Genomic DNA, 55,959 nt, shown 5'->3' on the forward strand with positions numbered 1-55,959 from the left:
CTGCTCGCACAACGGCACTTCCGCCGGAATCCGGCCGCGCAGCCCGTGCTGCTGATCGTCACGGACGGTGAGCCCACGGCGCACCTCGAGTCGGACGGGGAGGTGGCCTTCGCCTACCCGCCGGACCCCCGCACGGTCGCCATCACGGTCCGCGAGCTCGACAACGTGCAGCGACTCGGCACGCAGACGACGTTCTTCCGGCTCGGCGAGGACCCCGGTCTCGCCCGGTTCATGGACGCCCTGGCTCAGCGCGCGCATGGCCAGGTCGTGGCGCCCGAGCTCGACGACCTCGGGCGGGCCGTCGTCGACAGCTACCTCGGCTCGCGGCAGGCGTGGCGAGGCTCGCCCGAGGACTTCGGTGACCTGCTGCGCGGTCGCTCCTGGTGGTGGTGACACGCCGGCGTGCGCAGGCCGCCGTTCCCGCGGCGCTACCGTGTTCAGCGGAGGACGCATGACGAAGCCACGGCAGCACTCGGGCCGCGTCGGGGTGCGGGACGTCGCGCAGGCCGCGGGAGTGTCGACGCAGACGGTGTCGCGGGTCATCAACGACTACCCGCACATCCGCGACGACACCCGCCGCAAGGTCGAGGTCGCGATGGAGGAGCTCGGCTACCGCGTGAACAACGCCGCGCGCACGCTCGGCACCAACAGCACGCGGACCCTCGGGGTGATCGCATCCGACTCGACGCTGTTCGGTCCGGCCTTCGCCATCGCCGCGCTCGCGCTCGCCGCGCGTGAGCGGGGGAGGTGGGTGGCGACCGCGTACGCGCAGGCGGATGATGCGGCCGCCGTCGACGACGCGCTCACCCACGTGCTCGGTCAGGGCGTCGACGGTGTGGTCGTCGTCGCGCCGCACGCACGCACGCTCGAGGCGCTCGCGGCGCGCAGTCCCGGTGTCCCGCTCGTCGCGATGCACGACGGACCGGGCGCGGCCCGCCAGTCCGAAGGCGCCGCGCTCGCGGTCGCGCACCTCGCCTCGCTCGGCCACACGCGCATCGCACGCCTCGGCGGCCCGGCGGATTGGATCGAGGAGCGCGCCCGCGCCGCCGGTCACGACGCCGGCCTCGCCGCCGCTGGTCTCCTCGCCGGTCCGCACTGGTCGGGCGACTGGTCGGCGAGGGATGCCGCCTCCCGCGCGAGCGAGATCGCCGCGGCCGTGCGCGCACCCGATGGTCCGACGGCCATCGCGGTGGCGAACGACCAGATGGCGCTCGGTCTGATCGCGGGGCTCGCGGAGCGCGGGCTCAGTGTTCCGGGCGACGTCAGCATCACCGGCTTCGACGACAACCCGGATGCCGCGTACTACCGGCCGGCGCTCACCACCGTGCGTCTCGACATCACCGGGGAGGCGCGGCGCTGCGTCGCCGCGGCGATGGGCGACGAGCCGGACGGCATGCCGAGCGCACCGGAGCTCGTCGTCCGCGCGTCCACCACGGCACCCGCGGCATAGCGATCAGCGCGCGGCGGCCGCGCCCGCGCGCGGCGGTGCGGTCGTCGCGCGGGGAACCAGTCGCGTCGGCAGCGTGATGTGCGTGGCCTCCGGCGTCTCGCCGCGCATGAGCGCGAGCAGCAGGCGGGCGGCCTCGGCGCCCAGCGTCTGCATCGGCTGGCGCACGGTCGACAGCGCCGGGATCGATTTCGATGCCTCGGGGATGTCGTCGAAGCCGATGATCGACAGGTCTCCGGGAACGTCGAGCCCGAGCTCGGCGGCCACGCGCATGATCTCCATCGCCGTGATGTCGTTGGCCGCGAAGATCGCCGACGGGCGGTCGACACGACCGAGCATCTCGAGGGCCGCTTCGCGCACCGTGTCCTCGCGATAGCTGCCCGATCCGACGAGCATCGGGTCGACGGCCAGTCCGGCCTCCGTCAGGGCGCGGCGGTACCCCGCATCCCGAGCGATCGACGAGCGCAGATCCGGCCGGCCCGCGATGAAGCCGATGCGGGTGTGTCCGAGCTCGATGAGGTGACGCGTCGCCTGCAGGGCGCCTCCGAAGCTGTCGCACTCGACCGTCGGCAGATCGGCGGGGCCCGTGTGCGGATCGATCGCCACCACCGGCACCTCGGTGCCCGCATCCACCACCGTCGGGGTCACCATGATCGCGCCGTCGATCAGCGTCCCGCTCAGCCGGGAGAGGGAGCGGCGCTCCCACCCGTCCGCGGAGCCGTGGGAGCCCGAGTAGGCGAGCAGATCATGGCGCGAGTGCCGCAGCGCCTGACCGACGCCTTTGAGGATCTCCGCGCTGAAGGGCTCGAAATCCGCCACGAGCACCCCGATCACACCGGTCGTGCGCGAGCGCATGCTGCTGGCGATGAGGCTGGACTCGTAGCCGAGTTCGTCGACGACGGCGAGCACCCGGTCGAGCGTCTCGCTCGACACGCCGTAGCGGCCGTTCACCGCCTTCGAGACGGTCGAGACCGAGACGCCGGCGGCGGCGGCGACGTCGTTGATGGTCGGGCGGTGCTTCATGATTTCGAAAGCATAACGGTTGGAAACCGTTTTCGAAAACGTTTGACACACATTTGTTGTCGGCGCATACTTTTACAGCTTGGACCGCCGTCCCAGCATGTGCGCGATCCCCCTCGCGCGGAACACCGCACCCCGGAGCAGAGGTGCTCCTCAAAGAAGAGAACGGGAATCACATGAAAGTCAACAGGATCCTCGCGGGTTCTGCCGCGCTCGTCGTCGGTGCCCTGGCGCTCGCCGGCTGCAGTGCGGCCGGCTCGAGTCAGAGCACCAACGGCAAGGTCGAGATGACGCTGTGGCAGAACTCCACGACCGGTCCCGGTCAGCAGTTCTGGAAGGACGCCATCTCGGCGTTCGAGAAGAAGAACCCGAACGTCACGATCAAGATGCAGTCGATCCAGAACGAGGACCTGGACGGCAAGCTCCAGACGTCTCTGAACGCAGGCGACCCGCCGGACATCTTCCTGCAGCGCGGCGGCGGCAAGATGGCGGCGATGGTGCAGGCGGGCCAGCTCATGGACCTGACCGGCAAGGTCGCGGGCGAGGCGAAGAGCAACATCTCCGCGGGCTCCTTCAAGGCGGAGACCTATCAGGGCAAGGTGTGGGCGATGCCGCTGTCGGTGCTGCCCGGTGGCATCTTCTACAGCAAGGACCTCTACGACAAGGCCGGGGTCACTGCGCTCCCGACCACGGTCGACGAGTTCGAGGCCGCCAACGCCAAGCTGAAGGCATCGGGCGTCGCTCCTCTCGCTCTCGGAGCGAAGGATGCGTGGCCTGCCGCGCACTGGTTCTACTGGTTCGCGCTACGCGAGTGCGCGCCGTCGGTCATGGAGAAGACCGGCGACTCGAAGAACTTCAGCGACCCGTGCTGGCTGAAGGCCGCCAAGGATGTCAACGACTTCGCCGCGACCAAGCCGTTCAACGACGGCTTCCTCACCACCTCCGCCCAGCAGGGCGCAGGCAGCTCCGCAGGTCTCGTCGCCAACCACAAGGCTGCCGGCGAGCTCATGGGCGCGTGGGATCCCGGCGTGATCGCGTCGCTGACGCCCGACCAGAAGCCGCTCCCCGACCTCGCCTGGTACCCCTTCCCGGAGGTCTCCGGCGGAAAGGGCCAGCCCGGTTCGATCATGGGCGGTGTCGACGGGTACTCGTGCTCGGCCAAGGCTCCGAAGGAGTGCGCCGACTTCCTCAACTTCGTCGCCTCGAACGATCAGCAGATCGCGTACTACAAGGCCTACAACTCGCCGCCCGTGAACACGGTCGCGCAGAAGGAGGTCACGGAGCCCTACCTCCAGCAGATCCTCGAGGCCTACAACAAGGCTCCGTACGTCTCGCAGTGGCTCGACACCGTCCTCGGGCAGAACGTCGGCAACGCGCTCAACGTCGCCGTCGTCGACATGCTGGCCGGCAAGAGCACTCCTGCGCAGCTCATCCAGTCCGCCAACCAGGCCGGCGCGAAGGGCTAGGCACTCCGCATGACCATACGCGAGACACCGAAGACGGACGATCGCCCGAGCACGGATCTCGCGCAGCGGACCGGGGGCGGCGACATGCCGCCGCCCCCGGCGTCGCCGCGCCCCGGCCGTCGCGGGCTCGGCTGGTCCGGCCGTCTGGAGGTCGCGGTGCTGGTGGGGCCGGCGCTGCTCTTCTTCGTCGGCTTCGTCATCTTCCCCGTCATCATGGCGGCCTACTACGGCTTCTACAACTGGCACGGCTACGGGCCGGCCACCGACTTCATCGGCCTCAAGAACTACGTCACGATCCTCACCGATCCCGATTTCCAGGAGGCGCTGGGTCACAACGCCTTCATCGTGGTGATGTCGCTGGTGATCCAGGGGCCGATCGCACTGCTGCTCGCTCTGCTTCTGAACCGCAAGATGCGCGGGCAGTCGCTCATCCGCGTGCTGATCTTCGTGCCCTACGTCATCGCGGAGGTCGTCGTCGGCACCGGCTTCAGCCTGATGCTCGCGACCAACGGCGCGCTCAACGGCCTGCTCGACAACCTCGGGCTCTCCGGACTCACCCGGGAGTGGCTGTCGGACCCCAGCATCGCAATCTGGACGCTCATCGCCATCCTCACCTGGAAGTACGTCGGGTTCGCCGTCATCCTGTTCCTCGCCGGTCTGCAGGGCATCCCGGACGAGCTGTACGAGGCGGCCGCGATCGACGGCGCGACGTATTGGCAGATCCAGTGGCGCATCACCGTGCCGCTGCTCGGCCCGACGCTCCGGATCTGGGCGTTCCTGTCGATCATCGGCGCGCTGCAGCTCTTCGACCTCGTGTACATCATCTGGGGACAGTACGTCGCTCCCGTGGCAGGCACCTCGACCATGGCGACCTACATGGTCGCCAACGGCCGCAACGCCGGCAACTTCGGGTACGGCAACGCCGTCGCCGTCGTGATCTTCCTCATCTCCCTCGTCGTCGCCCTCGTGTACCAGCGCTTCGTGCTGCGTCGCGACACGGCCGGCGCGCTCACCGAAAGGACCGCCCGATGACCGCGGCTCTTGAGACGATCGAGCTGCCGCTGCCCCGGCGCTCGCGATTCCGGGCGGCGACGCCCGCCGTGTACTTCGTCGCGCTCATCGTGATCGCGCTGATGCTCGGCCCGGTTCTCTACATCATCCTGGGCGGCTTCCGCTCGAACTCGCAGATCACCGTCGATCCGGCGGGCTGGCCGAAACCGTGGGTGTTCACGAATTACATCGACGTCCTCACGGGAGGCACGTTCTGGCCCCTCGTGCTGAATTCGACCATCGTCGCGGTCGCGACCACGGTCGGCGTGGTCGTGCTCGGACTCATGGCGAGCTACGTGCTCGCCCGGTACCGGTTCCGCGGCCGCGGCGCGCTGTACGCGGTGTTCGCCGCGGGCCTGATGTTCCCGATCACCGTCGCCATCACACCGCTGTACATCGTGGTCCGCGACCTCGGGCTCATCAACTCGCTCCCCGGGGTCTTCCTGCCCCAGATCGCCTTCGCGCTGCCGACGACGATCATCATCCTGGTGCCGTTCCTGCGCGCCATCCCCGATGAGATCCAGGAGGCGGCGTTCATCGACGGATGCGGACGCCTCGCGTTCTTCTGGCGCATGGTGATCCCGCTCGCGGTCCCCGGAGTGATCACGGTCGGCATCCTCGCCTTCATCGGCAGCTGGAACAGCTACCTGCTGCCCCTGTATCTCCTCAACGACAACGCGACGTTCACCCTGCCGCTCGGCGTGCAGGCGTTCTCATCGCAGTACTCGGTCGACACCGCGAAGGTGCTCGCCTTCACGTCGCTGTCGATGATCCCCGCGCTCGTGTTCTTCAGTCTGTTCGAGCGCCGCATCGTCGGCGGACTCACGGGAGCGGTCAAGGGATGAGCGATGTCGGACTCCCGCCGGTCTCGGAGCGGGTGCGGTCTCTGCACGCCCGGATGACCCTCGACGAGAAGGTCGCGCAGCTCGTCGGGTACTGGGTCGATCAAGGCGATGACCTCGTCGCGCCCATGGCGGGCGAGATGATCACATCCACCAGATACGAGGATGCGACGGTCCACGGCATCGGGCATCTGACCCGGGTCTACGGCACCCGGCCCGTCGACCCTGTCGAGCGCGCCGCGTGGCTGTGGCGCGAGCAGCGCCGCCTGCAGGAGGAGACGCGTCTCGGCATCCCGGCGATCGTCCACGAGGAGTGCCTCACGGGTCTCGCCGCCTGGAAGGCGGCGACCTTCCCGACGCCGCTCGCATGGGGCGCATCGTTCGATCCGGCGCTGGTCGAAGAGATGGGCCGACTCATCGGGGATTCGATGCGTCAGCTCGGCATCCATCAGGGCCTCGCCCCGGTGCTGGACGTCATCCGTGATCCTCGGTGGGGCCGGGTCGACGAATGCATCGCGGAAGACCCGTATGTCGTCGGCACCATCGGCACCGCGTACGTGCGAGGACTGCAGGATGCCGGCATCCATGCGACCCTCAAGCACTTCGTCGGGTACTCGGCATCGCAGGCCGGACGCAACCATGCTCCGGTCCATGCGGGATCGCGCGAGCTCGCCGACGTGCTGCTCCCGCCGTTCGAGATGGCGGTTCGCGACGGCGGCGCCCGCTCGGTCATGAACTCGTACGCCGAGGTCGACGGAGTGCCGGTGGCCAGCTCGGAGGAACTCCTCACGGGAGTGCTGCGCGAACGCTGGGGGTTCGACGGGGTCGTCGTCGCGGACTACTTCGCCGTCGCCTTCCTGCACACCATGCACGGCGTGGCCGAGGACCTCGGGGCGGCGGCCGCGATGGCGCTCGCGGCGGGCATCGACATCGAGCTGCCCACGGGCGATGCGTTCACGGCGCCACTCGCCCAGTCGGTGCGCGATGGCCGCGTCGACGAGTCTCTGGTCGATCGCGCGGTCCTGCGCGTGCTCGCAGAGAAGGAGGAGCTCGGGCTGCTCGACGCGACCTTCGACGAGCCTCCGGCCGAGATCGACCTCGACACGCCGGCGCATCGCGACCTCGCACGACGCCTGGCGGCCGAGTCGATCGTCCTGCTGTCGAACGACGGGGTCCTGCCGCTGGAGCTGCCCGCGAACGCCCGCATTGCGATGATCGGTCCGAACGCCGACTCGCCCGAGGCGCTCATGGGGTGCTACTCGTTCGTCAACCACGTTCTCGCCCATCACCCCGAGGTCCCGCTCGGTCTCGAGCTGCCGAGCCTGTCCGACGCCCTCCGGGCGGAGCTGCCGGATGCCGAGATCGATGTCGTCGCCGGGTGCGCTGTCGAGGGCGATGATGCGAGCGGCATCCCCGAGGCCGTCGCTGCGGCACGGGCGGCGGATGTCGCGATCGTGGTCGTGGGAGATCGCGCGGGGCTGTTCGGCCGCGGCACGGTGGGCGAGGGCAACGACGTCGAAGACCTGGAGCTTCCCGGCCTGCAGCGGCGGCTCGCGGAGGAGGTCGTGCAGACCGGGGTGCCGACGATCATGGTCGTGCTCTCCGGGCGTCCGTACGCGATCGGGTGGGCGCTCTCCGGGGCGGCCGCCCCGGCGGCCGTCGTCCAGGCGTTCTTCCCGGGAGAGGCCGGCGGTGCCGCCATCGCCGAGATCCTCTCGGGCCGCACCGCGCCGTCCGGTCGGCTGCCGGTGTCGCTGCCGCGCTCGGCCGGAGCGCAGCCGTTCAGCTATCTGCATCCGATCCTGGGCGGCCCGTCCGAGATCACGAGCGCCGACAGCCGCCCCGTGCTTCCGTTCGGCCATGGACTGACCTACACGACCTTCGAGCGCGCGGACCTGACGGCGCCGATGGAGTCCGCGACGGACGCCGACTTCACCGTCGTCGTCGAGGTCGAGAACACCGGCGCTCGAGCGGGCGTGGACGTCGTCCAGCTCTATGCGCGCGACGTCTATGCGAGCGTGACCCGACCTGTCGCGCAGCTCGTCGGCTACGCACGCGTGCCGCTCGAGGCAGGAGAGCGGGCCGTCGTCCGGTTCCGGGTGCCCACGGCGCGACTCGCCTTCACCGATCGCCGCGGCATCCGCGTCGTCGAGCCGGGGGACGTCGAACTGTGGGTCGGCCCCTCATGCGAGGAGCGGGACACGTCGGCGACGATGCGGCTGACGGGCCCGATTCACGAGTTGAGCGCGTCCGATGGACGCACGGTCGCAGTCGCGGTCGAGACCGGAGTACGGGCCTGAAGGCACGTGCTGCTGCAGGATCCGGCCGAGGCCCGGTGATCCGGCGAATATCGGGCGATTCGGACGAATCCGCCCGATATTCGCCGGATCACCGCGCCCACCACGTGGTGTTCACGGAGTGTTACCGGTAACATAGCTATCGACGCACCGAAGGAGGCAGCGTGACCACGTTCGACCCGAGCACCGAGGCCGCGATCGCGCGGATCCGCGCGGAAGTGGCCGCGCTCCACGGCGAGCTCGTCCGGTACGGCCTGGTGGTGTGGACCGGCGGAAACGTCTCGGGCCGCGTGCCCGGCGCCGACCTGTTCGTCATCAAGCCGTCAGGTGTCTCGTACGACGACCTCGCTCCGGAGAACATGATCCTCTGCGACCTCGACGGCGTCGTCGTGCCGGGCAGCCCGGGCAGCGACCGCAGCCCGTCGAGCGACACCGCCGCGCACGCCTACGTCTACCGGCACATGCCCGAGGTCGGCGGGGTCGTGCACACCCACTCCACCTACGCGGTGGCGTGGGCCGCGCGCGGCGAGGAGATCCCGTGCGTCATCACGGCCATGGCGGACGAGTTCGGCGGCCCGATCCCCGTCGGGCCCTTCGCGATCATCGGCGACGACTCGATCGGTCGCGGCATCGTCGAGACGCTCGCAGGCCATCGCTCCCGCGCCGTGCTGATGCAGAACCACGGCCCGTTCACGATCGGGGTGTCGGCGAAGGATGCGGTGAAGGCCGCGGTGATGGTCGAGGACGTCGCCCGCACCGTGCACATCGCACGCGAGGCAGGGCCCCTCATCCCCATCCCGCAGGAGGCGATCGACAGCCTGTACGGCCGCTATCAGAACGTGTACGGTCAGGCCGCCGACGCCAGGTGGACCGCGTCATGACCGCGTCCGACGTCATCGCCTCGGGCCGCACGGCCCTCGGCATCGAGCTGGGTTCGACGCGCATCAAGGCGTGCCTGGTGGATGCCGACGACCCTGCGACCGTGCTCGCCACCGGCTCCCACGACTGGGAGAACCGGCTCGCGGACGGCCTCTGGACCTACGACCTCGCAGACGTCTGGGCCGGGCTGCAGGCCTCCTTCGCCGACATGGTCCGCGACGCCGAGTCCCGCCACGGCGTGCGGCCGACGGCGTTCGGCTCGATCGGCGTCTCCGCGATGATGCACGGCTATCTCGCCTTCGACGAGGCCGGAGAGCTGCTCGTCCCGTTCCGCACATGGCGCAACACGAACACCGGCGCGGCGGCCGCCGAGCTCACCGAGCTGTTCGGTCTCAACATCCCGCTCCGCTGGTCGATCGCGCACCTGCACCAGGCCGTCGTCGACGAAGAGGCGCACGTGCCCGACGTGCGCTTCGTCACGACCCTGGCCGGCTACGTGCACTGGAATCTGACGGGCGAGAAGGTGCTGGGGATCGGGGACGCGTCGGGCATGTTCCCGATCGACTCGACGACGCGCGACTACGACGGGTACCTGCTCGCCACGTACGACGGCCTCGCCGCCGGCCGGATCCCCGGCCTGTCGACCCTGCTGCCGCACGTGCTGACCGCCGGGTCGGCCGCCGGGATGCTCACGGCGGAGGGCGCGGCGCTCCTCGATCCGACCGGTGCGCTGGCAGCCGGCATCCCGTTCTGCCCTCCCGAGGGCGATGCCGGCACGGGCATGGTCGCGACGAACGCCGTCGCGCCGCGCACCGGCAATGTCAGCGCGGGCACCAGCATCTTCGCGATGGTCGTGCTCGAGCGGCCGCTGGAGAGCGTTCACCACGAGCTGGACCTGGTGACGACCCCGTCAGGGGATGCCGTGGCGATGGTCCACTGCAACAACGGCGCGAGCGAGCTCGGGGCCTGGGCGGCGCTGTTCGGACGGTTCTCCGAGGTATCTTCAGGGCGCTTGCGCTCCGCGCGTTCCGACGCCTCCGCAGCACCAGCCGGCGCCGCTGTCGACCGGGACGCGGTGTTCGAGGTGCTCCTGAACGAGGCCCTCGACGGCGACGCGGATGCCGGGGGGCTGCTCGCGTACAACCAGCTCGCAGGCGAGCCGATCGTCGGGCTCGACGAGGGCCGTCCGCTGTTCGTCCGCACGCCCGACAGCGCCTTCACACTCGGCAACTTCGCGCGCGCCCAGGTCTACGGCGTCTTCGCGACGCTCGCGCTCGGCATGCGCGTGCTGCATGCCGAGGGCGTCGAGCTCGACCGCATGTTCGCGCACGGCGGCCTGTTCCGCACGGCCGGGGTCGCGCAGCGGTTCCTCGCCGCGGCGCTCGACGCCCCGGTCGCCGTCGGCGACAGCGCGAGCGAAGGCGGGGCATGGGGCATCGCGGTGCTCGCCGCCTACACGGCCGCCGTCTCCCGCATGCCGCTGGCGGAATACCTCGAGCACGAGGTCTTCAGGAACGCCGCGATCGATCTCGCCGAACCGGACCCGGTGGATGTCGCCGGCTTCTCCGCCTACCTCGACCGTTACCGTGCCGGGCTCGCCGTCGAGTCCGCCGCCGCCCGACACCTCGCCACCGGCCGCTGAGCCGGAACCGAAAGGACCGTCCGCATGACCCGCACCGCACTCTCGACCTCCCTCGACGCCTACGAGGTGTGGTTCGTCACCGGCAGCCAGAGCCTGTACGGCGAGGAGACGCTGCGCCAGGTGGCTGAGCAGGCGCGGGGCGTGGCATCCGGTCTGTCCGAGCTGCCCGTGCGGGTGGTCTTCAAGCCGGTGCTGATCGAGGCGGACGGCATCCGTCGTCTCGCGCTCGACGCGAACTCGCGCGACGACGTGATCGGCGTCATCGCATGGATGCACACGTTCAGCCCCGCGAAGATGTGGATCGGCGGACTCGACGCGCTGCGCAAGCCGCTGCTGCACCTGCACACGCAGGCGAACGTCGAGCTGCCGTGGGCCGACATCGACTTCGACTTCATGAACCTCAACCAGGCCGCGCACGGAGACCGCGAGTTCGGCTACATCCAGACGCGCCTGGGCGTCGCCCGCAAGACCGTCGTCGGGCACGTCTCGAACCCGGTCGTGCGGCAGCAGATCGAAGACTGGCAGCGTGCCGCCGCTGGGTGGGCGGCGGCACGCGGCCTCAAGCTCGCCCGCTTCGGCGACAACATGCGCTATGTCGCGGTGACCGAGGGCGACAAGACCGAGGCGGAGCTCCGCTTCGGCGTGCAGGTCAACACGTGGGGCGTCAACGAGCTGGCGGAGGCGGTGGATGCGGCGTCCGCCGCAGACGTCGACGCCCTTGTCGACGAGTACCTCGAGCAGTACGACGTCGTGCCGGAGCTGCGGCCCGGTGGCGACCGCCACGCGTCGCTGCGCGACGGCGCGGCGATCGAGCTGGGCCTGCGCTCCTTCCTCGAGGAGGGCGGCTTCGGCGCCTTCACCACCTCGTTCGAGGACCTCGGCGCGCTGAAGCAGCTCCCGGGACTCGGCGTGCAGCGGCTCATGGCCGAGGGCTACGGCTTCGGTGCCGAGGGCGACTGGAAGACCGCGATCCTCGTGCGCGTCGCGAGCGTCATGGGCGCCGGCCTCCCCGGCGGCGCGAGCCTCATGGAGGACTACACGTACGACCTCGTGGCCGGCGACGAGAAGATCCTCGGGGCGCACATGCTCGAGGTCTCGCCGTCGCTGACCACCGCGAAGCCGCGGCTCGAGATCCACCCGCTGGGCATCGGCGGCAAGGGCGACCCGGTGCGCCTGGTGTTCACCGCCGACCCGGGATCCGCGGTGGTCGTCGCGATGAGCGACATGCGCGACCGGTTCCGGCTCGTGGCGAACGTGGTCGACAACGTCGAGGCGCCCGACCTGCCGAACCTGCCCGTCGGCCGCGCGGTGTGGAAGCCGCAGCCCGACTTCGCGACCTCGGCCGCGTGCTGGCTCGCCGCCGGTGCGGCGCACCACACCGTCATGACGACGGCCGTCGGCATCGAGGTGTTCCGCGATTTCGCCGAGATCGCCGGCACCGAGCTGCTGGTCATCGACGACGACACGACGGCCCGTGGCTTCCAGCGGGAGCTGCGGTGGAACCAGGCGTACTACCGCCTCGCACAGGGGCTCTGACCGGTCAGGCCGTCAGGGCGAGGGCGAGGGTGGCTGCGACGACCGTGACGGGCGCGACGACCGCACCCAGCAGGATGTAGCGGCGCCACCGGATGCCGACATCCATCGCCGTCAGACGCTGATGCCACAGCAGTGTCGCGAGCGACGCCCACGGCGTGATGAGCGGTCCCACGTTGACGCCGATCAGCAGCGCAGCGAGGCGCACGGGGCTGCCCGCCACCGGCTCGAGCGCGAGGTACGCCGGGAGGTTGTTGATCGCGTTGGCGCTCAGCATCCCGGTCAATGACAGACGGAGCAGAGCGAGCGGTGACTCGCCCTGTCCCGAGATGCGGCTGAGCACCGCGCCGAGCCCAGCCGACTGCAGGGCCGCGACGAACAGGAAGAGCCCGGCGGCGAACAGCAGCAGGCGCCAGGGGATCAGGCCGAGCCGGACGGCCGCCCGCTGCCGCACGAGGAACGCCACGACCAGCACCAGTGCGGCGGCGGTCGATGTCATCCACACCGGGATTCCGGACACAAGCAGCGGGACCAGCACGATGAGCACGGCGACGGCGATCCAGAAGAGCACGCCGTCCAATGGGCGGCTCGAGGTGGCTGGTCCGTAGCGGGCGAGAAGAGAGCGGCGCGACAGCAGGAAGACGACGGCCATCGGGATCACCATGGCCACGAGCGCCGCCGCCCACATGAGCGCGGCGAACTGCACCGGCGGCAGATCGCCCATCGCCTGCTGCGCGAGCAGGTTCGTCAGATTCGAGATCGGGAGCAGCAGTGACCCGGTGTTCGCCATCCAGACGGTCGTCAGCGCGAACGGCAGCGGGTTCAGGCCGACCTGGCGGGCCATCACGACCACGACGGGGGTGAGGAGGACGGCGGTGGTGTCGAGCGACAGGAACACCGTGCTCAGGGCGGCCACCGCGACGACGAGCAGCCACAGCAGCCAGGCGCGCCCGCGGCCCCAGCGTGCGACCCGACGGGCGAGCACCGTGAAGACGCCGGCCGCGGCGGCGAGCTCGGCGACGACGGTGATCGCCGTCACGAAGAGGAGGATCGGCCAGACACGGTCCCACAGCCGGACGACGTCGGCAACGGGAAGGAGACCGGTCGCGACCCCGATCGCGCCCAGGGCGATGAGCACGAGGCTGACGGCCACCGTCCGCATACGGCCTCCTCACGTTCGCCCTCGGGAAGCGTACGCCCGCATTCCAGGTCGCCGATCGCGCCTCGCCTATTCTTGGACGCAGTCCACAATCAGACGGAGGTCTCTGTGCGCCGCACGCTGCTCAAGTCCAAGATCCATCGCGCCACGGTGACCGGGAGCGACCTGAACTACGTCGGGTCGATCACGATCGACGCCGACCTGCTGGCCCTCGCCGACATCGTCGAACACGAGCAGGTGCACGTCGTCGACGTGAACAACGGCGCGCGGTTCGAGACGTACACCATCGCCGGCGAGCCGGGCTCGGGCGTGGTGCAGATCAACGGCGCGGCGGCGCGCCTCGTGCACACCGGCGACGTGGTGATCGTCATGTCCTACGCCGACTACGAGGCGGCCGAGGTCCAGTGTCACCAGCCCGTCGTCGTGCACATCGACGAGGACGCGGCAGAGCCCAACCAGCCGATCGGCGTGCTCATGAACGCGGGCTGACGCTCCTGTCGCCGAGAAGCGCCTCGAGCAGGTGGGATGCGAAGTCCGCCGGGTCGACGTCGAAGGCGACACGCGTCCTGACCTCGGGGTGGTCGACGTGGCCGGCCCGCTGCATCCGCATGTCGACGATCGTCTGCCCGCGACCGGGGCCGCCCGTCGTGTCGACTTCGACCGGCACAGCCGGCGCCCGGGTGAGACGGACGGCGCCCGTCGCGATGGCCGCCGCGAGCGGATCGTGCAGCGCACTGCTGCGCCGCCCGAAGACGCCCTGGTAGTAGTCGAAGTAGTGGCCGAGCATGTCCGCGAGGGCGCGCGCGAGCGGATCGCCCGAGTCGGCCAGGGCGCGCTGATGCCCCTCATCGAAGACGTGCTGCATCGTGATGTCCAGCGGGACCAGGATGACGTCCCAATCAGCCGACACGACCGCCTGCGCGGCCTCCGGGTCGTGCCAGATGTTGGCCTCGGCGACCGGCGTGATGTTCCCGGGCGCGAGCGCGGCCCCGCCCATCGCGACGACCTCGGCGATGCGCTCCGGCAGTGACGGGTCGCGCTCGAGCGCCCGGGCGAGGTTCGTGAGCGGTCCGGTGGCGACGATCCGCAGCGTGCCCGCGTGCTGGTGCGACAGCCGGAGCAGGAGGTCCACGGCCGACTCGTCGATGGTCCGGTGCGCCGCCGGCGGGAGCTCCGTGCCCCCGACGCCGTTGTCGCCATGGACGTGCGCGGATCCACCCCCATACGGCTGTGCAAGCCAGTCGTGCTCCCCGACGGCGACCGGGATATCCGGGCGTCCTGCGGTGCCGAGCAGACGCAGCGTGTTCTCCGCGGCCTGCTCGGCGCTGGTGTTGCCGCTGACGGTGCCGATGCCGACGATCTCCACGGCCGGCGTCCGCAGCAGGTAGCCGATGGCGAGGGCGTCGTCGATGCCGGTGTCGCAGTCCAGGTAGATCGGGAGGCGGGAATCCATGAGCCCATTCTGATCGGATGCCGGGCGAACCTGTGCGGAGTGGGCCAGGATGTCGAGGGTGAACCTCGTCGTCGTCGGAAGCATCAACGTCGATCTGACCGCCACCGTGGACCGGCTGCCGGGAGCGGGGGAGACCGTGGGTGGCGGCATCCTTCGCCGCGCACCCGGCGGGAAGGGTGCCAACCAGGCCGTGGCAGCCGCGCGGCTCGGCGCAGACGTGCGGATGATCGGGGCCGTGGGCGACGACGGCGACGGCGCGTGGTCGCTGCAGCAGCTGGCGGCCGCCGGCGTCGACACGACCGGCGTCGCCGTGGCGGCGAACCCGACGGGGACGGCGCTCATCGGCGTCGACCGCGTCGGCGAGAATCAGATCATCGTGTGCACGGGCGCGAACGCCGATGTCCGCATCGAGGGCGCGCGGATCGATCCGGACGACACGGTGCTGACGCAGCTGGAGATCGACCTCGACGTCATCGCGCAGCTCGCCGAGCGCCACCCCGGGTTCCTGGTGGTCAACGCCGCGCCCGCGCAGCATCTGCCGCAGTCGGTCGTCGATCGGGTGGACCTGTTCATCGTCAACGAGACGGAGTACGCGCTGCTGCCGGAGCTCGCCACCGCGAAGCGGGTCGCCGTGACGTACGGCGGTGACGGTGCTGCGATGATCGAGCGTGGCGTGGAGGTGGCGCGCGTCCCTGCGGTGCGCGTCGAGGTCGTCAACACCGTCGGTGCGGGTGACGCGTTCTGCGCGGCCCTGGTCCTCGCCCTGCGAACGGGGGTGAGCGACGAGGAGGCGCTGAGGATAGCGTGCGCCGTCGGCGCTGTTGCGGTGACGCATCCTGACAGCCAGCCGCCCCTGCAGCCGCTCGACTCGTACCGGTGAGCTCGGAGGACCTTCGCCCGGCGCTCGATCGTGCGATGCGCCGGAAAGGCGGATGGGCGCGCACCGCGGTGATCGCGGTGCGCGCCCGGGGGTGCTGGAGCGCGGGTCTTACTTCGTGAGGGTGTCCTTCAGAACCGGTCTTCTCCGCTGGGTCAGACGCTTCGGCGTCCGCTGATCGAGCGCACCAGCCAGCCGATGACGGCGAGCACCAGAAGGATGACGCCGACCCAGAGCAGGAAGTTCAGCGCGTGGATGAGCCCGCCGGTGACCAGCAGGATGATGGCGATGATGGCGGCGATGATCAGGAGGATTCCCATTGTCTTGCCTTTCGAGCGAGGTTCTTCGGGGGGTGGGCTGGGGTCAGCCTCAGGCGGCGCGCAGCGCGCTGAGCTGACGGACGTGCTCGCGGCGACGGTGCCGCGCCATGGCGAGCATGTCGCTGTATCCGCCGCTGAAGAGCGGGCGGATGCGGGGAACCAGGTCAAGCGGTGCAGTCGCCGCGGCGACGCTTTCACGCGCCGGGACATCGCGGAAGTCGCTGCGGAGCATCTGGCTGTTGTCGAGCGTGGCCACGGTGGCCTCCTTTGCTGTACGGCAAAATCTCGTGTCCGAGATCGCTACGAGAAACAACTATCACATGAGGTGAGAGATTCGTCAAGCGAGTAATCCAGACAATTGGATTCACGTCGAGATACACATGACCGTGGTAGGATCACGAATGAGTGAACGACCCCGACGCCACCTGGCGAGTTGCCTCTGATTCCGTTCACCACTGGGAGTAGTCGTGCCGCAGACCGTTGTCCTCCATGAACGCCAGCACCTGTACGCCGAGGAGCCCAAGACCGAGATCGGTCGCCGGCTGAGCGATGCGCTGCTTGCGCTCCGCCGTGCGGAGAATGCGCAGGCAGACCGGGCACTGCACTCCACGCGGCTCGGTACCCTCGACTTCACAGCTCTCCGCTACCTGGTGCAGGCGCAGCGGGACGAGCGGCTGATCAGTCCGAAGGACGTCATCGTCATGCTCAACACGTCGAGCGCGACGGTCACCAACGTGATCGAGCGGCTCGTGGGCCGCGGCTACGTGACCCGGGTGAGCCACCCTCGGGACCGCCGCGCGCACTACCTCGTGCCGACGCCGCAGGCGGTCCAGCTCGTCGAATCCGCCTACCACGACCATCATGCCGCGATCGTCAGCGTCATCGACTCGCTCGGCGACAGTGAGAGCGCGACGGCGGCGAAGGTCATCGAGGCCATCGTCACGCAGCTGGACGCCATCGCGGGCCCCCGCCAGGACACCGACACCGTCACGCCGGCGCTGTAGTCCGTCGCCGCACGGGACGGGCGCGAGACGGCGGTGGGAGACGCCGATCGCGTGGAAGGAGCCGCGCACTCATCGCTGAGAAGCGACAAGGGCGGACGCGGCTATCACTCGGCCCAGGGGATGCTTCGGTCCGCGATGTGCTGCGACGTCCCGCTGTCATCGAGCAGCAGGGCGAGCGCACGCCGGGTTGCCATGAGGAGCTCGTCGCCCACGACCTCGCGCACGTGCTCGTCGAAGGCGGCACGGGCCGCGCGCGCGGTGCGGATGGCGGTTCTCCCTTCGTCGGTGAGGGCCACGACGCGCGCACGACGGTCATAGGGAGAGATGCGTCGCGAGACCAAGCCGGCGCGTTCCAGCTCGTCGACGTGCTTCGATGCCCCCTGCTGGGTGATGCCGAGATCCGCCGCCAGCGCGGTGATGGTCTGGTCTCCTGTCAGAAGCCGCTGGAAGACATAGCCGTGGGCGCGGGTGACGCGATAGCCGCCCGCGCGCATCGCCTCGAGCACGGCCTGGTCGGCCAGAGAGCCCGCGAGTGACAGCAGGGTGGCGGCATCCAGGTCTTCGGGGGAAATCGGGTTGCTGGCGGACATGGATCTAGATTACACAACTATGGTTGTGTAATACTCATGACATGGATGAAACCGCCGAGCGGGTCGACGTCGAGCACGTCGTGCGTCGCTACTACGAGATCGTCTCGGACCTGTCCTCGAGCGAGGATGACCTCCGCGGAGTGCTGGCGCCGGAGGTGATCATCATCGAGCACCCCAACGCGCTCACGACGGCGGGTGCGGAGCGTGACCTTGCCGAGAGTCTGGAGGGCTTCCGCCGCGGAAAGTCGCTGCTGCGCGAGCAGGCCTTCACGGTGCACGAGGTGATCGCGCAGGGGGAGAGGGCCGCAGCCCGCGTCACCTGGCGCGGTGTGGTGGGCGCGTCGATCGGTCCGTTCCAGGAGGGGCAGGAGCTCGTTGCGCACGTCGCTGCCATGCTCACCGTCCGCGACGGAGTGATCGTCAGGCACGAGACCTTCGACTGCTACGAGCCGTTCACGACGGTCACCCCCGGATGAGCGCGCCCGCCCCGGGCCTGTGATGCGCCGGCCGATCCGAGTCATGTGCGTCGCCCGACCATTTCGAGGAGGCGGGTTCGGGATCGAGTGACGGGTCGCCATCTGTCCCCGGGGACGAATTCATGCCAATGTGAGAGAAACTCACCGGAGGATGGTCGATGACGACGAGCGCCACGCAGGGATCGCCGCATCCCGCCACAACGGAGAGGCCCTGGGGTACCGTCCTGCGAGCCGCCCGCCGGTCGCTGATCACCTGCCTCTTGGCCTCTGCGGTGTACTCGTTCTTGACGACGGGATCGCACGGGGGAACCACCACGCCGACCGAGCCCGACGTTCCCGTGTTCGAGGTGAACCTGACGCTCCGGCCGAGCCCGCTCGTCTTCCTGGCCATTGCGGCTGTCTTCCTCTACGCGATGCACCGGGTCCTCAACCGTGTCGCCGACGAGGCGACGGCCGTTCGAGCGTTCGGACGCGCCTCCCTCGTCGTGGTGCTGATCGCGGCCTGCTCGGCGCTCGTCGCCGACGTCTGGTTCTTCGCCTCGCCCATCGACGGCTGGCCGGAGCCGAATACGTGGCTCGGGCCGTTCCCATTCGGAAGTCTCGACGTGACCACCAAGCTCATCTCGGGCAGATGACCCCTCACACGACGATCGGGGGACGATGATGCCACGTGTCTGGCTGACTGTGGCGTGGGTGTCCGCTGGCGCTCTCACGGCGGCAGGGCTCGTCACCCTCGCCATCGGACTCGCGACGCCGGTCGCGATGGTGACGCCGGTCGCGATGGGGTGGTTCGCCTACCAGCCGCTCGCGAATGCCACGTTCACGCCGCCCAGTCCCGGTGTGATCGTGTCACGCACCACCATCGTCGGTTTCGTCCTGTTGACGATCGGGCTCGTCGCGATCGCGTTCCTCGTCGGGCTGCGCGCGGGCGCGCGACGAACCTGAAGCACCGGAGCGGCCGCCGCCCCTTCGGGCGCGAACGAGGAGTCGATCTTGCCCGCGGCGCGCGCGACGTTCACCGGGTTGGTGTGAGCGCCTTCTCGAACGGGTGCACGAGGAACCCGGGCTCGACCTCGACGACGTCGAGCACCGTGTATCCGCTCGTCGCATACAGGGCCTGCGCCTCGGGCTGGCGGGGTCCCGTGGTCAGGAACACGCGCGAATAGCCGCGTCGCGCGGCCTCGGCCTCGAGCTCGGTCAGGACCTCGCGGCTGAGGCCCCTACGGCGGTGATCACGATGCGTCCAGATGCGCTTGAACTCGGCGGTGTCCTCGTCGTAGCGCATGAACGCCCCACCGGCCGCAACCTCGCCGCCGAGCAGCAGGAGGACGAACGCGCCGTCCGGCGGCAGGAAGCGTTCGGCCGGATACCGGTTGATCTCCTCCTCGGCGCCCTCATCGAGCAGGTCGTGATAGCGCTCGTCGTACTCGCGCTCCAGATCGGCGAGCAGGATCGCCGCACGCTCGTCCGTGGGCGAGACCTGCACGAATGACACCTCTGCCGTGCCGATGCTCTGGGGCATCCCCCATCCTTCCTGTTCGTCGACCAGCCCGAACGCCGGCTGGCCGCGCATGTACGACGCGCCTCGTAGCGCGGACGCGTCACGAAACGCGTCGGCGAGCTCGGCCTCCGTGCGCCGGCGCTTGACGGCGTTCTTGCCATGGCCGTCGACGCGTGACACGCACTGCGTGGTGAAAGCGTCGGCGGCGGCGATCAATTCCCGGTAGGTCATCGGAATCTCCCGTCGCTGCGGCCGCGAAGACCGAAGCGGTGGACTCCGAGAGGGGATGCAGGTCCCCGAGTAGCCTCGGTCCATGGCCTCGCAGACCCCCGACCCCGACGCGACCTGGATGGTCCCGGCGCCACAGCGCGTCGCCGAACTGCTGGGTGGGACGACCGGGCGCTGGTGGCTGTCGGGTGGCGCGGCGCTCGACCACTGGCTCGGACGCACGATCCGCGAGCGGCCGAACACGGATGTGAGCACCACCTCTGCCGACGTCGGGGTGCTGCTCGACAGCCTGCCCCGTCGGTACAGCACGTGGGCGACGGTCGACGACGAGGTGGTGCGGTGGGATGCCGCGCCGGAGGACGCCGATCTGCAACCGCTGCGCATCCACGATGACGAGCAGGGTACGTGGATGCTGCAGCTCAACGTCGAGGACGGCACCCCGACGGCGTGGCTGTACCGGCGTGACCCGCGGCTGCAGCTGCCGTGGGATCGGGCCGTGCTGGACATCGGCGGCATCCCGACCGGCGCTCCCGAGGTGCAGCTTGTCTGGAAGGCGCTGCGCCCGCGCCCGCAGGACGACGTCGACAAGGACGCCGTACTTCCCAAGCTCTCACCGGAGGCGCGTGCCTGGTACGAGCGCGCGATCCTCTCGATCCACCCGCACTCGTCGTGGTCGATCCACGTGCGCAGTCCCTTCGCGCCGGCGAAGGCGAGCTGGAACAGACCGAACAGCTAATCCACGTCGTCGGCGTCGGGGGCGTACTCGCCGGACGAGACCGCGTCGACCACGAGCGACCGGAACCACCGCTGCGCCGGCGAGAGGCTGACCTCGCGTCGCGTGTAGAGCGCGACGGGGCTGCTGTCTCCGGGCCACGGCAGCTCGGCGATCTCGAGGCCGGCGAACCAGCCGCAGAACACCTCGGCGACATGCCGGGGGAGGAGCACGACGAGGTCGGTCGTCTCCAGCACGGCCGGAACCGTGGAGTACTCCTCGACCGTGAGCGCGACCTGCCGCATCAGGCCGTGCGCGACGAGCGCCTCGACGGGGAACACATGACCCCCGCGCGCGGAGACCCGCACGAATCGGCGGCCCGCGAACATCCCGGGCCCGGTGGCGGGAAGCGGATGCACACGCGCCGACAGCGCCACGTACTCGACGCTTCGCACCCGCGTGCGCCACAGCCGCGGCGTGCCCATGAGCGACACCGTGATCGCGAGGTCGATGACCCCGCGCACGAGCTGGTCCTCCACCTGGTCGGCATCCAATCGCTCCACCTTCAGGTGGATCTGCGACGACTCGCGGGCGAGCGCGGCCATGATCGGTGGAAGGAAAGTCTGCTCGCCGATCGAGGTGAGTCCGAGCGCGAGCTCGCCGCGGAAGGTCGCGGGATCGAACGCGTCGGGGTCGCTGACGACCGTGTCGATCTGGGTGAGCGCCTCGTGCAGCGGGCCGAACAGCTGGGTCGCGCGGGCGGTCGGCACCATCGCGTGCCCCTCCCGGCGGAACAGATCATCGCCGAAGCGCTGGCGCAGTCGCCCGAGCGTGTAGCTGACGGTCGGCTGGGTCACGTGCAGGCGCTCCGCGGTGGCCGTGAGACTGCGCAGCTCGTACAGCACGACGAACGTGCGCAACTGGTTCAGGTCGGCGAGTGTCAATCGATCACCTCTATACATGGTGCGCCGTATATCTATTGGACTATAGCTCCGCGCCGTCCTACGGTCGTCATGACAGAGCCCCAGAGACGAAGACGACCAGGACTCCCGATGATCATCGACATCCACGGCCACTACACGACCGCCCCGCCGCAGCTCGGCGCGTGGCGCGACCTGCAGGTCGCGTTCGCGGAGGGACCAGGGGATGCGCCGAACCCGTCCGCGCTGCGCATCAGCGACGACGACATCCGCGAGACGATCGAGGCGAACCAGCTGAAGCTCATGGACGAGCGCGGCAGCGACCTCACGGTCTTCAGCCCCCGCGCATCCTTCATGGCGCACCACATCGGCGACCTCTCGGTCAGCGAGACCTGGGCCCGCATCTGCAACGATCTGTGCGCGCGGGTCAGCGAGCTGTATCCCGACCGGTTCCTGATGGGCGCGATGCTGCCGCAGTCGCCGGGCGCGGCCCCCGCGACCAGCGTGCCGGAGCTTCGCCGCGCGGTCGAGGAGCTCGGTGCCGTCACGGTGAACCTCAACCCCGACCCCTCCGGCGGCAAGTGGACCGCCCCGCCGCTCACCGACCGGTCGTGGTATCCGATCTACGAGGCCCTCGTCGAGTACGAGGTGCCGGCCATGGTGCACGTCAGCACGTCCTGCAACCCGGCGTTCCACACCACCGGCGCGCATTACCTCAACGCCGACACGACCGCGGTCATGCAGCTGATCCAGGGCGACCTGTTCCGCGACTTCCCCGATCTCACGCTCGTCATCCCGCACGGCGGCGGCGCGGTGCCTTACCACTGGGGACGATTCCGCGGACTGGCGATGGCGCTCGGCAAGCCCGAGCTCGAGCAGCACCTGCTCGGCAACGTGTTCTTCGACACATGCGTCTACCACCAGCCGGGCATCGACCTCCTGACGACGGTCGTCCCAGTGGAGAACATCCTGTTCGCGAGCGAGATGATCGGCGCCGTGCGCGACATCGACCCGCGCACCGGCCACCACTTCGACGACACCAGGCGCTACATCGACGCCACGCCGAATCTGACGGATGCCGAGCGCGCCCAGGTGTACGAGACCAACGCCCGGCGCGTGTACCCGCGCGTCGACCGGGCCCTGACCGCTCGCGGACTCTGAATCATCGGCCCGGAGGAGAAGACCGGAATGCGCCTGAACAACCTCGGCATCGTCCGCACGAACATCGAGCGCCCCGATCCGGCCGACGTCGCCCGGCTCTCGCAGTTCGGGGTCGCCACGATCCACGAGGCGATGGGCCGCGTGGGGCTTCTGCGCCCCTACATCCGTCCCGCCTACACCGGGGCGAAGCTGTGCGGCCCGGCCGTCACTGTGCTGCTGCAGCCGGGCGACAACTGGATGTTCCACGTCGCCGCCGAGCAGGTGCAGGAAGGCGACGTGCTCGTCGCCGGGTGCACGACCGAGAGCGAGGACGGCTTCTTCGGCGAGCTGCTCGCGACCTCGCTGACGGCTCGGGGATGCCGCGGCCTCGTGATCGACGGCGGTGTCCGCGATGTCGCCGACCTGGAGAAGATGGACTTCCCGGTCTTCTCGCGGGCGATCAACGCCAAGGGCACCGTGAAGGCGACCCTCGGCTCCGTGAACATCCCCGTGGTCGTCGCGAACGCGCTGGTGAACCCGGGCGATGTCGTCGTCGCGGATGTCGACGGAGTCGTCGTCGTGCCGCGGGAGCTCGTGGGGGCGGTGGCAGACGCATCCCAGCAGCGCGAGGACAACGAGGAGTCGAAGCGCCAGAAGTTCCGCGAGGGCGTCCTGGGGCTCGATCTCTACGGCATGCGTGAGCCGCTGGCTCGGGCGGGCCTCGAGTATGTGGAGGACTGAGATGACACACGGCGAGACCACCGGCGACTTCGTGAAATCCCCCGGCTGGCTGGACTGGTACGACGGACCCCGCACCCCGACGTTCAAGCTGCCCGCGGGTGCGGTCGACGCGCACTGCCACGTCTTCGGACCGGGCGCGCAGTTCCCGTACGCGCCGGAGCGCAAGTACACGCCCTGCGACGCGTCGGCCGAGCAGCTCTTCGCCCTGCGCGATCACCTCGGCTTCGACCGCAACGTCATCGTGCAGGCCACGTGCCACGGCGCCGACAACCGCGCGCTCGTCGACGCCCTGCGCCGCAGCGACGGCCGCGCTCGCGGTGTCGCGACCGTGCGTCGCGACGTCACAGCGGAGCAGCTCGCCGAGCTGCACGCGGCGGGCGTGCGCGGCGTGCGCTTCAACTTCGTGAAACGCCTCGTCGATCGCGTGCCGACCGACTCGCTCGACGAGATCGTCGCGAAGATCGCGCCGCTCGGCTGGCACGTGGTGATCTACTTCGAGGCCGAGGACCTGCCCGAGCTGTACGACTTCTTCTCGGCGATCCCGACCGACGTCGTGGTGGACCACATGGGCCGGCCCGACGTGACCAAGGACCCGGACGGGCCCGAGTTCGCGCTGTTCCTGCAGTTCCTGCGCGACAACCCGAACGTGTGGACCAAGGTGTCGTGCCCCGAGCGGCTCAGCGTCACCGGTCCGCGCGCACTCGACGGCGAACAGCACGCGTACACCGACGTGGTGCCGTTCGCCCGACGCGTGGTCGAGGAGTTCCCCGACCGCGTGCTGTGGGGCACCGACTGGCCCCACCCCAACCTCAAGGACCACATGCCCGACGACGGGCTGCTGGTCGACTACATCCCGCAGATCGCGACGACCCCCGAGCTGCAGCGCAGCCTGCTCGTCGACAATCCGCGTCGCCTCTACTGGGCGGACTCACCACACACCGCAGGAGCATGACGATGGCACTCGACAAGCCGTACACGGACATCCCCGGCACGACGATCTTCGACGCCGAGCAGGCCCGCAAGGGCTACCACCTCAACCAGTTCTGCATGTCGCTGATGAAGCCGGAGAACCGGGAGCGCTATCTCGCGGACCGCGAGGCGTACCTCGACGAGTGGCCGCTGAACCCGGTGCAGCGCCAGGCCGTTCTCGACCTGGACCTGAACACGTGCATCCAGGAGGGCGGGAACATCTACTTCCTGGCCAAGATCGGCGCCACGCACGGGTTGAGCTTCCAGCAGATGGCCGGCTCCATGACCGGCATGTCCGAGGCCGCCTACCGCGACATGATGGTCGGCGGCGGTCGGCGCCCCGAAGGCAATCGCCTGAAGGACCTCGACGGCTGGGCGCCTCCGTCGACGGAGAAGGCCGAGGTCATGCGGCCGGATGCTCCGGCCCGCTTCACCTCCGCGCTGTTCACGTCGCACGTGCCGGCGATCGGTGCGGCGATGGACCTCGGCAAGACCGAGGAGCCGTACTGGAAGAAGGTGTTCTCGGGCTACGAGTGGACGCGGAAGTGGGCGAAGGAGAACACGCCGGATGTCATCATCCTCGTCTACAACGACCACGCCACCGCCTTCGACTCCAACATCATCCCGACCTTCGTCCTGGGCACCGGCGCGCACTACCCGGTCGCCGACGAGGGCTACGGGCCCCGTCCGGTGCCCGACGTCAAGGGCTACCCGGAGCTCGCCGCCCACATCGCCCAGTCGGTGATCCAGGATGACTTCGACCTCACCCTCGTGAACGAGATGGTCGTCGACCACGGTCTGACCGTGCCCCTGTCGCTGGTCTTCGGCGATGTCGAGGAGTGGCCGTGCAAGGTCATCCCGCTGCCCGTCAACGTGGTGCAGTACCCGGTGCCGTCGGGACGCCGCTGCTACGAGCTGGGCAGGGCCATCCGCCGCGCCCTCGACAAGTGGGACGGCGAGCCGCTGAACGTGCAGATCTGGGGTACAGGCGGCATGAGCCACCAGCTGCAGGGTCCGCGGGCAGGCCTCATCAACGAGGAGTGGGACAACGCGTTCCTCGACCACCTCATCGCCGACCCGCTGGGCCTGACCGAGTGGCCGCACATGGAGTACGTCGACGAGGCCGGGTCCGAGGGGATCGAGCTCGTCGACTGGCTCATCGCGCGCGGCGCGATGGACGACCAGTTCGGCGGCGAGAGCCCCGAGACGCACCACCGCTTCTACCACGTGCCCGCCTCGAACACCGCGGTCGGCCACCTGGTGCTGACCAACCCCACAGCACCCCGGCCGGAGCAGTCGGAGAGCATCGGCGAGCAGAAGGAGGTCAGCGCATGAGCGGTGACAAGGTCCGCGTCGCGGTCGTCGGCGCCGCCGGCGCCTTCGGCATGAAGCACCTCGACGGACTCGCGAACATCCCGGATGCGGAGGTGACCGTCGTCAGCGGCACCCGCCCCGAGCCGACGCGGGCCGTCGCCGAGAGGTACGGCGTGGCGAACATCGCGATCGGTCTCGACGCGGTGCTCGACAGCGACGACGTGGATGCCGTCATCCTCGCGACACCCACGCAGCAGCACGCCCTGCAGACCCAGGCCGTGCTCGAGGCCGGCAAGCACGTGCAGGTCGAGATCCCGCTGGCCGATTCGCTGGACGGCGCCCTCCAGACCCTCGCGGTCGCCGAGGCGACCGACCGCGTCGCGATGGTCGGCCATACGAGACGCTTCAACCCCTCGCACCAGTTCGTGCACAATCGGATCGCCGCGGGCGAGTTCGCGGTGCAGCAGATGGACGTGCAGACGTACTTCTTCCGCCGCACGAACACGAACGCGAAGGGCGAGCCGCGCACGTGGACCGACCACCTGCTGTGGCATCACGCCGCCCATACGGTCGACCTCTTCGCCTACCAGGCCGGCCGCATCGTGCAGGCCAACGCCATCCGGGGCCCGATCCATCCGGAGCTCGGCATCGCGATGGACATGTCGATCCAGCTCAAGAGCGAGACCGGGGCGATCTGCACGCTGTCGCTGTCGTTCAACAACAACGGCCCGTTCGGCACGTTCTTCCGCTACATCGGCGACACCGAGACCTACATCGCCCGCTACGACGACCTCGTCAACGGCCGGGACGAGCCGATCGACGTCTCGAACGTCGCGGTGAGCATGAACGGGATCGAGCTGCAGGATCGGGAGTTCGTGGCCGCCATCCGTGAGGGCCGCGAGCCGAACTCGTCGATCCGCCAGGTCATCGACTGCTATCGGGTGCTCGGCGCCCTCGAGGAGCAGCTGGCGTGACGCTGCCCCTTCCGCGCGGGGGAGTCGTCGCGTGAGGGCGATCTCATCGATGGCGACGCGGCACGTGCTCGTCGCGCTGTTGTCGGCGGCCGTGGACGCGGGCTTTCCGCCGGTCGAGATCGAATCGGTCGGGGGAGTGGATGCCGCCTCCCGCGTCGCAGCCGGAGAGCCGTTCGACCTCGTCTTCCTCGCGGACGACGCACTGCGCCGGCTGGCTGCGGAGGGGCACGTGGATGCGGCATCCCTCACTCCGCTCCTGGTCTCGCAGGTCGCCGTGGCCGTCCCCGCTCGAGACTCGGTCGGCTCGCCACCGGCGGGCACGGCGTTTCCCGATGCGCAGGGTGTGCGGCACGCGCTCGGGGATGCCGGCCGCATCGGCTACTCGACCGGACCGAGCGGCACGGCCCTCGTGCGCATGATCGACGAGTGGGGCATGACCGACGGCCTCGACGGCCGGCTCGTGCAAGCCAGGCCTGGCGTCCCCGTCGCGCAGCTGCTCGCTGACGGCGAGATCGACCTCGGCTTCCAGCAGCTGAGCGAGCTCGTCGGGCAGCCGGGCATCCGCATCCTCGGTGTCCTCCCCCCGGACTGCGCGATCGACACGGTGTTCTCCGGGGCGGTGGCGGTGACGTCGGTTGACCCGGCCACGGCGCGGCGCATCCTGGACTTCCTCGCCTCGGAGGCGACCGCCGGCATCCGCGTCCGCCACGCCTTCGGCACTCCGGGCCGTCTCCAGGGCTGAGCCTCTGCTACGAGCAGGTCAGGCCGCCTTGCGCTGAGCGCCGAGTGATGCCACCGTGGCCATAGACAGTCGCTGCTTCGTGAGAAGTCGGTGAGAGATGGCGGCCCGGCGCCGTCTCGGTTTGTGGCATCGCCGCAGCGCGGGTTAGCGTCGGCCGGGATCGGCGAATGCCGATGGATTGGACACGACACAGGTGGATGCAGACGCGCTCAAGCGCAGCTGGGCTCAGGTTGCGGCACACGGGGATGCGGTCCCCGGGTATTTCTACGCCCACCTGTTCCTGGCGCACCCCGAGGTCCGCGACATGTTCCCGGTCGCGATGGCTGCCCAGCGCGATCGGCTGGTGACGGCGCTCGGGCGGATGGTGAGCAACGTCGACAACGTCGGAGACGTCGTCGGCTACATCCAGGATCTCGGCCGCGATCACCGCAAGTTCGGCACGATCGCCGGGCACTACCCGGCCGTCGGCGCGTCCCTGCTGGTGACGCTCAAGCACTTCCTCGGCGATGACTGGACCCCGGAGCTGGCCGCCGACTGGGCCGAGGCGTACGGGCTCATCGCGACGACGATGATCACGGCGGCGGAGGAGGCCGAGGACCAGCCCGCGACGTGGAGCGCCCAGGTGATCGCGACCGAGCGGCGCGGAATGGATGTCGGCACCTTCACGGTCCAGCCCGACGACGACTATCGCTACCTCCCGGGACAGTCGATCTCGGTCGAGGTCCCGCACCGCCCACGACAGTGGCGCTACCTCTCGCCCACCCACGCGCCCCGCGCGGACGGCACCATCACGTTCCATGTGCAGCTCGTGCCGGGCGGCCAGGTCAGTGGCGCCATCCTCCGCGACCTCAAGGCGGGCGACCGCGTGAGGTTCGGCCCGCCCATCGGCGAGCTCCTGACCCTCGCGCACGACCAGGAATGGCCCGACCTGCTCCTCGTCGCCGGAGGCACCGGCCTCGCGCCGCTCCTGGCGATCGTCGACCAGGTGGCCGAGCGGCACCGCACGACCGGCCGCGGACCGCGCGTCGCCCTGTACTTGGGGGCGCGGCATCCGTGGGGCTTCTACGCGAAGCCGGAGCTCGCGCAGTACGCCGATGCCCCCTGGCTCACGACCCGGTCGGCGGTGTCGGACGACCCGTCGTATCCCGGACCGCGCGGCCTCATCGGCGACATCGCCGCCGCCGACGGCCCGTGGGACGGATACGTCGTCATGGTCTGCGGCTCGCCCCGCATGGTCGACCACGCGACTGCGGCCCTCGTGGCCGCGGGGATGGATGCCGAGCGCATCCGCAGCGAGAAGTACGAAGACCCTTTCACTCAACAGAGCATCCACGCGGGCAGCCAGGCAGGCCCCCACGAAGTCATCCAGCCGGGCGTCGGGCTGGGCATCCAATAGAGGCGGTAGGACATGTCAGGGACTCAATCCGTTTCCATCTCCCCGGAACAGCTGCGCAATGTGGCGTTCTCGACCGAGCACGAGGGCTATGACCGCAACGAGGTGCGCGCGCTGCTCTCCGCCGCCGCGGACGCGCTCGAGCTCGCGTGGCGCGAGAAGAACGATCTCACCGCGGGTCTGACCGCGGACGACACTGAGATCTCGAGCCGCGCCGTCCTCCTCCTCAGCAGCGCTCAGCGCATCGCCGACGATGCGGTCGCCGAGGCCGAGGCGTACTCGAAGGACCTCATCGAGACTGCGCGCAAGCAGTACCGCGAGATCGTCGAGCGTGCCCAGCAGGCCGCGCACAACATCGAGAAGGAAGCCGGCGCACCGCGCGCCGCATCCGCCCCCTCCGTCGAGGTACCGCAGAGCCGGCCCGCCGCATCGCCGGTGCCGTCGGCCGCGCCGCAGGGCGCAGGATGGTCGGCGGATCGGTCGCCCGCTGCCGCCTTCGCCACCGACGATCTCGCGGCCGCGGGACCGGCGAGCCCCGAGGACGTCGTGCGCGCCCGCCAGTTCACGCGGATGGCGGCGGCGCAGGCCCACTCGCTCCTCGAGTCGATCGAGCGTGAGCTCGGGCGCCTCGGTGTGAACCCGCCCGAGTGATCCTCGCGGGCGGCGCCACGGCCCGACTCGTGGCACGCTTGTGTCGCACTCTCCCCCCAATGATCGGAGTAACGATTGACTGACGCGACGACGCTCTACCAGCAGCTCGGCGAAGGAGCCGGCATCGCCACCGTGGTGGACCGGCTGTACGAGCTCATCATCGGCGACGAGACGCTCGCGCCGTACTTCGCCACGACCCGACTCGTCGAGCAGAAGCGCCACATGGCGCTCTTCCTCGCCGCGGCGACCGGCGGCCCGAACGGCTACAAGGGTCTGGATCTGGATGCTGCGCACGCCGGCCGCGGCATCACCGACGAGGACTTCGACAATGTCATCGGATACGCCGCGCAGGCGCTGTCCGAGGCAGGCGTCGCTCCGGAGACGATCGAGCAGGTCGCGGGCGCCCTCATGCCGCTGCGCACCCAGGTCGTCACCGCCGGCGCTGACGCGTAAGCCACACACACCAGTGAGACGGGCGTCTCAGCCTCCGAAGGCTGAGACGCCCGTCTTCGTTCCGAGGAACAGCATGCCGTCGGCGTAGGACGGCGTCGCGAAGGTCGGCACCGGATCTGTGCCGACCTTCTGCGTCTGCGCTCCCGACGACGTCGAGAAGGCCGTGAGGCCTCCGCCGGGGTACGACGCCGCCCACACCGTTGCGCCGACGACGATGGGCGCGCCGTTCGCGCCGTTGAGACGCGGGCCGAGTCTGCGCCGCGCGACGTCGACGACCTGGATGCCCCCACCCCGGCACGGCACGAACAGCCGCTGCGTGGCGGGGTCGTAGGCGGGCCCGCCGTCCGGGTCGCTGCCGCATACGTCACGGACGACGGCCGCGCGCGAGAGGTCGGACGTCCGCAGAAGGTAGCCGGCATCCGTCTTCCCGACCGCGAAGACGAGATCGCCCGGCAGCAGCACCGGGTTGCCGGTGGCGAGGTCTTCGTCGCCGCCGGCGTCGGGATCCTTGAAGGCGGCCAGCACGGTCAGGTCGGGGGAGAGTTTCACGACGCTCTCGGTGTGCTCGAACTCGTCCCATCCCGGCGGAAAAGGGTTCGCGTTGCCGGTGGTGACGTAGACGCTCCCGTCCGCACCGATCGCCGGGGCTCCGCCGGACAGCCAGATCGCACCGCCCTCGCCGTCGCGCGCCACCTCGAAGCTCACGAGATCGCCGGCTGCGGTCTCCGACGCTCCGACGAGCCACCCGTGGTAGTGGCCGCAGTCCCCGACGTTGCCGCCGTAGCCGATGTAGACGCGGCCGTTGCCGATGGCGAGGCCAGCCCGTTGCAGGAGGTTCACCGCCTTCTCGCCCGCAGGGAGGGGCGGATCGACGTCCTCGCTCAGGAGCTGCCTGCCGGTGGTGGCATCCAGCCCGACCAGGCGATGGTGCACCGCGCCGCCCGTGCCGAGGATCTCGCCGACCGCGAACACCTCGCCGCGCGCGGCGTCGATCGCGAGCGACGACGTGATGCCGAGCGGGTCGATGTTGCCGCATCCGGTGCGCCCGACGATGTCGGTCATGGGCTTGCCGAGTCGGTACGACCACAGGCGGCGCCCCGTGCGGCTGTCGAGGGCGACCACTTCGTCGGACTCGGTCCCGACGATCACGGTGCCGCCCGTCACGACCGGCTGGCCGTACACCGCAGCGCCGAGATCGGTGCTCCACAGATCTCGGGCTGGATCGGCGACCGCGCCCGCGACAGAGCCGGTGCGTGTCGCGTCGCCGTGATAGCCCGCCCACAGCGCGGGGGATGCCGACCCGCTCGGCGTCCTCGCCGGGCCGGGCGGATCAGGCGTCGGTGCCGGGGTCGAACCGCCGCTCGCGCTGCACGCGGCGAGCGCGAGCACGGCCGCGCACAGCGCCGCGGCACGCAGCATCCGTCGTCCTCGCATGCATCCAGTGTCCGCTCCCGGGGCTCCGCGCGGCCGGCTCCGTGCGAGGAACCGCGTCGACACGCAGGGTTCATCCGGAAGTTGACCTCGGTTAACCATCTGGGCCTCCGCGCCTCGGTACGGTCTTCCTCGCCTCCCCGTCCGCGCCCGCCAGAAGGACCCTCCATGCGCTCTCGCACCCGCACACTCACCCTGATCGCCGCGGGAGTCGTCGCCGCGACCTTCCTCGGCGGAGCCGCCGCCGTCGCGGCGCCGCTCATCGACCACGGCTGGCCCTATGACCAGGCGCTCACGGCGGACCACGCCAAGACCTACACACTCGCCGCCGTCGGCGACATCGCCTGCGAGCCGAACGACGCCGAGAACGCGAGCAACCCTGCGGCCCTCAAGTGCGGCAGCCCGAGCCTCGGCGGCTACGACGCCGAGTTCGCGACCGCGAAACAGGCGCTCGCGATGAAGCCGGACGCCATCGCGCTGCTGGGCGACGAGCAGTACCAGGTCGGCAAGCTGAGCGACTTCGAGGCGTCGTTCGAGCAGGCGTGGGGCGGGCTGAGGTTCCTCGAGCGCCCGGCGCCGGGCAACCACGAGTACTACCCGTACACGAAGAAGGGCGACAACGAGGCCGGCCAGAACGGCGCCGGCTATTTCGCCTACTTCAACGGCCACGACCAGAGCGGCACTCCCAACGCCTCCGGACAGGCAGGGGACGACACGGCGGACACCCAGGGCTGGTACTCGTACAACCTCGGCAACTGGCACATCATCTCGCTGAACGCGGAGTGCAACTCGGTCGCCTTCGGCAACGACTGCTCGACGACCGGCAGCAGCCTGCTCGCGCAGGAGACGGCGTGGCTCGCCGACGACCTGAAGAACGACCGGCATCAGTGCACGCTCGCGTACTGGCACCAGCCGACCTTCAGCGCCACCACCGCGTCGACCGCGACGGTGCCAGCCTCCGCGCCCGGTGCGGGCGGCCAGGAGGGCGGCGTGACCGACGCCTGGTGGAAGCTGCTGTACGCCGACCGCGCGACGCTCGTCCTCAACGGCCACGAGCACGCCTACTCGCGCTTCCAGCCGATGGATCCGACGGGCGCCGTCGACACCACGAGGGGCATCCCGGAGATCGTCGTCGGCACGGGCGGCGAGGCCCTCGACAGCCTGGCCAGGAACGCGGACGGCACCTTCGCGAACCCGAACGTCGTCACCGGCTACGACCAGGGCTACGGCGTCATGAAGCTCACGCTCACCCCGCACGGCTACGAGTCCTCGTACTCCCCGGCGCTGGCGGGCGCGGGGCAGCCCGCGTCGTCGCTCGCCTACACGGACTCCGCCTCGGGCACCTGCCACGGCTGATCGGCTCGCAGCGGCCCGGTTCCCTTCGGGGGCCGGGCCGTCGTGCGCTCGGCGACCATCACGTTCGCGACGGGGTCGCCTAGGCTCACGGCAGAGGCCGCACCCGCATCATCTTCGCCGACCCGGCGAGCATCCAGCGCGGCACCCGGAACATCGGTCGGTCACGCCCCAACGCGTCGATTCCGGCCATCTCGGTATCCGTCAGCGTGAAGTCGAAGACCTCGAGGTTCGACGCGATGTGCGCAGGATTCGTCGACTTCGGGATCGCGACGATGCCCCGCTGCACGTGCCAGCGCAGGATGACCTGCACCGGTGACTTGCGGTGCGCCGCGGCAGCGTTCGTGATGGCCGGCTCGGCGAGGAGCTTCGGGGACCCGTGGCCGAGCGGGTACCAGGCCTCGGGCACGATGCCGTGCGTCGAGAGGTAGGGGAGGAGCTCGGGCTGCTGCCAGTGCGGGTGCAGTTCGACCTGGTCGACCACGGGCGGGATGTTCGCGGCGGGCAGCAGCTTCTCGAGGTCCTCCACCCGGAAGTTGCTGACGCCGATGGCGCGGACCGTCCCCTCCTCGACCTCCTTCTCGAGCGCCCTCCACGCCCCGAGGATGTCGCCGACGGACTGGTGGAGCAGCAGCAGGTCGATCGGACCGCAGTCGAGCCGCTCGAGCGAGCCTGCGACGGCGGCGCGGGTTTTGTCGTAGCCGTAGTCGGAGGGCCAGATCTTCGTCGTCAGGAGGATGTCGTCGCGCGGCACCTCCGAGGCTCGGATCCCGCGGCCGACGGCCCGCTCGTTCCGGTAGAGGATGGCCGTGTCGATGAGCCGGTAGCCGTCCTTCAGCGCCGTCATGACACTCGCCTCGCATACCTCCACATCGGTGACGAGGTAGACACCGAGGCCGATCTGGGGGATGAGCATCCCGTTCGAGAGCGCGACGCGCGGGACCATGGCGACTCCATTCGCGAGAGGGGCCAGCGCAGACGGCCGGCCTCGGGATTCCTCCGCTCAGCCACAGGATAGACCGCCGCGTCCCGCCCGGGGCGGTGGGATGATCGGCGTGTGAGACTCGTTCAGGTGGCGCAGCGCGCCGAGGACCTCGACCGTGCCGCGGCGTTCTACGGACGGCTGCTCGACGCCGAGCCGAGGGCTCGCTTCGATCCGCCCGGGCTGCTGTTCTTCGACCTGGGAGGTGTGCGGCTGCTCCTGGACCGCGGGGCGCCGACATCCCTCCTCTATCTCCACGTCGAGAACGTCCACGAGGCGCTGGAGCGCCTGCCCGGCGACGTCGAGGTCGTGACCCCGCCGCACGTGATCTTCCATCACGACGACGACACTCTCGGACCAGCCGGGCACGACGAGTGGCAGGCGTTCATCCGCGACTCCGAGTCGAACCTCGTCGGGCTCGTCGCCTTCCAGTTGCCCTGATCCGTATCACCTGACCCGCGCCGGGCCTCTTCGCTGTGGCGACCCGTGACCTGCGAGCCGCCGAGGCAGCCCGGGACGCCTGAAGCGGCACCGGCGGGTCGAAGGAGTACAGGATGGCGCTCAGCAGTTCGATCATCGCGATCATCGCGCGGAGATACCCGCAGATCTGGGAGATCGTCGGCGGGGGAATCGGCGGCGGTCTGCGTCAGCGTTTCGCAGTGGAGAAGGCGGAGGTCCACATGCCTCCCGCCATGGCATACGGCGCCGCGGTCGGCGCCGAGCTGGTGCGTGCGGCCGGCTACGCGCAGGTGCTCAATGTCGCGTTCGAGCCCGGCGACGACATCTGCCCGCCGCGCCGGTGGCCGCCGTTCCCGTGGCCGCCCGCACCGCACCGGGGTGACGACGAGGGCGATATCGACTACGCCCTCGGCCTCGCGTTCGCCCTCGAGGCGTCGTCGGCGGGCTGGGCCGACCTGAAGGGGGCGGGGGCGCTCGAGCGTCTGCACGAGTCGGCGCTCCAGGTGGCGTCCGCGGGAGCCCAGCGCGGCTGACCGCGGCGCGAACGACGGAGGGATGCCTCGGCACAGCGTGCCGAGGCATCCCTCCGTCCGCTTCCCACGGCCCGTTTCGCGGGCGGATCAGCCCCCGGTGGCGCGGCGGACGAACCCGCCGCCCCCGAACCCGCCGCCGAGCCCGCCGCCCACGCGCCCGACCGGGTTGTTCGACGGGAGAGCCTGCGACGGGTCGGCGAGGAGCACCTGCTGACCGGCCTTCAGCCCGCTGGTGATCTGCGCCCAGCCGCCTCCGACTGCGCCGACCTCCACGCGGGTGACCGTGCTGCCGGAGCCGCTGATGACGGTGACGGTGCTGCTTCCGGAGCTCACCCCGGATAGGGCGGAGGCGGGCACGCGCACCGCGTCGCTGACCGTGCGGATGCCGATCACCACGACTGCGCCTGAGCCCGGAGCCATCGACGCCGTCGGGGTCGCGACCTCGACCTGCGCCGGGTAGGTGGGCGTCGAGCCGGAGCTCGACGACGGCACGAGGTCGACGCTCGTCACGGCGCCGGCGGCGGATGCCGAGGCCCCGGCGGGCGTGACCGTCGCCGTGAGGCCCGCCGCGACGAGCGGCATGTCGGCGAGCGGCACTTGGACGGTGACGGTCGCGGGACCGGGCCCGACGATGACGACGCCGGCGCCCGACGTCGCCTGCTGGCCGGGAACGTAATCGATGCGGGCCACCGTTCCGGCGATCGGCGCGGTGAGGGTGGCGCCGGCTGCGTTCGTCTGCGCCTGCGTCACGGCCGCCTGGTCCTGGAGGATCGCGACCTGGTCGGCCGCGACGCGCGAGGCGGTCGCGGCGCTCGAACTGCTCCCCGCGCTGCCCGCGCTCCCACTGCGGGACGCCGTCGCAGCGGCCGTCGCCGCCTGCGTCGCCGAAGAAAGAGCCTGCTGCACGACCGCGCCGGCCTGCTGCAGTGCGCGGTCGGCGGCGGCCAGCGCCGCCTGGCATGCCGCGATCTGGGCCGCGGTCACGGTGCCGCCGCTGCTGGCGCCTCCGGTCGATCCCGAGGACGGCGACGGGCTCGGGATCGGGGTGGGCGACGGCGTGGGGGTGTCCGTGGGGGATGCCGTCGGCGCGGGCGTCGCATCCCCTGCCGCTCCGCTGCCGGCGGCATCCCCTGTTCCCCCGGCCCCCGCCGTTCCCGATGCGGCGGTGCCGGAGTCCGCGGGAGTGCCCCGCGCGCCCGAGCCCGACTTCAGCACCGGCGCGCACGCGGTCTGCTCCGCCTCGAGCGCGCTCGTGAGCTTGGCGAGCGCCTGTGTCGTGCCGCCGCCCGACCTCGACGCCGATGCACCGCCGGACTTCGCCGAGGCGGAGGATCCGACTGATCCCGTGGTGGTCTGATCGCGGGCAAGGGTCTCCTCGTCCTGCGCGAGCGTCGCCTGCGCCGAGAGGACCGCGGCGTTCAGGGGGCCGGCATCCATCGTCGCGAGCGGCGTCCCCGCCTGCACGGTCTGCCCGACCGAGACCGAGACCGCGGTCACGGTCCCCGTGGTCGGGAAGGACGCTGTGACCTCGCTCGGCCGGGCGATCGTGCCGCTGAGCGTCAGCGTCTGCTCGACTGTGCCCGTGTCGGCGACGGCTGTCCGCTTGCCGGTGCCGCCGCCCCCCAGGGCACTCGCCGTGAGACCTGCGCCGGCGACGACGATCACGGCGGCGACCGCGCCGCCGATCAGCCACGGCCGCTTCGAGCGCCGGAGGTCACGCATTCTTTCCCCCCGTGCCCGTGCCGGGCGTCGCGCCGTTCCCGGGACCGCCCTGCCCGCCGCCGCGTCCGCCGAAGCCCGTCGCGCAGGTGCCGTCGATGGCGGGACTCACCGCGATCGATCTCGCCGTGAGCGCGCCGGTGTCGTCGGTCTTGCCCTGGGCGAGCACGCACACGCCCACGACGACGTCGGATGCCGCGCCCGCCTGCAGCTTCGTGAAGGTCGTGGACGAGCCCCACGTCACGGTCACATTCCCGGTCGCGCTGCCGCGCTTCTCGGCGACGACGAGCGAGCCGTCCGACACGGACGTGATCGTGCCGACGGCACCGAAGCCGCCGAAGCCGCGCGGAGTGCGCGTCGAGCCGCTGCCCGTGCCCGTGCCCGGGCCCGCCGTAGGTGCGCCGCTCGGGCGCTGGCCCGGGCCGTTGCCGCCGACGCCGATACCGACGCTGCACGTGCCGTCGACGGGCGCCGACAACTCGATCGTCGCCGCCGCGACCGTGGTCGCGGAGCCGCCGGAGCTCGTGCCGCCTTTCGCGCCCGTGCCGGACGGGACGGCGGGGCGCGCGACGACGCAGTCGCCGGCCTTGAGATCCGACGACGAAGCGCTCACCTGCGTGGTGAAGGTGGTCGACGCCGTCCACGTGACGGCGGTCTGTCGCGTCGTGCTCTGCACCTGCGCCGTGCTGCCGGACACAGCGGCGACCCGTCCGACGGCGCCGGGGAAGGCGCCGCCCTGGAAGCGGCCCTGTCCGCCCTGTCCGCCGCCGTAGCCGTAGCCGCGCGGGCCCTGTGCGACGGAGGCAGCGGGTGCGGGCGTCCCGGCGGCGCATCCGGCGAGTCCGAGGCCTGCGGCCACGACCAGTGCCACGAGGGCGAGTCTGCGGGTGTTCATGTCATCACTCCTGGGGATCCGTTCGCAGCGTTCACTCGCTGCGCAGTGCGTCGATGGGGGCGAGCCTGGCGGCACGCCGTGCGGGGTAGACGCCGGCGACGACGCCGATGCCGAGCGACACGACGAGCGCGCCGAGCGCCGCGGGGAGCGAGATCGCGACCGGGAAGCCGATCACGGGGGTGAGGATGAGCGCGAAGACGACGCCCACGAGCACGCCCATGGCGCCTCCGACGAGCCCGAGCATGCTGGCCTCGACGAGGAACTGCCGCTGGATCGCCCGCGGCGTCGCGCCGAGGGCCTTGCGCAGTCCGATCTCGCGCACCCGCTCGGTGACCGACACGAGCATGATGTTCATCACGCCGATGCCGCCGACGAGCAGCGAGATCGCGGCGATGCCGGCGAGGAGGACGGTCAGGATGGCCGTGGTCGCGGTGGCCGTCTGCACGAGAGACGCCTGGCTGTTGACGGTGAAGTCCGCCGTCGCCGCGGACTGCCCGTGGCTGGTCATCAGGGCGTTCGACGCCTCCTGGTAGGCCGCAGACAGCGTGTCCTGGCTCGCCGCCTCCACGTAGATCGATGACACGGATGCGCCGCCCGACGACGAGAACGCGGCAGCGTACGTGGTGGCGGGCACGACGAGCTGGTCGTCCTGGTCGCCGCCGATCGTGGAGCCGGCGGTGTTCAGCATCCCGATCACGGTGAAGGGCACACCGGCAACCGTGACGGTCTCGCCGACCGGGTTGCGGATGCCGAACAGCTGGCTCGCGGTGGTCGATCCGATGACCGCGACGCGGGCCGCGGAGTTCACCTCCTGCGTCGTGAAGAAGCGTCCCTGGCTCGTGCTCCGGGCGCGCACCTGCTCCCATGCGGGGGTCGTGCCGACGACCGAGGTCGTCCAGTTCTGCGCGCCGGCGTCCACCTGCTGCTGCCCGGTGGAGACCGGCGCGACGGCCGCGATGTCGGGCGCGACCCTCTGATCGGCGAGCAGCGTCGCGTCGGCGGAGGTCAGCGACGACGCCGAGCCGAAACCTCCGCGCACGCCCGTCGTGCTCGTCGTACTGCCCGGCGTCACGACGAGCAGGTTGGAGCCGAGGGAGTTGATCTGGTCGGTCACCTTCTGCTGGGCGCCCTGGCCGAGACCGACGGTCAGCATGACCGCGGCGATGCCGATCAGGATGCCGAGCACGGTCAGGGCGGAGCGCAGCCGGCGGCTGCGGATGGCGTCGAGTGCGGTGCGGATGGTCTCGCCGACGTTCACGCGGCCACCTCCGCATCGGTCAGCTCGCCGTCGCGGATGAGCACCGTGCGCGCGGCGCGCGCGGCGACCTCGTGCTCGTGCGTGATGACGACGATCGTCCGGCCCTGCCCGTGCAGGTCGTCGAACAGGTTCAGGATGTCGTCCGTCGACGCGGAGTCGAGGTTTCCCGTCGGCTCGTCCGCGAGGAGCAGACTCGGCTCCGTGACGAGCGCCCGCGCCACGGAGACGCGCTGCTGCTGGCCGCCGGACAGCTCCCCGGGGCGATGATCGAGGCGGTTGCCGAGGCCGACGCTCTCGAGGGCCGCCGCCGCGCGGACGCGACGCTCCTCGCGGCCGACGCCTGCGTAGACGAGCGGCAGCTCGACGTTGCGCAGCGCGGTCATCGAGGCCAGCAGGTTGAACTGCTGGAAGACGAAGCCGATGCGCCGGTTGCGGATCTCGGCGAGCCGCGCCTCGCCGAGGTCTCCGACGTTCTCACCCGACAGCAGGTAGGTGCCCGAAGTCGGCACGTCGAGGCAGCCCAGGATGTGCATCAGTGTCGACTTGCCCGAGCCCGACGGGCCCATGACGGCGACGTAGTCGCCGACATCCACACGGAGGGTGATGCCGCGCAGGGCATCGACCGCGAGCTGGCCCGCGAGGTAGGTCTTCCGCACGTCGCTGAGTTCGATGATGGGGTGCTCGAAGATGGGGTGCTCGGTGCCCGGCCCGGTGCCGGACTCCACGGCCTCGGGCGTCTCGGGGATGCCGAGACCGCCGAACGGGTCGCCGCTCATCCGTTGCCTCCCGTGCGGATGCCGCTGCCCGTGCCCCCGCCTTGGCCGCCCCCGCCGCCTCCTCCGCCGAACCCTCCTCCGCCGAAGCCGCCCCCGCCGAACCCGCGACCCGTGGTGCCGGTGGTTCCCGTCGTGCCGGTGCCGACGAAGCTCGGCAGCACGATGACGTCGCCGGAGCTGAGGCCGGAGGTGATCTGCGTCTCGGCGCCGTACACGGCGCCGACGGTCACCGATACGCGGGAGTCCTTGCCGTTCTTGCGCACCGTCACCGTCGTCTTGCCGTTCGCCGAGCTCAGCGCCATCGTGGGCACGGCGAGCACGTCGCCCAGCTGCTTCACGACGATCGAGACGGACGCGGTCGTGCCCGAATAGAGCCCGCTCTGCGCGCCCGTGACGGCGATCGTCACGGGGAAGGTCGCGGCGCCGGTGCCCGACGCGGTTGCGACGATGCCGATCGTCTGCACAGTGCCGAACAGGGCCTGGCGGGCGCCGGTCGGCGTGATCTGCGCCTGCAGTCCGGGCTTCAGCGATGCGAGGTCGCTGCTTCCGACGGAGGCGTCGACGACCCACGCGGTCGGCGAGATGACCGTGATCTGCGCGCTGCTCGAGCCCGTCGAGCCGGTGCCGCCTGTCGAGCCGGCGCCGCCGGTCGAGCCGGTGCCGGCGCGCGAGGAGCCGGTCGAGCCCGTCGACCCGGTGGCGCCCGTCGAGCCACTCGAGCCGCTCTCGGTGGTGCCTGGGGTGAGGTTCACGGATGCGACGATCCCCGCGATCGGCGATGTCATGGTCGCCCCGGTCAGCGCCGACTGGGTGAGGGTCAGCTTCGCCTGCGCGGACGCGAGCTGCGCGTTCGCGGCGGCGACCGCCGTCGAGCCCGAGGCGGCGGACACCTGCGCCTGCGCCTGGGCGAGCGTGGCCTGCGCGAGATCGACATCGGCCTGCAGGGTGGCGGGGTCGATCGTGGCGAGCGTCTGCCCCGCCGTGACGGTGTCGCCGACCTTGACGTCGACGGTCTGCACGGTGCCGCTCGACGCGAACGAGAGGTCGGCTTGGTTCGCCGGCTCCAGCGTCCCCGTCGCGCTCACCGTCTGCTCGACGGTGCCCGTGGTCACCGTGTAGGTGCGATCGGCGGCTGCGGCCGAGGGCCGCATGATGGCGAAGGCGGTCACGCCCCCTGCGACAAGGAGCACGACCACGACCGCACTGACGATCGTGATCGGCCGGCGCCACCAGGGCCGCTTCGTGGGGGAGGGCGCTGGCGGAGAGTCGGGACTCGTCATCGGGGACCTTTCGGGCAAAGAAGTTCCAATGAGGAAACTAGGAGCGGTTCCGATCAACACGTTCAGCGCTCGCCAAGGATTCCCTATGACTCGCACAGGGTTCAGCCGAGAGCCTTCGCGCATCCGGTTGGTCGCGCCCGGGTAGCCTTGGTGGGTGAGCGCTTACGTCTCGGCGTTCGAGCTGTTCTCCATCGGCGTAGGACCCTCGAGCTCCCATACAGTCGGCCCCATGCGCGCGGCCGTCGACTTCGCCGTCCGTCTGCGATCGGCGGGCGTCATCGACCGTGTCTCCCGCGTGACATGCGACCTCTTCGGGTCGCTCGGCGCCACCGGACTGGGTCACGGCACCCCGGACGCGGTCGTCGCGGGGCTTCAGGGACTCCGGCCGGAGACCGTGGATCCGGATGCCGTGCGGTCGGCGTGGACCGACTGGCCCGAGGGGCGCGAGCTCCTGCTCGACGGCGTGCACGCTGTGCCGTTCGCGAAGGCCGACATCGCCTTCGTCCCCCGGACGAGACTCCCGGGTCATCCCAACGCGATGACGCTGAAGGCGTTCGACGCCGACGGCGCCGTCGTCGCCGAGGACACGTATTACTCCATCGGCGGCGGCTTCATCCGTCGCGACGGCGAGCCGCCGAAGCTCGACGCCCACGCCTATCCGTTCGACTACGGCAGCGCGGAGGAGCTTCTCGAGCTGTGCGACCTGAACGGCTGGACGATCGCCGAGGTCGCGCGGCGCAACGAGGAGTCGCAGCGCTCCGAGGCCGAGGTCGCCGCAGGCCTGGACGCGATCTGGGATGCGATGTCGGGATGCGTCGACGCCGGCCTTCACGCGGACGGCGTGCTGCCGGGCATGCTCAAGGTCAAGCGCCGGGCCGGATCCATCCGGGAGCAGCTGGACTCGATCGAGGCGCACCGGCATCGCGAGCTGCCGGGGGAGTGGCTCGGCGCCTTCGCGCTCGCGGTCAACGAGGAGAACGCGTCCGGCGGACGGGTCGTGACGGCTCCCACGAACGGGGCGGCGGGCATCGTCCCGGCTGTCGCGATGTACTGGTGGCGGTTCCTCGCCGACGCCGGCCTCGGCGCCGAGAACGCGGTCACGCCCTACGGCGAGCTCGTCGGCTCGGCCCTCCTCGGCTTCGGCGCGCACGCCTCGCTCGCCGCCGTCGGCGCGATCGATGACCCGGCGCAGCTTGCCGAAGCCAACCGCCGCCGCGGCATCCGCCGCTATCTCCTCACCGCAACCGCGCTGGGCTCGCTGTTCAAGGCCAACGCCTCCATCTCGGGCGCCGAGGGCGGCTGTCAGGCCGAGGTCGGCTCGGCGTGCGCGATGGCGGCCGGGGGTCTCACCGCCGTCATGGGCGGGACCAACCGGCAGATCGAGAACGCGGCCGAGATCGCGATGGAGCACCACCTCGGCCTCACGTGCGATCCGGTCGGCGGATTGGTGCAGATCCCGTGCATCGAGCGCAACGCCATCGCCGCATCCACCGCCGTCACGGCGGCCCGTCTGGCCCTGCGCGGCGACGGATCGCACTACGTGTCACTCGACACGGTGGTCGAGACGATGCGGCAGACCGGCATCGACATGTCCCACAAATACAAGGAGACGAGCGAAGGCGGTCTGGCCGTGAACGTCATCGAGTGCTAAGCCGTATCAGGGGGCGTGCATCCTGCTCCTCACCGTGAGAGGAGCGCACCATGGAACCCCAGGACGAGAGCGCGCCGGTCGCCGGAGCCCCCACCCTCGATTCACCCTCCGCCCCGCCTGCGGCGCCGGCCGAGTCGGGACCGCCCGTCGGGAGGGGAGTGACCGACGAGCGCGTCGCCGAGTACGAGAGCACCGCGGACGAGCCGGACAAACCGGGGCCGTTTCAGCGCTGGTACGACCATGTCACCGACGACTGGTCGCGCGAGAAGCCGTGGTACGAGCTGCCGAAGCCGCTGGGTCTGGCGCAGCTCATCGGCATCCGCGACACCCTCCGCCAGCACAACCTCTACGACACCAGCCGGCTCCCTGCCGTCAACCCGACGACGGCGCCGCCGTTCGAGGAGCGGTTCCTCACCGAGCGCACGCCGGACGGCAGCTGGAACGACCTCGAGCACCCCGAGATGGGCATGGCGAACACGCGCTTCGGCCGCAACGTCCCGCTCGAGAACACCGAGCGCGACGACGAACGGATGCTGATCCCGAACCCCCGGGCCCTCAGCCTCAAGCTGATGACCCGCGACAAGCTCAATGCCGCGACCGCGGGCAACGCGATCATCGCCTCGTGGCTGCAGTTCATGATCCACGACTGGTTCCGCCACGGCACGAGCCCCACCGACCGGCCCTGGGTCATGCCGCCGGTCGAGGGCGACACGTGGCCGACTCCGCCGGTGCAGGTCATGCGCGTGCCGGACGACCCGACCTCGCCGCCGGACGCCACGGGACCTCGCACCTGGATCAACACGAACACCCACTGGTGGGACGGCTCGTCGATCTACGGCAACGACCTTCCCACGCAGATGTTCCTGCGCGAGGGCGCGGGCGGCCGCCTGCGACTGGTGAATGGGCTCCCGCCCATCCCGGACGATCCGGCCAAGGACCCGACCCGCACTCCCGGCTTCTGGCTCGGCTTGGGAATGCTGCAGGCGCTGTTCACCCGCGAGCACAACGCCGTCGCCGACCACCTCGCCAAGACGCACCCGGACTTCGACGACGAGACGCTCTTCCAGAAGGCGCGGCTGGTCACCTGCGCCGTGATCGCCAAGATCCACACGGTCGAATGGACGCCCGCGGTGACGGCGCATCCCACCGCCGCCGAGGCGCTCCACGTCAACTGGTACGGGCTCGCCGGCGAGAAGCTGCACGACTTCGTCGCCGCGTTCTCGAAGAACGAGGCGCTGCGCGGCATCCCGGGCACCCACACCGAGGACTACGGCGTGCCGTACGCGCTGACCGAGGAGTTCGTCGCGGTCTACCGCATGCATCCGCTCGTGCCCGACGACTACGACTTCCGCGCGGCGAAGGATGACGCCCCCACGCTCGGAGCGAAGCAGTTCACCGAGCTCACCGGACCGCACGCCGTGCCGATCCTGCAGAACATCTCGCTCGGCGACCTTCTGTACACGTTCGGGACGATGAACCCGGGGCTCGTGACGCTGCACAACTTCCCTCGCGGCCTGCAGCAGTACACGCGGCCGGACGGCAAGATCATGGACATGGCGGCGCTCGACATCACGCGCTGCCGCGAACTCGGCGTTCCCCGCTACTGCGAGTTCCGCCGGCTGCTGCACCTGACCGTGCCCGAGACCTTCGGCGAGGTCACGAGCAACAAGGAGTGGGCCGCGGAACTCGAGGAGGCGTACGACGGCAAGCTCGAGGACCTCGACCTCATCCCCGGCGTCATGGCGGAGGATCTGCCGGAAGGTTTCGCCTTCAGCGACACGGCGTTCCGCATCTTCGTGCTGATGGCGTCGCGGCGCCTCAACAGCGACAGGTTCTTCACGGACGCGTTCACCGACGACGTGTACACGCCGGAGGGGATGCAGTGGGTGCGCGACGCATCCATGGGTGCCGTGCTGACCCGCCACTGCCCGGAGCTCGCACCGTACGTCGACAGCCTGCCGAACGCATTCGGCATCTGGGCGCGCGCCGGGAAGACCACGTAAGGGACACCGCGCGCGGCAGGGTCCAGGGTTACCCTGAACCCATGCCCGAACACGCCGCGCCGGCGAAGCGCCGGGGCCGGCCTCGTGGGAGGTCGGATGCCCGGCAGCGCATCGTCGCGGCCGCGACGGCGGAGTTCTCCGACCTCGGGTACGACGGCGCCACCATGCGCGGCATCGCCGGGCGGGCGGGAGTGGATGCTGCCCTGCTCCACCACTACTTCGGGACGAAGGCCGACCTCTTCGGCGAGATCGTCGGTGCGCCGATGCGTCCCGACCTGAAGATCCCCGAGATCCTCGCGGGTCCGCGGGACCAGGTCGGCGAGGCGATCGTGCGATACGTGCTGGATGCGTGGGAGCAGCCCGAGGCCCGTCGCCGCGGCATCCTCGTGATGCGCACCGCGATCGGCAACAAGGTCGCGACCCCGCTGCTGGCCGGATTCCTCAACCGCGAGCTGCTGGGCCGGATCGCGGCGGGCATCGGCGTCCCGGATGGGGAGCTGCGCGCCTCGCTGGTCGCGACCCAGGTCGCCGGCCTGCTCCTCGCGCGGTACGTCCTCCGGCTCGCGCCGTTGGCCGACGCCTCCGTCGACGAGCTCGTCGCATGGGTCGCGCCGAGTGTGCAGCGGTACCTGGATGCGCCGTCCCCTTGAACCAATTCATCACGCGGTGAATTATTGAGCCGGAGGCGATCATGCGCGCGATCATGCTCAAGGAGTTCCAGGAACTGCGCCGGGATCGGCGCACGCTCGCCCTGCTGATCGTGATGCCGCTGCTGCTGCTCATCATCTTCGGCTATGCGGCGAACTTCACCGTCGAGAACCTGAGCGTCGCGGTCTACGGACCGAGTGCGGACGACGTCACGAAGCTCATCGACGGCAATGCGCAGCTGAAGGACCACCTCACGGTCGTCGTCACCGACCCGAGTGGGACCAAGGACGACGCGACGACGGAGCTCCGCGACGACAAGGCGGATGTCGCGATCTACGCCGTGCCGGGCTCCGGCGCTCTGACGGCCGACGTCTCCATCGACGGCTCGAACCTGTTCGCCGCCCAGGCGGCAAAGACGATCTTCGCCGAGGTGCAGCAGCAGCTGGCGATGCAGACGGCGAAGGCGCAGGCATCCGCCCCGCCCGGGACCACGGTGCCGGTGCCGACGCTGACCGTCAGCATCCTGTTCAACCCCGACCTCAAGACCTCGTGGGTCATGATCCCGGCGATCATCGGCCTCATCCTGACGTTCATCGGCACGATCATCACGTCGATCGGCCTCGTGCGCGAGCGTGAGGCAGGCACGTTCGAGCAGCTGGCGGTCATGCCGCTGCGAGCCGGCTCCGTCGTCCTCGGCAAGATCACGCCCTACTTCCTGCTGGCGTGCTTCGACATGGCGCTGATCACCACGCTCGGGCTGCTGCTGTTCGGCGTGCCGTTCAACGGCAGCCCGTGGATCTTCGCCGTCGGGGCGGGACTGTTCCTGTTCGTCGTGCTCGGGCTCGGCGTGCTGATCTCGTCGGTCTCGCGCACGACGGGGCAGGCCATCCAGCTCGCGTTCCTGATCCTGCTGCCGCAGATCCTCCTGTCCGGCATGATCTTCCCGCTGTCGGCGATGGCCGCCGGCGTCCGGTGGATCGGCTACCTCCTGCCGCTGACGTGGTTCACGATGGTCTCGCAGGGCGTGATGATCCGCGGCGCGGGATGGGACTCCCTGTGGTTCCCTGTGATGATCCTCGCCGTGATGGCGATCGTCATCTTCGGGCTGGCCGTCGTGCGCCTCGGCCGCAGCATCTCTCCGGTGCATCAGAGGAAGGTCGCCGGGCACGCCCCCGAGCAGTCCACCGAGAAGGTGACTGCGTGATCCTCGGCGTCGAGCGCGTCGGCGTCCGGTTCGGTCAGGTGCACGCCCTGACCCATGTCACACTCGCCGCGCATCCCGGTGAGGTGACGGCGGTCGTCGGCGGCGACGGCGCGGGCAAGACGACCCTCCTCCGGGTGCTCGCGAACCGCGTCCGTGCGAACGTCGGGGAGGTGCGCACCGTCGACCGCTCCCGCATCGGGTATCAGCACGCGACCTCGGGCGTGTGGCCGTCGATGACGGTGGACGAGAACGTCGCGTTCGTGGGCCGGTCGTACGGGATGGCGGCATCCGCGATCCGGTCGCGGTCGTCGCTGCTGCTCGGACGCGCGGGGCTCGAGGGTGCGCGCCGAAGGCTCGGCAGAGAGCTCTCCGGAGGGATGCGGCAGAAGCTCGGATTCGTGCTGGCGATCCTGCACGAGCCGGACCTGGTGCTGCTCGACGAGCCGAGCACGGGGGTCGATCCGGTGAGCCGGGTCGAGCTGTGGCGCCTCATCTCCGCGACCGCCGGCGAGGGGACCACGGTCGTCATGTCGACGACGTATCTCGACGAGGCGCAGCGGGCGGCATCCGTCCTGGCGCTCGAGGGCGGACGGATGCTGGCATCCGGCACGCCCGACGACATCGTCGCCGCAGTGCCGGGGCGGGTCGGACTCCTCCCTTCGTCTGCCGCGCCGCCCGCCGCTGTGGCGGGACGTGCGTGGCGGCGGGGGAGAGCACGTCACGTCTGGATCCCCCCGGGGGTGGATGCCGACGGCGCCACGATCCTCGATCCGCCGGACTTCGAGGATTCCCTCATCGCGCTGTCGCTCGCGACCGGAGGCGGCGGCGGCGCGCAGGTCGAGCAGGCTCCGGTGGGCAGGGCGGCGTGGCGGTCGGCGCACCCCGAGGGCTCGCGGGAGGGCCGGCACGAGGCCGCAGCCCCCAGCGAGACGCGCCGTGGCGGCGGGGCGACGGCGACCGCGCGCGAGGTGGTCAAGCGGTTCGGACGCATGACCGCGGTCGACGACGTGAGCCTCGAGGTGCACCCGGGCGAGATCGTGGGGCTCATCGGCGCCAATGGTGCAGGCAAGACCACCCTTCTGCGGATCCTGCTCGGGCTCGAACGCGCCGACGGGGGCGATGTCTCCCTGTTCGGGCGCGCTCCGGACAACGCCTCGCGCCGACGGCTCGGCTACGTTCCGCAGGGGCTCGGCCTCTACACGAGCCTCAGCGTCAAGGAGAACGCCGCCTTCCTCTCGCGCGTCTACGGGGCTCGGGCGCCGCAGCTCCCGCCCGCGCTGCGCGAGGTGCGGTCGAGCGTCGTCGCCGGCATCGGGCTCGGCCGAGAGCGGCAACTGGCATTCGCGCTGGCACTCAGCCACAGCCCGGAGCTGCTCGTGCTCGACGAGCCGACCTCGGGCGTCGACCCCATCGGGCGCGCCCGACTCTGGGACACCATCCACGCCCAGGCGGAAGCCGGCCGTGCGGTCATCGTGACGACGCACTATCTGCAGGAGGCCGAGCAGTGCAGCCGGCTCGTCCTGCTCGCGAACGGCCGCGTCGCCGAGCATGGCACGGTCGCGGATCTCGTCGGCTCGGCGACGGCCCTGCTCGTCCGCAGTGCCGATTGGCAGGCGGCCTTCGCCGCCCTCGACAGGTCGGACATGCCGATCATGCTCAGCGGCCGCGACATCCGGGTCGCGGGGCGCGCTGACGATACCCCTTCCCTGCGTCGCCGCGTCGCGCAGGCGCTCGGCGGCATCCCCGCCGAGGTGCGATCCGTGCCGGCGACGCTCGAGGAGACGGTCGTGCTGCTCGACAGCGACTCGCGCGCGTCCGCCACGCGCTGAAGCCGGGGCCGGTCAGCGCTCGTCGCGCGGAACCCGCAGCTTCGCCGTCAGGCGCTGGAGATCGGCGAGCTCGGCGTCGTCGAGCCGCGACATCCGGGCCGCGATCGTGACCCCGTGCCGGGCCGCGAGGGCGGTGAAGCGGTCGGCCGCCTCCTCCGTCGCCGTCACGAGGGCGCCGCGTCCGTCCTCCGGATCGGGGCACTTGGTGAGGAGCCCGCGTGCGACCATCCGCTCGACCAGGCGTGACACGCTCGGCTGGCTGATCAGCATGTTGGCGGTGACCGTCCGAAGGCGCGCGGTCGTGTCGGGGGATCGCATGACCGTCAGCAGCACGTCGTACTCGCCCTGCGACAGCTCGGTGCCCTCGAAGTCCGCTGAGATCTCCTCGAACACCTCGTGCTGCGCGCGGAAGAGGCTCTCCCAGGCATCGACGGCGAGGCGGCGGTCGGTCATGGATTCACTGTAGCGGCGCCCTCTCTAGCATGGACCCATGCAGCGGATGCGGCGGTTTCGGGCGGCTCGAGGGGCGATGCGGTGGCTCGCCGTCGTCGCGGGGGTGGCGGCATCCATCGCCCTCTTGACGTCGCCGGCGATCGCGCGGACCACCCCATCCGCGGGTGTGGTCGTCGCGGGGGTCGACGACTTCTCGTTCGCGAGCATGGACGCCCGGTACACGCTCGGGCGCGCGAAGGACGGCACCAGCACGCTCACCGTGGTCGAGACGTTCGTCGCGGACTTCCCGGCAACGGATCAGAACCACGGGATGCGGCGCAGCATCCCCGATTCGTACAACGGCCAGCCGCTGTTCCCGAAGCTCGTCTCGATCACCGACGGGCAGGGGAACCCGCGCGAGTCCGAGACCGACAGCAGCGACGGCACGTTCACGATGACCTCGCGCTCGCCGCAGTTCGTGCACGGGCCGCAGACCTACGTCTTCACCTACACGCTGCGCAACGTCACGTGGACCTTCGCCGACACCGGAGCCGACGAGTTCTACTGGGACGTCAACGGCGTCGACTGGCCGCAGACGTTCGGCCGCGTGACGACGACACTGACGATGGATGCGTCGCTCGCCGCGGCGCTCACCGGGCAGCAGGCCTGCTACCACGGTCCGCAGGGGTCGACCCATCGGTGCGACATCACGGTGACGAAGACCTCGGGCGGCGCGACGGCCGCGGCCGGCATCGCGGATGTGCCGCCGCACGAGACGCTCACGATCGCCGTCGGCTTCGCCAAAGGCACGTTCGTCCTCTTCGACAGCTCGCCCTTCGGATCGCCGTGGGGCTGGATCCAGCTCGTGGCACTCGTCGGCGTGTTCGGGATGCTCGTCGCAGCCGTGGTGGTCCGCATCCGCCGGCTGCGCGACGATCCGGGACGGCCGACCATCATCGCGGAGTACGAGCCCCCTGCGGGCTTCGACGCGGCACTGAGCGCGGCCCTTCTCACCCGGACGTCGAAGGTCGTCCCCGCCGAGGTGCTCGAGCAGGCGGTGGCGGGCAGCATCCGGATCGTCGAGGTCGAGCACGGGGTGTTCGGCCGGACCCGGCTGCAGGCGGAGCTCATCGATCGAGCGCGCGCGGATGTGGACGGTCGGATGCTTCTGGACGGCATGTTCGGCTCCGATACCGTGTTCGTATTCGGCAGACAGAACAGCGCCTTCGCCGCCGCGGCTCGCAAGGTGTCGTCGTGGGCGTCGGCGCAGCTGCGCTCGCGGGGTCTGCGGCGGGCGGTGCCGCCTCGGGTGCGCGCGGTCCCGATCCTGCTCGCCTGGCTCTTCGCCGCCGTCGTCATCGTCTCGGGCATCGCGGCGATCGGGGCGGGAGTGGCGGGGATCTGGGTCATCGCCGCGATCATCGTGTCGGTCGCGTGCGCCGTCGTGACGGCGGGCCTGCTCTCCCGCCGGCCGCTGTCGGCTGCCGGTGCCGAGGCCCGTGACCACCTCGAGGGCCTGCGCGTGTTCATCGAGTGGGCGGAGGCCGACCGCATCCGGATGTTGCAGTCCCCGCGCGGTGCAGAGCGCGTGCCGATCGACGTGAACGACGCCGCACAGATGCTCAAGCTCTATGAGAAGCTCCTGCCGTTCGCGGTGATCTTCGGCCAGGAGCAGGAGTGGGCCAGACAGCTCGTCGTGCTGTACGCGGCGACGGGTGTCGCCGGTCCGTACTGGTACGTCGGCATGAACGGCTTCGACGCGTCGACGTTCTCGTCCCAGGTCGGCACGCTGTCGGCGGCCGCGGCATCCTCGTCGTCGACGTCCGGCGGCTCCGGCGGAGGCGGCGGCGCGGGCGGCGGCGGTGGTGGTGGGGGCGGCGGCGGGGTGTAGCTGCGGCATCGCGCGGGTCGCGACGCCGCTAGCGTTGGATGCATGCCGTGGCTGGAGATGACCCTTCCCGAACTCGAGTCCTACCGTCCCGAGGTGCGTGAGCCCGCGGACTTCGACGACTTCTGGCGGACCACGATCGCCGACGCGCGCGCGGCAGGCGGCGACGTCGTCGTCGAGCGCGCCGAGACGCCGCTGACCGCCTTCGACGTCTTCGACGTCACCTTCCCCGGCTTCGCCGGCGACCCCGTCAAGGGGTGGTTCATCGTGCCGGCCGGCGCGAGCGAGCCGCTGCCGGCGGTCGTCGAATTCCTCGGGTACGGCGGCGGCCGCGGTCTGCCCACCGAGCGCCTGCAGTGGCCCGCCGCGGGCTTCGCGTACTTCCTCATGGACACGCGCGGCCAGGGCTCTGGATGGGGGATGGGTGGTCACACGCCCGATCCGCACGGCGCGGGCCCCTCCACGCCGGGCTTCATGACGCGGGGCATCGAGCGCCCCGCCGACTACTACTACCGTCGCGTCTTCACCGATGCGGTCCGTGCGGTGGATGCCGTGCGCACCACGCCCCAGGTCGACCCTGCTCGCGTCGCCGTGACGGGAGGCAGCCAGGGCGGCGGGATCACCCTCGCGGCCGGGGCACTCAGCGATGGGCTCGTCGCCGTCATGCCCGATGTCCCGTTCCTCTGCCACTTCGAGCGCGCCGTGGGTCTCACGGACAACTTCCCCTATGAGGAGATCGTCCGCTACCTGGCCGTGCACCGGGGTGCGGCATCCCGGATCTTCGACACGCTCTCGTACTTCGACGGCGCGAACTTCGCGCGCCGCGCGTCCGCGCCGGCGCTCTTCTCGGTGGCCCTGATGGATCAGACCTGCCCTCCGTCGACGGTCTACGCGGCCTTCAACCGCTACGCCGGAGCGCGGGAGATCTCGGTGTATCCGTACAACGACCACGAGGGCGGTCAGGCCTACCAGTGGCTCGAGCAGGCGGCATTCCTGCGCGCGCGTCTAGCACTCACCGCCGCGGGATGACCGCACGAGCCCACATGAGGACATGAGAAAGGGCCGATCGGAGAGGCTCCCGATCGGCCCTTGTCCCTTGCACCAAGAGTGTCCTGCAATCACATGTCGGCAGCTGCCACAGCAAAACAACTACCGTGTTCACACTCTATAACGGAACGGTAACGAGGGGAAGAGGTCGGCGTTATGTTTTCGTGACTTCTTGAGCGGCGGCTGTCCGTGGCCACCGAACTTGTCACCGGGGCCAGGGATTCTGTCAGCGTGGCCATGAGCGTGTCACCGTGGCCATGTGGTTTGTCGCAGGACGGCGCGTCGCGAGTGTCGCGGGTCGGCGGTGGGCGTACGGTAACGGCCACGAGCGCGTTACCGAACACGTGTTGTCAGGGCTCACCATCCTCGATCTGAGAGGACTCCGGCAGGTGATTCTGACCACCGTCGCGCCGTCCGACCACACGAGGTCGGAACTCCGCGGTGCGGCGGTCGAGGTGAAGCACAACGGTCGACTGCGTGACATCGACGCAGCCCAGGTCGGCGAGTTCGCTTTGGATCAGTTGCAGCCGGTCCGGATGTCGAAGGCGTACCCGGGTCGGAAGAACTATTCAGGCGTGTACTGGGCGCGGACGACCGGGCGTCATCACTGGTTCGAATCGTTGCACGAGAAGACCGCGCTGATGACGCTGGACCGAGATCCGTCGGTGGTGGAGATTGTCACGCAGCCGTTCAGACTCGCCGGGGCGAGCTTGAGGCGGTCGCACGTACCAGATGTCCTCGTGAGAAAAGGCGACGGCTCGCTGACTGTCGTGGATGTCCGGCCGCGGGAGCGGATCAAGGATCGCGATGCCGAGCTGTTCGCGTTGACGAGCGGGTGGGCGGCCGCTCTCGGGATTGAGTATCGACTCTTCGCTGATCTGACGCAGGTGCAGGACTGGAACCTTCGGCTGCTGTCCGGATACCGGTATTCGCGCTGGGCGTGTCCTACTTCCCTTGCGGTGACCTTGGCTGCGCATCGCGGCGAGACGCGGGCGCTGGCGGACTGGATGCCGATGTTCGACGAGGAGCCCGGCCGGGGGAGAGGGCTGCTTCTCGGGGCGATCTGGCATGGCGCGCTTGAGGTGGATCTGTCACGACGACTCGAGCTCGAGGCTTCTGCGATGTGCAACGGGAGGGGTTGGGAGTGAAGTTGCAGCTGGGTGACGAGCTCGTGTGGGACGGGGTCCGGTTCGAGCTCATCGCAATCGACGCGAAAGCCGCGCGTTTGCGGGCGACCGATGAAGGGTTCATACGCGAGGTACTCGTCTCCGAACTCCAACACGATCCCACGGTTGAATGGCCGGGTACCTCGTTGAGGCCGGTGCGCACGTTCGACGACAAGCAGCTGGCTGTGTTGCCGCCCGAGCAGCGGCGCAAGGTGGAGATCTGGTTGCCACACGTAGTCCGGCTTGACGAGTTTTTGAGGACGAACCGACGGACCGCGGGCGAGCGGATGTTGTTCGTCCGCGAGATCGCGCAGCAGGTCGGCGCTCGACTGCCGGCAGGATCGGTCGACATGCGGACGGTCTGGCGGAAGCTGGAGGCGTACCGCTCGTTCGGTGCCCTCGGTCTGGTCAACAAGCGCTATCGGGAGAAGACGCCCTTCCGGCGAGACCCCTTGCTGCTTGAGATCGTCGCCGAGGTCTGCAGGCAGGCCGACAAGCAATCCACCGGAACGCAGGGGCGAATCGCCGACGACATTCGCTATGCGATCGCTGATCGCTACGCCGATGGCCCCCCTTTCGAGGTTCCTAGCGACCGCACGTTGCGGCGGATCGTCAGCGAGATGCCTCGCGCGAAGCACCTGACGCGATCGGCGAAGACGCGTGCGTCGCTCGCGAATCGTCCGCGGGACGCGTTCGGCCAGCACGAGTCGCCTCGGCTGGGGGAGCACGTGCAGATCGACTCGACGAAGTTCGATGCGGAGATCATGCTGGATGACGGCCGTGTGACGATGCGTGGCGGCACGGAGCGTCCGGAGTTGACGATCCTGCTCGAAATCCGTAGCCGGACACCGCTCGCGGCAGTGGTCCGGGCGGGCGGAACGAAAGCGGCTGATCTTGTGACGTTGCTGGCTCGCGCGTTGACGCCGTACGAGCTGCGGCCGCAGGGGGCGCGGGAGACTCGGGAATTGGTGTCCGCCGCGTGGGCGGACCCTCATGGGATCTCGCAGGAGGAGTTGGATCGGTTCCGGTTGATGATGCCGGTGATCTTCCCGGAGAACATCACGGTGGATCACGGGAAGATCTTCACGTCTCGGGCGTTCACGGAAGCGTGCGCCCGGTTGGGGATCTCGATCATCGAGTGCAACCCGTACACCCCGACGGGGAAGCCGCACGTGGAGGCGAACTTCGGGACCATCGGTGAGCAGTTCGCGCAGTACCTGCACAGCCATGTCGGCCGCAGCGTCGAGCACCGGGGAAAGGACACCGCCCCGCATCCCGCGCCCACACTGCTGCAGGTGCAGGAGCTCCTGGACGACTGGATCGCGGTGCATTGGATGCACCGCCCGCATGACGGGCTGCGCGACCCGCTGCGCCCGAAGCGGAAGATGACCCCGATGGAGACAGTGAAGATGCTGCGGGAGATCACTCCGGAGCTGCCGATCCCGTTCGGGCGGGAAGAGTACATCAGCCTGTTGCCGCGGGAGGAACGCACCCTGCAGGACTACGGCATCAACGTCGGGCTGCGCCGGTACACATCACCACGGCTGAGGGATATCGCAGCGGTCACCCCGAAGGTCGCCGGCCGCAAGTGGACGCTGCGGCGAGACCCGTTCAACATCTACACGATCTGGCTTGAGTTCGGCGAAGAGTTCGTCCCGTTGACGTGGACGTCGGGCGACGTGCAGATGCCGTTCCGAGACGAGGTCCTTCGCAGCCTCCGCGCGACAGACGGGACAGCCCGCGTCGACACGTCACGGGAGTCGGCGGCGTTGAAGGAGGGTCTGCGTCGCGGCAGATACGGTGACCCGACTGCCGCGCGTGCGGATACGCGGGCGCGGGCGTCGATGACGGACCCGATGGCGCTCACCAGCCACATCCATGACACACTGCCCGCCCGATCGACGGCTGGCGACGACGACGAAGAAGTGGCACCCGACCCGCGGTTCCGCCGCACGGGAGGCAACGGCTTCCTCGACGGCGCCGGGGACGCGGCGGCTGTGGGGGACCCCGGCGACGAGGCCCTCTGGGTGGAGTCGGGTGGGTTCACCGGTCAGAGCGATCCGGTGCGGGAGCGTCTCGATGATTGATCTCGACGTCGCGACCCTGCGGAAACCGAACTGGCAGACCAAGGAGGGGTGGGCGGACTTCGTCGCCGAACGCCTCGACGAGCCCGGGCTTCTCACCCGCACCCAGCTCGACGCCCTGACCGATTCGCAGCGGATCGACTACTGCATGCGGCGGTTGGAGTACATGGAGAACGGCCGCATCTCCCTGACCGCGCAGGTGCGAAACATCCGCGACGAGCTCCGGTTGAGGATGGTCGCGAACGCGAGTAAGCGTGGGGGAAAGCTCGGCATCATCGTGAACGGGGTACCGAACACGGGGAAGTCGACGACGGTGACCTGGCTCGCGAAGGAGTTCGAGATCCGCCGTCGGGAACGCGGGAACCCGCGCGGGATGAACAGCCCGATCCCCGTGATCTACGTGTCCACGCCGGCGGACTGCACACCGAAGTCCCTGCTTAAGGAGTTCCACGCGTTCTTGGGGCGGCCGACACGGCCGCGGATGACCGCGCCGGAGCTGCTGAACGATCTCGCCGAGGTCGTCGCGGACTGTCACACCGATCTGATCGTCATCGACGAGATCCACAACCTCAAGCAGAACCGGCCGGGCGCGAAGGACGCGACGAACTATCTGAAGCAGCTGTCCGAGAAGTGCCAGGCCACGTTCGTGTACGCCGGTGCGAACGTGGAGAAGTCAGGGCTGTTGGACGGCGGGTGGGCGGCGCAGGTCGCGACACGGTTCCGGATCATGGACCTCACTCCTCCGCCGCTGAAGGGCCAGGGAAGCTTCGACCGGTGGGCGGCGCTGCTGGAAGACCTCGAGGCCAACACGAAACTCGTCAGCCAGTCGCCCGGCAAGATCCTCGACGACGCGGCCCTGCTGTGGGATGCAACGCACGGGTGCGTCGGGGAGGTCGCAGGAATCATCCAGCTCGCGACTATCGAGGCAATGGAGTCCGGCACCGAGCGGCTGCGGTTCACCCGACTCCGCACCGTGATCGATGACGACCGTCGCCGGCGAGCGGCCCGAGAACCCGAGCTGGTCCCGGTGGCATGAAGCTCCCACCCCGCCTGCCCATCCCGGTCCGCCCGCTTCCCGGCGAGACGGTGGTGGGGTACACCGGCCGGCTCGCGCACGCCAACGCGCTCTCGTTCCAGGACCTGAAACTGCACATCCGCGACCTGGGCGGACTGTCGGTCACGAAACCCAACGTGGAGAGGGTTCCCGAGATCGTAGAAGCGCTCGGCGGGCTCCCACAGGGCTACTTCGCCACGGATGCGCGTCGGCACGGCATGTGCGTACGATGCAGCCACTATGAGTGGCGGCCGTCCCGCTGCCGGTCGTGTTCACGACCGCAGACGCCGCGGACCGAGTGTCGCCGGTGCGCGGCGGGCGCGGCCACAACGACACGGCGTCGCGGGGGAGCGGTCTGTCTTCACCATCGGCGCTGGCACGTGGACGGCCGCGATATCGACCTTCGGGAGCATCCCGAGTACGGCCGCGCGGAGCGTTGGTTGAGCGGGAAGCTCTGGCTGCGGGGCATCGCCC

At 70.1% G+C, this 55,959-nt stretch carries 55 protein-coding genes (2 of these 55 cut by a window edge); 39 read left to right on the forward strand and 16 right to left on the reverse strand.

The features are described from left to right. On the forward strand, window positions 1–393 hold the 3' end of the coding sequence (locus AC0NZN_RS16325; protein WP_474593376.1) for a vWA domain-containing protein. Its footprint begins 1,650 nt before the window's first position; 393 of the gene's 2,043 nt are visible here — the last part of the coding sequence; its start codon lies beyond the left edge, outside the window; the stop codon is at window positions 391–393. Between the two features lie 58 nt (window positions 394–451). Next, window positions 452–1,450, forward strand: a complete 999-nt coding sequence (locus AC0NZN_RS16330) for a LacI family DNA-binding transcriptional regulator (RefSeq protein WP_474593377.1) — start codon at window positions 452–454, stop codon at window positions 1,448–1,450. Window positions 1,451–1,453: 3 nt separating this feature from the next. Here the strand turns inward: AC0NZN_RS16330 and AC0NZN_RS16335 are convergent, their stop codons facing one another. Further along, the gene (locus AC0NZN_RS16335) at window positions 1,454–2,470 is read right to left on the reverse strand and encodes a LacI family DNA-binding transcriptional regulator (RefSeq protein ID WP_474593378.1); all 1,017 of its coding nucleotides are present in this window, start codon (window positions 2,468–2,470) and stop codon (window positions 1,454–1,456) included. Between the two features lie 173 nt (window positions 2,471–2,643). Between AC0NZN_RS16335 and AC0NZN_RS16340 the strand changes: the two genes are divergently transcribed. The 7 genes from AC0NZN_RS16340 (at window position 2,644) to araA (ending at window position 12,179) form a co-directional block, all read left to right on the forward strand. Continuing rightward, window positions 2,644–3,933, forward strand: a complete 1,290-nt coding sequence (locus AC0NZN_RS16340; RefSeq protein WP_474593379.1) for an ABC transporter substrate-binding protein — start codon at window positions 2,644–2,646, stop codon at window positions 3,931–3,933. A gap of 9 nt (window positions 3,934–3,942) precedes the next feature. Further along, entirely contained in the window at window positions 3,943–4,965 is a 1,023-nt protein-coding gene (locus AC0NZN_RS16345; protein ID WP_474593380.1) for a carbohydrate ABC transporter permease, read from the forward strand. After that, a complete protein-coding gene (locus tag AC0NZN_RS16350) occupies window positions 4,962–5,828 on the forward strand; it encodes a carbohydrate ABC transporter permease (protein ID WP_474593381.1) in 867 nt (288 codons plus the stop codon). Before AC0NZN_RS16345 ends, AC0NZN_RS16350 begins: the two co-directional genes overlap by 4 nt. After that, a complete protein-coding gene (locus AC0NZN_RS16355) occupies window positions 5,825–8,125 on the forward strand; it encodes a beta-xylosidase/alpha-l-arabinosidase (RefSeq protein WP_474593382.1) in 2,301 nt (766 codons plus the stop codon). Before AC0NZN_RS16350 ends, AC0NZN_RS16355 begins: the two co-directional genes overlap by 4 nt. A gap of 161 nt (window positions 8,126–8,286) precedes the next feature. Then, complete coding sequence (locus AC0NZN_RS16360; protein WP_474593383.1) at window positions 8,287–9,003, forward strand: L-ribulose-5-phosphate 4-epimerase; 717 nt, start codon at window positions 8,287–8,289, stop codon at window positions 9,001–9,003. Continuing rightward, window positions 9,000–10,643, forward strand: coding sequence for a xylulokinase (locus AC0NZN_RS16365; protein ID WP_474593384.1), 1,644 nt, complete (start codon window positions 9,000–9,002; stop codon window positions 10,641–10,643). The genes AC0NZN_RS16360 and AC0NZN_RS16365 overlap by 4 nt, the downstream gene beginning before the upstream one ends. A gap of 24 nt (window positions 10,644–10,667) precedes the next feature. Beyond that, a complete protein-coding gene (araA, locus tag AC0NZN_RS16370; protein ID WP_474593385.1) occupies window positions 10,668–12,179 on the forward strand; it encodes an L-arabinose isomerase in 1,512 nt (503 codons plus the stop codon). A gap of 4 nt (window positions 12,180–12,183) precedes the next feature. Here araA and AC0NZN_RS16375 read toward each other — a convergent pair whose 3' ends face one another. Further along, window positions 12,184–13,338 (reverse strand): SLC13 family permease, encoded by a 1,155-nt coding sequence (locus AC0NZN_RS16375; RefSeq protein WP_474593386.1) that lies wholly within the window; start codon window positions 13,336–13,338, stop codon window positions 12,184–12,186. Window positions 13,339–13,443: 105 nt separating this feature from the next. Here AC0NZN_RS16375 and panD point away from each other — a divergent pair, with 105 nt between their 5' ends. Further along, window positions 13,444–13,824, forward strand: a complete 381-nt coding sequence (panD, locus tag AC0NZN_RS16380) for an aspartate 1-decarboxylase (protein ID WP_474593387.1) — start codon at window positions 13,444–13,446, stop codon at window positions 13,822–13,824. Here panD and AC0NZN_RS16385 read toward each other — a convergent pair. After that, on the reverse strand, window positions 13,808–14,788 hold the full coding sequence (locus AC0NZN_RS16385; RefSeq protein WP_474593388.1) for a nucleoside hydrolase: 981 nt from the start codon (window positions 14,786–14,788) through the stop codon (window positions 13,808–13,810). The genes panD and AC0NZN_RS16385 overlap by 17 nt on opposite strands. Window positions 14,789–14,837: 49 nt before the next feature. On the opposite strand from AC0NZN_RS16385, the gene AC0NZN_RS16390 reads away from it, so the two are divergent. Then, complete coding sequence (locus AC0NZN_RS16390) at window positions 14,838–15,668, forward strand: ribokinase (protein WP_474593389.1); 831 nt, start codon at window positions 14,838–14,840, stop codon at window positions 15,666–15,668. Window positions 15,669–15,820: 152 nt separating this feature from the next. Here AC0NZN_RS16390 and AC0NZN_RS16395 read toward each other — a convergent pair whose 3' ends face one another. Both AC0NZN_RS16395 and AC0NZN_RS16400 read right to left on the reverse strand, forming a co-directional pair. Continuing rightward, window positions 15,821–15,985 (reverse strand): hypothetical protein, encoded by a 165-nt coding sequence (locus AC0NZN_RS16395; RefSeq protein ID WP_474593390.1) that lies wholly within the window; start codon window positions 15,983–15,985, stop codon window positions 15,821–15,823. A gap of 49 nt (window positions 15,986–16,034) precedes the next feature. Then, a complete protein-coding gene (locus AC0NZN_RS16400) occupies window positions 16,035–16,241 on the reverse strand; it encodes a hypothetical protein (protein ID WP_474593391.1) in 207 nt (68 codons plus the stop codon). Window positions 16,242–16,452: 211 nt separating this feature from the next. Between AC0NZN_RS16400 and AC0NZN_RS16405 the strand changes: the two genes are divergently transcribed. Next, window positions 16,453–16,989 carry a MarR family winged helix-turn-helix transcriptional regulator gene (locus AC0NZN_RS16405; RefSeq protein WP_474593392.1) on the forward strand — a complete coding sequence of 179 codons (537 nt, stop codon included), beginning with the start codon at window positions 16,453–16,455 and terminating at the stop codon, window positions 16,987–16,989. 104 nt (window positions 16,990–17,093) lie between these two features. Here the strand turns inward: AC0NZN_RS16405 and AC0NZN_RS16410 are convergent, their stop codons facing one another. After that, window positions 17,094–17,579, reverse strand: coding sequence for a MarR family winged helix-turn-helix transcriptional regulator (locus tag AC0NZN_RS16410; RefSeq protein WP_474593393.1), 486 nt, complete (start codon window positions 17,577–17,579; stop codon window positions 17,094–17,096). A 41-nt stretch (window positions 17,580–17,620) separates the two neighbouring features. Here AC0NZN_RS16410 and AC0NZN_RS16415 point away from each other — a divergent pair, with 41 nt between their 5' ends. The 3 genes from AC0NZN_RS16415 to AC0NZN_RS16425 all read left to right on the forward strand — a co-directional run bounded on the left by AC0NZN_RS16415 (window position 17,621) and on the right by AC0NZN_RS16425 (window position 19,000). Beyond that, on the forward strand, window positions 17,621–18,055 hold the full coding sequence (locus AC0NZN_RS16415) for a nuclear transport factor 2 family protein (protein WP_474593394.1): 435 nt from the start codon (window positions 17,621–17,623) through the stop codon (window positions 18,053–18,055). Between the two features lie 158 nt (window positions 18,056–18,213). Beyond that, window positions 18,214–18,690, forward strand: coding sequence for a hypothetical protein (locus AC0NZN_RS16420; RefSeq protein WP_474593395.1), 477 nt, complete (start codon window positions 18,214–18,216; stop codon window positions 18,688–18,690). A gap of 58 nt (window positions 18,691–18,748) precedes the next feature. Continuing rightward, window positions 18,749–19,000 (forward strand): hypothetical protein, encoded by a 252-nt coding sequence (locus AC0NZN_RS16425; protein WP_474593396.1) that lies wholly within the window; start codon window positions 18,749–18,751, stop codon window positions 18,998–19,000. A 70-nt stretch (window positions 19,001–19,070) separates the two neighbouring features. Here the strand turns inward: AC0NZN_RS16425 and AC0NZN_RS16430 are convergent, their stop codons facing one another. Beyond that, window positions 19,071–19,787 carry a GNAT family N-acetyltransferase gene (locus AC0NZN_RS16430; protein WP_474593397.1) on the reverse strand — a complete coding sequence of 239 codons (717 nt, stop codon included), beginning with the start codon at window positions 19,785–19,787 and terminating at the stop codon, window positions 19,071–19,073. An 82-nt stretch (window positions 19,788–19,869) separates the two neighbouring features. Here AC0NZN_RS16430 and AC0NZN_RS16435 point away from each other — a divergent pair, with 82 nt between their 5' ends. Further along, window positions 19,870–20,520 carry a nucleotidyltransferase domain-containing protein gene (locus tag AC0NZN_RS16435; protein WP_474593398.1) on the forward strand — a complete coding sequence of 217 codons (651 nt, stop codon included), beginning with the start codon at window positions 19,870–19,872 and terminating at the stop codon, window positions 20,518–20,520. On the opposite strand, the gene AC0NZN_RS16440 is transcribed toward AC0NZN_RS16435, so the two are convergent. Next, window positions 20,517–21,440: a LysR family transcriptional regulator gene (locus AC0NZN_RS16440; protein WP_474593399.1), complete on the reverse strand. Its 924-nt coding sequence runs from the start codon at window positions 21,438–21,440 to the stop codon at window positions 20,517–20,519. The two genes, AC0NZN_RS16435 and AC0NZN_RS16440, sit on opposite strands and share 4 nt — an antisense overlap. A 108-nt stretch (window positions 21,441–21,548) precedes the next feature. On the opposite strand from AC0NZN_RS16440, the gene AC0NZN_RS16445 reads away from it, so the two are divergent. The 9 genes from AC0NZN_RS16445 (at window position 21,549) to AC0NZN_RS16485 (ending at window position 29,793) form a co-directional block, all read left to right on the forward strand. Next, window positions 21,549–22,577, forward strand: a complete 1,029-nt coding sequence (locus AC0NZN_RS16445; protein WP_474593400.1) for an amidohydrolase family protein — start codon at window positions 21,549–21,551, stop codon at window positions 22,575–22,577. A gap of 27 nt (window positions 22,578–22,604) precedes the next feature. Continuing rightward, window positions 22,605–23,297: a 4-carboxy-4-hydroxy-2-oxoadipate aldolase/oxaloacetate decarboxylase gene (gene ligK / locus AC0NZN_RS16450; RefSeq protein WP_474593401.1), complete on the forward strand. Its 693-nt coding sequence runs from the start codon at window positions 22,605–22,607 to the stop codon at window positions 23,295–23,297. A gap of 1 nt (window position 23,298) precedes the next feature. Beyond that, on the forward strand, window positions 23,299–24,249 hold the full coding sequence (locus AC0NZN_RS16455; RefSeq protein WP_474593402.1) for an amidohydrolase family protein: 951 nt from the start codon (window positions 23,299–23,301) through the stop codon (window positions 24,247–24,249). A gap of 2 nt (window positions 24,250–24,251) precedes the next feature. Beyond that, window positions 24,252–25,601 carry a protocatechuate 4,5-dioxygenase subunit alpha/beta gene (locus tag AC0NZN_RS16460; RefSeq protein ID WP_474593403.1) on the forward strand — a complete coding sequence of 450 codons (1,350 nt, stop codon included), beginning with the start codon at window positions 24,252–24,254 and terminating at the stop codon, window positions 25,599–25,601. Then, window positions 25,598–26,554: a Gfo/Idh/MocA family oxidoreductase gene (locus AC0NZN_RS16465; protein WP_474593404.1), complete on the forward strand. Its 957-nt coding sequence runs from the start codon at window positions 25,598–25,600 to the stop codon at window positions 26,552–26,554. The genes AC0NZN_RS16460 and AC0NZN_RS16465 overlap by 4 nt, the downstream gene beginning before the upstream one ends. A 31-nt stretch (window positions 26,555–26,585) precedes the next feature. Then, on the forward strand, window positions 26,586–27,296 hold the full coding sequence (locus AC0NZN_RS16470) for a substrate-binding domain-containing protein (protein WP_474593405.1): 711 nt from the start codon (window positions 26,586–26,588) through the stop codon (window positions 27,294–27,296). A gap of 178 nt (window positions 27,297–27,474) precedes the next feature. Continuing rightward, entirely contained in the window at window positions 27,475–28,692 is a 1,218-nt protein-coding gene (locus tag AC0NZN_RS16475) for a globin domain-containing protein (RefSeq protein WP_474593406.1), read from the forward strand. A gap of 12 nt (window positions 28,693–28,704) precedes the next feature. Beyond that, complete coding sequence (locus AC0NZN_RS16480) at window positions 28,705–29,340, forward strand: DivIVA domain-containing protein (protein WP_474593407.1); 636 nt, start codon at window positions 28,705–28,707, stop codon at window positions 29,338–29,340. Between the two features lie 75 nt (window positions 29,341–29,415). Continuing rightward, window positions 29,416–29,793 (forward strand): group I truncated hemoglobin, encoded by a 378-nt coding sequence (locus AC0NZN_RS16485; RefSeq protein WP_474593408.1) that lies wholly within the window; start codon window positions 29,416–29,418, stop codon window positions 29,791–29,793. A 27-nt stretch (window positions 29,794–29,820) separates the two neighbouring features. On the opposite strand, the gene AC0NZN_RS16490 is transcribed toward AC0NZN_RS16485, so the two are convergent. Next, complete coding sequence (locus tag AC0NZN_RS16490) at window positions 29,821–31,227, reverse strand: outer membrane protein assembly factor BamB family protein (RefSeq protein WP_474593409.1); 1,407 nt, start codon at window positions 31,225–31,227, stop codon at window positions 29,821–29,823. A 165-nt stretch (window positions 31,228–31,392) separates the two neighbouring features. Between AC0NZN_RS16490 and AC0NZN_RS16495 the strand changes: the two genes are divergently transcribed. Continuing rightward, the gene (locus AC0NZN_RS16495) at window positions 31,393–32,580 is read left to right on the forward strand and encodes a metallophosphoesterase family protein (protein WP_474593410.1); all 1,188 of its coding nucleotides are present in this window, start codon (window positions 31,393–31,395) and stop codon (window positions 32,578–32,580) included. An 85-nt stretch (window positions 32,581–32,665) separates the two neighbouring features. Here AC0NZN_RS16495 and AC0NZN_RS16500 read toward each other — a convergent pair whose 3' ends face one another. After that, window positions 32,666–33,523 carry an aldo/keto reductase gene (locus AC0NZN_RS16500; RefSeq protein WP_474593411.1) on the reverse strand — a complete coding sequence of 286 codons (858 nt, stop codon included), beginning with the start codon at window positions 33,521–33,523 and terminating at the stop codon, window positions 32,666–32,668. Window positions 33,524–33,634: 111 nt separating this feature from the next. On the opposite strand from AC0NZN_RS16500, the gene AC0NZN_RS16505 reads away from it, so the two are divergent. Both AC0NZN_RS16505 and AC0NZN_RS16510 read left to right on the forward strand, forming a co-directional pair. Next, window positions 33,635–34,000, forward strand: coding sequence for a VOC family protein (locus tag AC0NZN_RS16505; RefSeq protein WP_474593412.1), 366 nt, complete (start codon window positions 33,635–33,637; stop codon window positions 33,998–34,000). 113 nt (window positions 34,001–34,113) lie between these two features. Continuing rightward, window positions 34,114–34,551, forward strand: coding sequence for a hypothetical protein (locus AC0NZN_RS16510; protein ID WP_474593413.1), 438 nt, complete (start codon window positions 34,114–34,116; stop codon window positions 34,549–34,551). A gap of 87 nt (window positions 34,552–34,638) precedes the next feature. Here AC0NZN_RS16510 and AC0NZN_RS16515 read toward each other — a convergent pair whose 3' ends face one another. The 5 genes from AC0NZN_RS16515 to AC0NZN_RS16535 are packed head-to-tail and all read right to left on the reverse strand — an operon-like array spanning window position 34,639 to window position 40,479. Continuing rightward, window positions 34,639–36,273, reverse strand: coding sequence for an efflux RND transporter periplasmic adaptor subunit (locus AC0NZN_RS16515; RefSeq protein ID WP_474593414.1), 1,635 nt, complete (start codon window positions 36,271–36,273; stop codon window positions 34,639–34,641). Further along, a complete protein-coding gene (locus AC0NZN_RS16520; protein WP_474593415.1) occupies window positions 36,266–37,165 on the reverse strand; it encodes a DUF5666 domain-containing protein in 900 nt (299 codons plus the stop codon). Before AC0NZN_RS16520 ends, AC0NZN_RS16515 begins: the two co-directional genes overlap by 8 nt. 31 nt (window positions 37,166–37,196) lie before the next feature. Further along, the gene (locus AC0NZN_RS16525) at window positions 37,197–38,423 is read right to left on the reverse strand and encodes an ABC transporter permease (RefSeq protein WP_474593416.1); all 1,227 of its coding nucleotides are present in this window, start codon (window positions 38,421–38,423) and stop codon (window positions 37,197–37,199) included. Continuing rightward, window positions 38,420–39,199 (reverse strand): ABC transporter ATP-binding protein, encoded by a 780-nt coding sequence (locus AC0NZN_RS16530; RefSeq protein ID WP_474593417.1) that lies wholly within the window; start codon window positions 39,197–39,199, stop codon window positions 38,420–38,422. Before AC0NZN_RS16530 ends, AC0NZN_RS16525 begins: the two co-directional genes overlap by 4 nt. Continuing rightward, on the reverse strand, window positions 39,196–40,479 hold the full coding sequence (locus AC0NZN_RS16535; RefSeq protein WP_474593418.1) for an efflux RND transporter periplasmic adaptor subunit: 1,284 nt from the start codon (window positions 40,477–40,479) through the stop codon (window positions 39,196–39,198). The genes AC0NZN_RS16530 and AC0NZN_RS16535 overlap by 4 nt, the downstream gene beginning before the upstream one ends. Window positions 40,480–40,633: 154 nt before the next feature. On the opposite strand from AC0NZN_RS16535, the gene AC0NZN_RS16540 reads away from it, so the two are divergent. From AC0NZN_RS16540 to AC0NZN_RS16560, 5 genes are read left to right on the forward strand one after another with little or no spacing between them, the layout of a single operon-like run. After that, entirely contained in the window at window positions 40,634–42,130 is a 1,497-nt protein-coding gene (locus tag AC0NZN_RS16540) for an L-serine ammonia-lyase, iron-sulfur-dependent, subunit alpha (RefSeq protein ID WP_474593419.1), read from the forward strand. A 50-nt stretch (window positions 42,131–42,180) separates the two neighbouring features. After that, a complete protein-coding gene (locus AC0NZN_RS16545) occupies window positions 42,181–44,133 on the forward strand; it encodes a peroxidase family protein (protein ID WP_474593420.1) in 1,953 nt (650 codons plus the stop codon). Between the two features lie 41 nt (window positions 44,134–44,174). Further along, entirely contained in the window at window positions 44,175–44,783 is a 609-nt protein-coding gene (locus AC0NZN_RS16550) for a TetR/AcrR family transcriptional regulator (RefSeq protein ID WP_474593421.1), read from the forward strand. A gap of 41 nt (window positions 44,784–44,824) precedes the next feature. Further along, complete coding sequence (locus tag AC0NZN_RS16555; protein WP_474593422.1) at window positions 44,825–45,985, forward strand: ABC transporter permease; 1,161 nt, start codon at window positions 44,825–44,827, stop codon at window positions 45,983–45,985. Next, window positions 45,982–47,814 carry an ATP-binding cassette domain-containing protein gene (locus AC0NZN_RS16560; RefSeq protein ID WP_474593423.1) on the forward strand — a complete coding sequence of 611 codons (1,833 nt, stop codon included), beginning with the start codon at window positions 45,982–45,984 and terminating at the stop codon, window positions 47,812–47,814. The genes AC0NZN_RS16555 and AC0NZN_RS16560 overlap by 4 nt, the downstream gene beginning before the upstream one ends. Window positions 47,815–47,826: 12 nt before the next feature. On the opposite strand, the gene AC0NZN_RS16565 is transcribed toward AC0NZN_RS16560, so the two are convergent. Beyond that, entirely contained in the window at window positions 47,827–48,267 is a 441-nt protein-coding gene (locus tag AC0NZN_RS16565) for a MarR family winged helix-turn-helix transcriptional regulator (RefSeq protein WP_474593424.1), read from the reverse strand. 76 nt (window positions 48,268–48,343) lie between these two features. Here AC0NZN_RS16565 and AC0NZN_RS16570 point away from each other — a divergent pair, with 76 nt between their 5' ends. From AC0NZN_RS16570 to AC0NZN_RS16595, 6 genes are all read left to right on the forward strand, one after another. Beyond that, window positions 48,344–50,137 (forward strand): DUF2207 domain-containing protein, encoded by a 1,794-nt coding sequence (locus AC0NZN_RS16570; protein WP_474593425.1) that lies wholly within the window; start codon window positions 48,344–48,346, stop codon window positions 50,135–50,137. A gap of 42 nt (window positions 50,138–50,179) precedes the next feature. Next, entirely contained in the window at window positions 50,180–51,163 is a 984-nt protein-coding gene (locus tag AC0NZN_RS16575) for an acetylxylan esterase (RefSeq protein WP_474593426.1), read from the forward strand. A 275-nt stretch (window positions 51,164–51,438) separates the two neighbouring features. Beyond that, window positions 51,439–52,329 (forward strand): TnsA-like heteromeric transposase endonuclease subunit, encoded by an 891-nt coding sequence (locus AC0NZN_RS16580; protein ID WP_474593447.1) that lies wholly within the window; start codon window positions 51,439–51,441, stop codon window positions 52,327–52,329. Between the two features lie 305 nt (window positions 52,330–52,634). Then, window positions 52,635–54,434 (forward strand): Mu transposase C-terminal domain-containing protein, encoded by a 1,800-nt coding sequence (locus AC0NZN_RS16585; RefSeq protein WP_474593427.1) that lies wholly within the window; start codon window positions 52,635–52,637, stop codon window positions 54,432–54,434. After that, complete coding sequence (locus tag AC0NZN_RS16590) at window positions 54,427–55,467, forward strand: TniB family NTP-binding protein (RefSeq protein WP_474593428.1); 1,041 nt, start codon at window positions 54,427–54,429, stop codon at window positions 55,465–55,467. The genes AC0NZN_RS16585 and AC0NZN_RS16590 overlap by 8 nt, the downstream gene beginning before the upstream one ends. Window positions 55,468–55,925: 458 nt before the next feature. Beyond that, on the forward strand, window positions 55,926–55,959 hold the 5' end (the start) of the coding sequence (locus AC0NZN_RS16595; RefSeq protein ID WP_474593429.1) for a hypothetical protein. The gene runs 596 nt beyond the window's last position; the window shows 34 of its 630 coding nt (coding positions 1–34); the start codon lies at window positions 55,926–55,928; the stop codon falls past the right edge of the window.

The organism is Microbacterium sp. sgz311019 (assembly GCF_056135325.1).

Bases quoted from the DNA above. Each gene is read 5' to 3' on its own strand.
- AC0NZN_RS16445 (WP_474593400.1), top strand. From the start codon at position 21,549: ATGATCATCGACATCCACGGCCACTACACGACCGCCCCGCCGCAGCTC.
- AC0NZN_RS16585 (WP_474593427.1), top strand. From the start codon at position 52,635: ATGTTGTTCGTCCGCGAGATCGCGCAGCAGGTCGGCGCTCGACTGCCG.
- ligK (WP_474593401.1), top strand. From the start codon at position 22,605: ATGCGCCTGAACAACCTCGGCATCGTCCGCACGAACATCGAGCGCCCC.
- AC0NZN_RS16350 (WP_474593381.1), top strand. From the start codon at position 4,962: ATGACCGCGGCTCTTGAGACGATCGAGCTGCCGCTGCCCCGGCGCTCG.
- AC0NZN_RS16545 (WP_474593420.1), top strand. From the start codon at position 42,181: ATGGAACCCCAGGACGAGAGCGCGCCGGTCGCCGGAGCCCCCACCCTC.
- AC0NZN_RS16430 (WP_474593397.1), bottom strand. From the start codon at position 19,787: ATGACCTACCGGGAATTGATCGCCGCCGCCGACGCTTTCACCACGCAG.
- AC0NZN_RS16420 (WP_474593395.1), top strand. From the start codon at position 18,214: ATGACGACGAGCGCCACGCAGGGATCGCCGCATCCCGCCACAACGGAG.
- AC0NZN_RS16555 (WP_474593422.1), top strand. From the start codon at position 44,825: ATGCGCGCGATCATGCTCAAGGAGTTCCAGGAACTGCGCCGGGATCGG.
- AC0NZN_RS16345 (WP_474593380.1), top strand. From the start codon at position 3,943: ATGACCATACGCGAGACACCGAAGACGGACGATCGCCCGAGCACGGAT.
- AC0NZN_RS16390 (WP_474593389.1), top strand. From the start codon at position 14,838: ATGTCGAGGGTGAACCTCGTCGTCGTCGGAAGCATCAACGTCGATCTG.
- AC0NZN_RS16375 (WP_474593386.1), bottom strand. From the start codon at position 13,338: ATGCGGACGGTGGCCGTCAGCCTCGTGCTCATCGCCCTGGGCGCGATC.
- AC0NZN_RS16515 (WP_474593414.1), bottom strand. From the start codon at position 36,273: ATGCGTGACCTCCGGCGCTCGAAGCGGCCGTGGCTGATCGGCGGCGCG.
- AC0NZN_RS16460 (WP_474593403.1), top strand. From the start codon at position 24,252: ATGGCACTCGACAAGCCGTACACGGACATCCCCGGCACGACGATCTTC.
- AC0NZN_RS16365 (WP_474593384.1), top strand. From the start codon at position 9,000: ATGACCGCGTCCGACGTCATCGCCTCGGGCCGCACGGCCCTCGGCATC.
- AC0NZN_RS16580 (WP_474593447.1), top strand. From the start codon at position 51,439: ATGTGGTTTGTCGCAGGACGGCGCGTCGCGAGTGTCGCGGGTCGGCGG.
- AC0NZN_RS16465 (WP_474593404.1), top strand. From the start codon at position 25,598: ATGAGCGGTGACAAGGTCCGCGTCGCGGTCGTCGGCGCCGCCGGCGCC.
- araA (WP_474593385.1), top strand. From the start codon at position 10,668: ATGACCCGCACCGCACTCTCGACCTCCCTCGACGCCTACGAGGTGTGG.
- AC0NZN_RS16570 (WP_474593425.1), top strand. From the start codon at position 48,344: ATGCGGTGGCTCGCCGTCGTCGCGGGGGTGGCGGCATCCATCGCCCTC.
- AC0NZN_RS16575 (WP_474593426.1), top strand. From the start codon at position 50,180: ATGCCGTGGCTGGAGATGACCCTTCCCGAACTCGAGTCCTACCGTCCC.
- AC0NZN_RS16335 (WP_474593378.1), bottom strand. From the start codon at position 2,470: ATGAAGCACCGCCCGACCATCAACGACGTCGCCGCCGCCGCCGGCGTC.
- AC0NZN_RS16535 (WP_474593418.1), bottom strand. From the start codon at position 40,479: ATGACGAGTCCCGACTCTCCGCCAGCGCCCTCCCCCACGAAGCGGCCC.
- AC0NZN_RS16330 (WP_474593377.1), top strand. From the start codon at position 452: ATGACGAAGCCACGGCAGCACTCGGGCCGCGTCGGGGTGCGGGACGTC.
- AC0NZN_RS16435 (WP_474593398.1), top strand. From the start codon at position 19,870: ATGGCCTCGCAGACCCCCGACCCCGACGCGACCTGGATGGTCCCGGCG.
- AC0NZN_RS16490 (WP_474593409.1), bottom strand. From the start codon at position 31,227: ATGCGAGGACGACGGATGCTGCGTGCCGCGGCGCTGTGCGCGGCCGTG.
- AC0NZN_RS16340 (WP_474593379.1), top strand. From the start codon at position 2,644: ATGAAAGTCAACAGGATCCTCGCGGGTTCTGCCGCGCTCGTCGTCGGT.
- AC0NZN_RS16395 (WP_474593390.1), bottom strand. From the start codon at position 15,985: ATGGGAATCCTCCTGATCATCGCCGCCATCATCGCCATCATCCTGCTG.
- AC0NZN_RS16410 (WP_474593393.1), bottom strand. From the start codon at position 17,579: ATGTCCGCCAGCAACCCGATTTCCCCCGAAGACCTGGATGCCGCCACC.
- AC0NZN_RS16355 (WP_474593382.1), top strand. From the start codon at position 5,825: ATGAGCGATGTCGGACTCCCGCCGGTCTCGGAGCGGGTGCGGTCTCTG.
- AC0NZN_RS16510 (WP_474593413.1), top strand. From the start codon at position 34,114: ATGGCGCTCAGCAGTTCGATCATCGCGATCATCGCGCGGAGATACCCG.
- AC0NZN_RS16590 (WP_474593428.1), top strand. From the start codon at position 54,427: ATGATTGATCTCGACGTCGCGACCCTGCGGAAACCGAACTGGCAGACC.
- AC0NZN_RS16500 (WP_474593411.1), bottom strand. From the start codon at position 33,523: ATGGTCCCGCGCGTCGCGCTCTCGAACGGGATGCTCATCCCCCAGATC.
- AC0NZN_RS16415 (WP_474593394.1), top strand. From the start codon at position 17,621: ATGGATGAAACCGCCGAGCGGGTCGACGTCGAGCACGTCGTGCGTCGC.
- AC0NZN_RS16495 (WP_474593410.1), top strand. From the start codon at position 31,393: ATGCGCTCTCGCACCCGCACACTCACCCTGATCGCCGCGGGAGTCGTC.
- AC0NZN_RS16550 (WP_474593421.1), top strand. From the start codon at position 44,175: ATGCCCGAACACGCCGCGCCGGCGAAGCGCCGGGGCCGGCCTCGTGGG.
- AC0NZN_RS16480 (WP_474593407.1), top strand. From the start codon at position 28,705: ATGTCAGGGACTCAATCCGTTTCCATCTCCCCGGAACAGCTGCGCAAT.
- AC0NZN_RS16565 (WP_474593424.1), bottom strand. From the start codon at position 48,267: ATGACCGACCGCCGCCTCGCCGTCGATGCCTGGGAGAGCCTCTTCCGC.
- AC0NZN_RS16385 (WP_474593388.1), bottom strand. From the start codon at position 14,788: ATGGATTCCCGCCTCCCGATCTACCTGGACTGCGACACCGGCATCGAC.
- AC0NZN_RS16530 (WP_474593417.1), bottom strand. From the start codon at position 39,199: ATGAGCGGCGACCCGTTCGGCGGTCTCGGCATCCCCGAGACGCCCGAG.
- AC0NZN_RS16455 (WP_474593402.1), top strand. From the start codon at position 23,299: ATGACACACGGCGAGACCACCGGCGACTTCGTGAAATCCCCCGGCTGG.
- AC0NZN_RS16520 (WP_474593415.1), bottom strand. From the start codon at position 37,165: ATGAACACCCGCAGACTCGCCCTCGTGGCACTGGTCGTGGCCGCAGGC.